Origin of the sequence: Citrobacter sp. Cpo148 (genome assembly GCF_030332375.1) — a bacterium.
In the GTDB taxonomy this organism is placed as follows: domain Bacteria; phylum Pseudomonadota; class Gammaproteobacteria; order Enterobacterales; family Enterobacteriaceae; genus Citrobacter; species Citrobacter portucalensis.
The window spans coordinates 1-57,671 of record NZ_JAOWHY010000027.1 but is presented as its reverse complement, the minus strand read 5'-3'; the positions used below and the strand labels follow the sequence as shown (position 1 = coordinate 57,671).

General features: G+C 52.9%; 54 protein-coding genes and 5 tRNA genes (1 of these 59 running past the window's edge). 15 read left to right on the top strand and 44 right to left on the bottom strand.

What is annotated here, in order from left to right:
* Both recQ and pldA read right to left on the bottom strand, forming a co-directional pair.
* Positions 1-442, bottom strand: the start of a protein-coding gene (gene recQ, locus OGY10_RS00575; protein WP_008787089.1) for an ATP-dependent DNA helicase RecQ. 1,388 nt of this gene lie to the left of the window's left edge; 442 of the gene's 1,830 nt are visible here — the first part of the coding sequence; it begins with the start codon at positions 440-442; the stop codon falls past the left edge of the window.
* An 88-nt stretch (positions 443-530) separates the two neighbouring features.
* Entirely contained in the window at positions 531-1,400 is an 870-nt protein-coding gene (gene pldA, locus OGY10_RS00570; protein ID WP_003828947.1) for a phospholipase A, read from the bottom strand.
* 165 nt (positions 1,401-1,565) lie between these two features.
* Here pldA and yigI point away from each other — a divergent pair, with 165 nt between their 5' ends.
* Together yigI and rarD are read left to right on the top strand one after the other, a co-directional pair.
* Entirely contained in the window at positions 1,566-2,033 is a 468-nt protein-coding gene (yigI, locus tag OGY10_RS00565) for an acyl-CoA thioesterase YigI (RefSeq protein ID WP_003017917.1), read from the top strand.
* A gap of 51 nt (positions 2,034-2,084) precedes the next feature.
* Positions 2,085-2,978: an EamA family transporter RarD gene (rarD, locus tag OGY10_RS00560; protein ID WP_003828953.1), complete on the top strand. Its 894-nt coding sequence runs from the start codon at positions 2,085-2,087 to the stop codon at positions 2,976-2,978.
* 72 nt (positions 2,979-3,050) lie between these two features.
* Here rarD and corA read toward each other — a convergent pair whose 3' ends face one another.
* From corA to lptM, 8 genes are all read right to left on the bottom strand, one after another.
* Positions 3,051-4,001, bottom strand: coding sequence for a magnesium/cobalt transporter CorA (gene corA / locus OGY10_RS00555; protein ID WP_003017920.1), 951 nt, complete (start codon positions 3,999-4,001; stop codon positions 3,051-3,053).
* Between the two features lie 154 nt (positions 4,002-4,155).
* Positions 4,156-4,212: a YsgD/CorL family protein gene (ysgD, locus tag OGY10_RS00550; protein ID WP_212723238.1), complete on the bottom strand. Its 57-nt coding sequence runs from the start codon at positions 4,210-4,212 to the stop codon at positions 4,156-4,158.
* Between the two features lie 247 nt (positions 4,213-4,459).
* Positions 4,460-6,622, bottom strand: a complete 2,163-nt coding sequence (uvrD, locus tag OGY10_RS00545) for a DNA helicase II (RefSeq protein WP_003828957.1) — start codon at positions 6,620-6,622, stop codon at positions 4,460-4,462.
* Positions 6,623-6,710: 88 nt separating this feature from the next.
* A complete protein-coding gene (gene yigB, locus OGY10_RS00540) occupies positions 6,711-7,427 on the bottom strand; it encodes a 5-amino-6-(5-phospho-D-ribitylamino)uracil phosphatase YigB (protein ID WP_032945701.1) in 717 nt (238 codons plus the stop codon).
* Entirely contained in the window at positions 7,427-8,329 is a 903-nt protein-coding gene (gene xerC / locus OGY10_RS00535; protein WP_032945700.1) for a tyrosine recombinase XerC, read from the bottom strand. Before xerC ends, yigB begins: the two co-directional genes overlap by 1 nt.
* Complete coding sequence (locus tag OGY10_RS00530) at positions 8,326-9,033, bottom strand: DUF484 domain-containing protein (protein ID WP_191226602.1); 708 nt, start codon at positions 9,031-9,033, stop codon at positions 8,326-8,328. The genes xerC and OGY10_RS00530 overlap by 4 nt, the downstream gene beginning before the upstream one ends.
* The gene (gene dapF / locus OGY10_RS00525; RefSeq protein ID WP_003017933.1) at positions 9,030-9,854 is read right to left on the bottom strand and encodes a diaminopimelate epimerase; all 825 of its coding nucleotides are present in this window, start codon (positions 9,852-9,854) and stop codon (positions 9,030-9,032) included. The genes OGY10_RS00530 and dapF overlap by 4 nt, the downstream gene beginning before the upstream one ends.
* Before the next feature lie 49 nt (positions 9,855-9,903).
* Positions 9,904-10,107 (bottom strand): LPS translocon maturation chaperone LptM, encoded by a 204-nt coding sequence (gene lptM, locus OGY10_RS00520; RefSeq protein ID WP_003017937.1) that lies wholly within the window; start codon positions 10,105-10,107, stop codon positions 9,904-9,906.
* A 138-nt stretch (positions 10,108-10,245) separates the two neighbouring features.
* On the opposite strand from lptM, the gene cyaY reads away from it, so the two are divergent.
* Positions 10,246-10,566, top strand: coding sequence for an iron donor protein CyaY (gene cyaY, locus OGY10_RS00515; RefSeq protein ID WP_003828967.1), 321 nt, complete (start codon positions 10,246-10,248; stop codon positions 10,564-10,566).
* A 75-nt stretch (positions 10,567-10,641) separates the two neighbouring features.
* Here the strand turns inward: cyaY and cyaA are convergent, their stop codons facing one another.
* Complete coding sequence (gene cyaA, locus OGY10_RS00510) at positions 10,642-13,188, bottom strand: class I adenylate cyclase (RefSeq protein WP_032934207.1); 2,547 nt, start codon at positions 13,186-13,188, stop codon at positions 10,642-10,644.
* Between the two features lie 394 nt (positions 13,189-13,582).
* Between cyaA and hemC the strand changes: the two genes are divergently transcribed.
* From hemC to hemY, 4 genes are read left to right on the top strand one after another with little or no spacing between them, the layout of a single operon-like run.
* Positions 13,583-14,524 carry a hydroxymethylbilane synthase gene (gene hemC / locus OGY10_RS00505; protein WP_003841203.1) on the top strand — a complete coding sequence of 314 codons (942 nt, stop codon included), beginning with the start codon at positions 13,583-13,585 and terminating at the stop codon, positions 14,522-14,524.
* Positions 14,521-15,261 carry a uroporphyrinogen-III synthase gene (gene hemD / locus OGY10_RS00500; protein ID WP_003828974.1) on the top strand — a complete coding sequence of 247 codons (741 nt, stop codon included), beginning with the start codon at positions 14,521-14,523 and terminating at the stop codon, positions 15,259-15,261. Before hemC ends, hemD begins: the two co-directional genes overlap by 4 nt.
* A 21-nt stretch (positions 15,262-15,282) precedes the next feature.
* Complete coding sequence (hemX, locus tag OGY10_RS00495; protein ID WP_137377526.1) at positions 15,283-16,464, top strand: uroporphyrinogen-III C-methyltransferase; 1,182 nt, start codon at positions 15,283-15,285, stop codon at positions 16,462-16,464.
* Positions 16,465-16,466: 2 nt separating this feature from the next.
* A complete protein-coding gene (hemY, locus tag OGY10_RS00490; protein WP_137377528.1) occupies positions 16,467-17,666 on the top strand; it encodes a protoheme IX biogenesis protein HemY in 1,200 nt (399 codons plus the stop codon).
* Positions 17,667-18,074: 408 nt separating this feature from the next.
* On the opposite strand, the gene OGY10_RS00485 is transcribed toward hemY, so the two are convergent.
* The 20 genes from OGY10_RS00485 to trxA form a co-directional block, all read right to left on the bottom strand.
* A tRNA-Pro gene (locus OGY10_RS00485) sits at positions 18,075-18,151 on the bottom strand.
* A gap of 41 nt (positions 18,152-18,192) precedes the next feature.
* Positions 18,193-18,278: transfer RNA gene (locus OGY10_RS00480), tRNA-Leu, on the bottom strand.
* A 20-nt stretch (positions 18,279-18,298) separates the two neighbouring features.
* A tRNA-His gene (locus tag OGY10_RS00475) sits at positions 18,299-18,374 on the bottom strand.
* Positions 18,375-18,430: 56 nt separating this feature from the next.
* Positions 18,431-18,507 (bottom strand) — tRNA-Arg (locus tag OGY10_RS00470).
* Positions 18,508-18,609: 102 nt separating this feature from the next.
* Positions 18,610-19,995 carry a bifunctional threonine/serine APC transporter ThrP gene (thrP, locus tag OGY10_RS00465; protein ID WP_060683016.1) on the bottom strand — a complete coding sequence of 462 codons (1,386 nt, stop codon included), beginning with the start codon at positions 19,993-19,995 and terminating at the stop codon, positions 18,610-18,612.
* A 278-nt stretch (positions 19,996-20,273) separates the two neighbouring features.
* Positions 20,274-21,014: a lipopolysaccharide N-acetylmannosaminouronosyltransferase gene (gene wecG / locus OGY10_RS00460; RefSeq protein WP_191226603.1), complete on the bottom strand. Its 741-nt coding sequence runs from the start codon at positions 21,012-21,014 to the stop codon at positions 20,274-20,276.
* A complete protein-coding gene (gene wzyE / locus OGY10_RS00455; RefSeq protein ID WP_191226604.1) occupies positions 21,014-22,369 on the bottom strand; it encodes an ECA oligosaccharide polymerase in 1,356 nt (451 codons plus the stop codon). The genes wecG and wzyE overlap by 1 nt, the downstream gene beginning before the upstream one ends.
* Positions 22,366-23,445, bottom strand: a complete 1,080-nt coding sequence (locus OGY10_RS00450; RefSeq protein WP_048227521.1) for a TDP-N-acetylfucosamine:lipid II N-acetylfucosaminyltransferase — start codon at positions 23,443-23,445, stop codon at positions 22,366-22,368. The genes wzyE and OGY10_RS00450 overlap by 4 nt, the downstream gene beginning before the upstream one ends.
* On the bottom strand, positions 23,442-24,692 hold the full coding sequence (gene wzxE / locus OGY10_RS00445; RefSeq protein WP_003017971.1) for a lipid III flippase WzxE: 1,251 nt from the start codon (positions 24,690-24,692) through the stop codon (positions 23,442-23,444). Before wzxE ends, OGY10_RS00450 begins: the two co-directional genes overlap by 4 nt.
* Position 24,693: 1 nt before the next feature.
* The gene (gene rffA, locus OGY10_RS00440; protein ID WP_191226605.1) at positions 24,694-25,824 is read right to left on the bottom strand and encodes a dTDP-4-amino-4,6-dideoxygalactose transaminase; all 1,131 of its coding nucleotides are present in this window, start codon (positions 25,822-25,824) and stop codon (positions 24,694-24,696) included.
* 4 nt (positions 25,825-25,828) lie between these two features.
* The gene (rffC, locus tag OGY10_RS00435; RefSeq protein ID WP_191226606.1) at positions 25,829-26,506 is read right to left on the bottom strand and encodes a dTDP-4-amino-4,6-dideoxy-D-galactose acyltransferase; all 678 of its coding nucleotides are present in this window, start codon (positions 26,504-26,506) and stop codon (positions 25,829-25,831) included.
* Positions 26,484-27,365 carry a glucose-1-phosphate thymidylyltransferase RfbA gene (gene rfbA, locus OGY10_RS00430; protein ID WP_286576013.1) on the bottom strand — a complete coding sequence of 294 codons (882 nt, stop codon included), beginning with the start codon at positions 27,363-27,365 and terminating at the stop codon, positions 26,484-26,486. Before rfbA ends, rffC begins: the two co-directional genes overlap by 23 nt.
* Positions 27,366-27,398: 33 nt before the next feature.
* Complete coding sequence (gene rffG, locus OGY10_RS00425; RefSeq protein ID WP_032945684.1) at positions 27,399-28,466, bottom strand: dTDP-glucose 4,6-dehydratase; 1,068 nt, start codon at positions 28,464-28,466, stop codon at positions 27,399-27,401.
* Positions 28,466-29,728 carry a UDP-N-acetyl-D-mannosamine dehydrogenase gene (gene wecC / locus OGY10_RS00420; protein WP_191226607.1) on the bottom strand — a complete coding sequence of 421 codons (1,263 nt, stop codon included), beginning with the start codon at positions 29,726-29,728 and terminating at the stop codon, positions 28,466-28,468. The genes rffG and wecC overlap by 1 nt, the downstream gene beginning before the upstream one ends.
* Entirely contained in the window at positions 29,725-30,855 is a 1,131-nt protein-coding gene (gene wecB, locus OGY10_RS00415; protein WP_032934208.1) for a non-hydrolyzing UDP-N-acetylglucosamine 2-epimerase, read from the bottom strand. The genes wecC and wecB overlap by 4 nt, the downstream gene beginning before the upstream one ends.
* Before the next feature lie 55 nt (positions 30,856-30,910).
* Positions 30,911-31,957 carry an ECA polysaccharide chain length modulation protein gene (gene wzzE, locus OGY10_RS00410; RefSeq protein ID WP_286576011.1) on the bottom strand — a complete coding sequence of 349 codons (1,047 nt, stop codon included), beginning with the start codon at positions 31,955-31,957 and terminating at the stop codon, positions 30,911-30,913.
* 12 nt (positions 31,958-31,969) lie between these two features.
* Positions 31,970-33,073: a UDP-N-acetylglucosamine--undecaprenyl-phosphate N-acetylglucosaminephosphotransferase gene (wecA, locus tag OGY10_RS00405; protein WP_032945680.1), complete on the bottom strand. Its 1,104-nt coding sequence runs from the start codon at positions 33,071-33,073 to the stop codon at positions 31,970-31,972.
* Between the two features lie 238 nt (positions 33,074-33,311).
* On the bottom strand, positions 33,312-34,571 hold the full coding sequence (rho, locus tag OGY10_RS00400) for a transcription termination factor Rho (RefSeq protein ID WP_002437993.1): 1,260 nt from the start codon (positions 34,569-34,571) through the stop codon (positions 33,312-33,314).
* Positions 34,572-34,658: 87 nt separating this feature from the next.
* Positions 34,659-34,778 (bottom strand): rho operon leader peptide, encoded by a 120-nt coding sequence (locus OGY10_RS00395; RefSeq protein ID WP_049259789.1) that lies wholly within the window; start codon positions 34,776-34,778, stop codon positions 34,659-34,661.
* A gap of 130 nt (positions 34,779-34,908) precedes the next feature.
* Positions 34,909-35,238, bottom strand: coding sequence for a thioredoxin TrxA (trxA, locus tag OGY10_RS00390; protein ID WP_001280776.1), 330 nt, complete (start codon positions 35,236-35,238; stop codon positions 34,909-34,911).
* Positions 35,239-35,381: 143 nt separating this feature from the next.
* Between trxA and rhlB the strand changes: the two genes are divergently transcribed.
* A complete protein-coding gene (gene rhlB / locus OGY10_RS00385) occupies positions 35,382-36,650 on the top strand; it encodes an ATP-dependent RNA helicase RhlB (protein ID WP_003829013.1) in 1,269 nt (422 codons plus the stop codon).
* 136 nt (positions 36,651-36,786) lie between these two features.
* Positions 36,787-38,268, top strand: coding sequence for a guanosine-5'-triphosphate,3'-diphosphate diphosphatase (gene gppA, locus OGY10_RS00380; RefSeq protein ID WP_003829016.1), 1,482 nt, complete (start codon positions 36,787-36,789; stop codon positions 38,266-38,268).
* A 51-nt stretch (positions 38,269-38,319) separates the two neighbouring features.
* On the opposite strand, the gene rep is transcribed toward gppA, so the two are convergent.
* The 4 genes from rep to OGY10_RS00360 all read right to left on the bottom strand — a co-directional run bounded on the left by rep (position 38,320) and on the right by OGY10_RS00360 (position 42,653).
* Positions 38,320-40,341, bottom strand: a complete 2,022-nt coding sequence (rep, locus tag OGY10_RS00375) for a DNA helicase Rep (RefSeq protein WP_286576009.1) — start codon at positions 40,339-40,341, stop codon at positions 38,320-38,322.
* 104 nt (positions 40,342-40,445) lie between these two features.
* Positions 40,446-41,174 carry a nicotinamide riboside transporter PnuC gene (gene pnuC, locus OGY10_RS00370; RefSeq protein WP_128612342.1) on the bottom strand — a complete coding sequence of 243 codons (729 nt, stop codon included), beginning with the start codon at positions 41,172-41,174 and terminating at the stop codon, positions 40,446-40,448.
* Positions 41,174-41,923, bottom strand: coding sequence for a nucleoside phosphorylase (locus tag OGY10_RS00365; RefSeq protein ID WP_048227515.1), 750 nt, complete (start codon positions 41,921-41,923; stop codon positions 41,174-41,176). Before OGY10_RS00365 ends, pnuC begins: the two co-directional genes overlap by 1 nt.
* A 25-nt stretch (positions 41,924-41,948) precedes the next feature.
* A complete protein-coding gene (locus OGY10_RS00360; RefSeq protein WP_048227558.1) occupies positions 41,949-42,653 on the bottom strand; it encodes a Crp/Fnr family transcriptional regulator in 705 nt (234 codons plus the stop codon).
* 193 nt (positions 42,654-42,846) lie between these two features.
* Between OGY10_RS00360 and ppiC (OGY10_RS00355) the strand changes: the two genes are divergently transcribed.
* Together ppiC (OGY10_RS00355) and ppiC (OGY10_RS00350) are read left to right on the top strand one after the other, a co-directional pair.
* Entirely contained in the window at positions 42,847-43,128 is a 282-nt protein-coding gene (gene ppiC, locus OGY10_RS00355; protein WP_038634595.1) for a peptidylprolyl isomerase PpiC, read from the top strand.
* Positions 43,129-43,177: 49 nt separating this feature from the next.
* A complete protein-coding gene (gene ppiC, locus OGY10_RS00350; protein ID WP_003017999.1) occupies positions 43,178-43,459 on the top strand; it encodes a peptidylprolyl isomerase PpiC in 282 nt (93 codons plus the stop codon).
* Positions 43,460-43,559: 100 nt separating this feature from the next.
* On the opposite strand, the gene ilvC is transcribed toward ppiC (OGY10_RS00350), so the two are convergent.
* Positions 43,560-45,035 (bottom strand): ketol-acid reductoisomerase, encoded by a 1,476-nt coding sequence (gene ilvC, locus OGY10_RS00345; protein WP_003829020.1) that lies wholly within the window; start codon positions 45,033-45,035, stop codon positions 43,560-43,562.
* Positions 45,036-45,199: 164 nt separating this feature from the next.
* On the opposite strand from ilvC, the gene ilvY reads away from it, so the two are divergent.
* Together ilvY and fabV are read left to right on the top strand one after the other, a co-directional pair.
* Positions 45,200-46,102, top strand: a complete 903-nt coding sequence (gene ilvY, locus OGY10_RS00340; RefSeq protein ID WP_003829023.1) for an HTH-type transcriptional activator IlvY — start codon at positions 45,200-45,202, stop codon at positions 46,100-46,102.
* A gap of 172 nt (positions 46,103-46,274) precedes the next feature.
* Positions 46,275-47,468, top strand: a complete 1,194-nt coding sequence (fabV, locus tag OGY10_RS00335) for an enoyl-ACP reductase FabV (RefSeq protein WP_008787067.1) — start codon at positions 46,275-46,277, stop codon at positions 47,466-47,468.
* 63 nt (positions 47,469-47,531) lie between these two features.
* Here the strand turns inward: fabV and ilvA are convergent, their stop codons facing one another.
* From ilvA to ilvL, 6 genes are all read right to left on the bottom strand, one after another.
* Positions 47,532-49,076 carry a threonine ammonia-lyase, biosynthetic gene (gene ilvA, locus OGY10_RS00330; RefSeq protein ID WP_003018007.1) on the bottom strand — a complete coding sequence of 515 codons (1,545 nt, stop codon included), beginning with the start codon at positions 49,074-49,076 and terminating at the stop codon, positions 47,532-47,534.
* 5 nt (positions 49,077-49,081) lie between these two features.
* On the bottom strand, positions 49,082-50,932 hold the full coding sequence (ilvD, locus tag OGY10_RS00325) for a dihydroxy-acid dehydratase (RefSeq protein ID WP_003829028.1): 1,851 nt from the start codon (positions 50,930-50,932) through the stop codon (positions 49,082-49,084).
* A 158-nt stretch (positions 50,933-51,090) separates the two neighbouring features.
* Positions 51,091-52,020 (bottom strand): branched-chain amino acid transaminase, encoded by a 930-nt coding sequence (locus tag OGY10_RS00320; RefSeq protein WP_003829030.1) that lies wholly within the window; start codon positions 52,018-52,020, stop codon positions 51,091-51,093.
* A gap of 17 nt (positions 52,021-52,037) precedes the next feature.
* On the bottom strand, positions 52,038-52,301 hold the full coding sequence (gene ilvM, locus OGY10_RS00315) for an acetolactate synthase 2 small subunit (protein ID WP_003018017.1): 264 nt from the start codon (positions 52,299-52,301) through the stop codon (positions 52,038-52,040).
* The gene (ilvG, locus tag OGY10_RS00310) at positions 52,298-53,944 is read right to left on the bottom strand and encodes an acetolactate synthase 2 catalytic subunit (RefSeq protein ID WP_103284535.1); all 1,647 of its coding nucleotides are present in this window, start codon (positions 53,942-53,944) and stop codon (positions 52,298-52,300) included. The genes ilvM and ilvG overlap by 4 nt, the downstream gene beginning before the upstream one ends.
* Positions 53,945-54,083: 139 nt before the next feature.
* A complete protein-coding gene (ilvL, locus tag OGY10_RS00305) occupies positions 54,084-54,182 on the bottom strand; it encodes an ilv operon leader peptide (protein ID WP_001311244.1) in 99 nt (32 codons plus the stop codon).
* A gap of 352 nt (positions 54,183-54,534) precedes the next feature.
* Here ilvL and OGY10_RS00300 point away from each other — a divergent pair, with 352 nt between their 5' ends.
* Complete coding sequence (locus tag OGY10_RS00300) at positions 54,535-56,055, top strand: YifB family Mg chelatase-like AAA ATPase (RefSeq protein ID WP_286576006.1); 1,521 nt, start codon at positions 54,535-54,537, stop codon at positions 56,053-56,055.
* A 24-nt stretch (positions 56,056-56,079) separates the two neighbouring features.
* Here the strand turns inward: OGY10_RS00300 and maoP are convergent, their stop codons facing one another.
* On the bottom strand, positions 56,080-56,418 hold the full coding sequence (gene maoP / locus OGY10_RS00295) for a macrodomain Ori organization protein MaoP (RefSeq protein WP_003018025.1): 339 nt from the start codon (positions 56,416-56,418) through the stop codon (positions 56,080-56,082).
* 106 nt (positions 56,419-56,524) lie between these two features.
* Between maoP and hdfR the strand changes: the two genes are divergently transcribed.
* A complete protein-coding gene (gene hdfR / locus OGY10_RS00290) occupies positions 56,525-57,370 on the top strand; it encodes an HTH-type transcriptional regulator HdfR (protein WP_008787063.1) in 846 nt (281 codons plus the stop codon).
* Positions 57,371-57,470: 100 nt separating this feature from the next.
* Here the strand turns inward: hdfR and OGY10_RS00285 are convergent.
* Positions 57,471-57,546 (bottom strand) — tRNA-Trp (locus tag OGY10_RS00285).
* Positions 57,547-57,671 lie beyond the last annotated feature (125 nt).

Here is a 57,671-nt window from a genome sequence, read left to right as displayed (position 1 = left end):
CTTCATCAACCGCCAGCAGCACCGGATTCCAGTGCGCCAGATGCTCAAGGAAGTTATCCAGCATCAGGCGTTCGGGCGCAATATACAGTAAGCGAATCTGCCCGCTGCGACAGCCCGCCATCACCTCAAGCTGTTGTTCACGACTTTGAGTAGAATTCAGGCACGCCGCCGCCACGCCGTTGGCCAGCAGTTGATCGACCTGATCTTTCATCAGGGAAATCAGCGGGGAAACAACAACGGTGAGTCCGTTTAGCAATAATGCGGGAATTTGATAACACAGGGATTTACCGCCGCCGGTCGGCATAACAACCAGGCAGTCGCGACCAGAGAGCACGGTATCAATGATTTCTTCCTGACCGGGGCGAAACTGTTGGTAGCCAAAGGTTTCCTGCAAAACCTGTTTAGCGCCCATTTCCAGATTCAACACTTCCGCCTGCGCCACATTAACCCCATTCGCCCGAAATAAAAACAGGCGCTATTTTCAGCGCCTGAGAGAGAAACTGCAATGATTAAAATACTCTCAATACTTATCAGAAGATATCGTTGAGCATCACGCCCACACCAACACGCGTCTGATTGAAGTTGTAGTCAATCAGCGATTCGCCGTAACCACTGTAGACCTGAGTGTATAGACGCACATGCTTCGTGATGGGATAACTGGCCCCCAGCTCTGCGCCGCCGTAGCCGGTATTCCAGTTGTACTGGCCTTTCACGCTGATAACCGCGTCACCCAGGTGATACCCCATTTTCAGCTGATAGTAGCCCATGTATTTAGTGATATCAGGGTTATCGTCGGTGCTACCAATCACGTACCACGGCTTAACTTCCACCAGCCAGTTACCATTTTCAGCCATCAGACGGGTATAAAGACGGTTCCAGCTACGTGACGTGGGATCGGATCGGCCGTTGGAGTCATGGTTATAACCCATTTCGACATCACGAAGCGTCCAACCGGCAAAGCGATAGTCGGTAGCGAAACCGAGGAATAATTGCGGTTCGTAGTTGGTTTCGCGAAACGGTGAAGACTCTTCACTGTTCGAAAGCTGCCACCAGGACTTCTGGGTATAGGAACCACCAAGTACCGAGTTTGGGCCTAATATCCCGCGCCAGAGCGGAAACGCCAGGCTTAACTGAAACTTAACCTCATCTTTGCGCGCATTTTCGGACCAGCTATAACTGCTGATCGCCTCTTTGTTCATGTCGCTGGTATTGGTGTAAATAAGATAGTTGGTGTCATAAGGATAAAGCGTGAAAGGGTTGTCATGTTCCTGCAGCATATTGGCGATAATACTGCCACGAACCGCCGGTGCATCATGAATCTCTTTCACTGTCGCTTCCTGCGCATACGCGGTCAACGGCAGCATAATTGCTGGTAGTAACCATCCCAGAATCGCCCGCATCGGTAATGTTCTCCTGAACCAAAATATTGATGAATTGTATAATTATCTGGCAAGTATTCTACATACTTAGCTAGTTACTCGTTAGTTATCCCGTCCTAAAGTAGAAAACAACAAATAATAAGCATAATATCAACATTTCATTAACCACCGAGATGTAGGGATCGTATGTCTGCCGTACTTACTGCTGAGGAAGCGCTGAAGTTAGTGGGTGAAATGTTTGTCTATCATATGCCGTTTAACCGGGCGCTGGGACTGGAGCTCGAACGCTATGAGAAAGAATTTGCTCAATTAGCCTTTAATAACCAACCGATGATGGTCGGCAACTGGGCGCAAAGCATTCTGCATGGCGGCGTGATCGCCTCGGCGCTGGACGTCGCCGCCGGGCTGGTATGCGTTGGGAGTACGCTGACCCGCCATGAAACGATCAGCGAGGACGAACTGCGTCAGCGGATGTCACGCATGGGTACAATCGATTTGCGTGTTGATTATCTGCGTCCCGGAAGAGGGAATCGCTTTACCGCCACCAGTAGCCTGCTGCGGGCGGGTAATAAAGTCGCTGTTGCGCGCGTGGAATTGCATAACGAAGAACAGCTTTATATTGCCAGCGCAACCGCCACTTATATGGTGGGGTAAGTGCCTAAAAAAAGGTAAACTGCTGTTACATTTCTGCAATGAGTTTTCCCGATGGATGCTAAACAAACGCGGCAGGGCGTGCTACTCGCTCTTGCTGCTTATTTTATTTGGGGTATCGCTCCCGCCTACTTCAAGCTGATTTACTATGTCCCGGCGGATGAGATCCTGACGCACCGCGTCATCTGGTCATTTTTCTTTATGGTGGTACTGATGAGCATCAGCCGCCAGTGGTCAGGCGTCAAAACGCTGCTACAAACGCCAAAGAAGATCTTCCTGCTGGCGCTCTCTGCAGTGCTCATCGGCGGAAACTGGCTGCTGTTCATTTGGGCGGTCAATAATCACCATATGCTGGAAGCCAGCCTCGGCTATTTTATTAACCCACTGGTGAATATTGTGCTGGGAATGCTATTCCTCGGTGAGCGCTTTCGTCGCATGCAGTGGCTGGCAGTACTGTTAGCCGCCTGCGGCGTGCTGGTACAGCTGTGGACCTTCGGATCGCTGCCAATAATCGCGCTGGGACTGGCGTTCAGCTTTGCGTTCTATGGGCTGGTGCGCAAGAAGATTGCCGTCGAAGCACAAACCGGCATGCTGATCGAAACCCTGTGGCTTTTACCTGTCGCCGCCATCTATCTGTTTGGCATTGCGGACAGCTCAACCAGCCATATGGGGCAAAACCCCATGTCGCTCAACCTGCTGCTGATTGCCGCGGGTGTCGTGACCACCATTCCGCTGCTGTGCTTTACCGGCGCGGCAACCCGCCTGCGTCTGTCCACGCTGGGATTCTTCCAGTATATCGGGCCTACGCTGATGTTCCTGCTGGCCGTCACCTTCTACGGTGAAGTCCCGGGAACGGATAAAATGGTCACGTTTGCGTTTATCTGGGTGGCACTGGCGATTTTCGTGATGGATGCGATTTATACGCAACGACGGGTTCGTCGGAGCTAGGGGAGTGCCGGATGGCGCTTCGCTTATCCGGCCTACAAAAGCACATCGCCGTAGGCCGGATAAGTACAGTTATTACAGCCAGTTCTTGCGCTTAAAGTACAGATACGGCGCCAGTCCCGCGAGCATCATAAAGACAATCGCGCCCGGGTAACCGAAGCTCCAGTGCAATTCCGGCATAAACTCAAAGTTCATCCCGTAGCTGGAAGCCACCAGCGTCGGCGGCAGGAATACCACAGAAACCACCGAGAAGATCTTGATGATGCGGTTCTGCTCGATGTTGATAAAGCCCATCGCCGCCTGCATCAGGAAGTTAACCTTCTGGAACAGCGATTCATTGTGCGGCAGCAGTGACTCGATATCGCGCAGGATCTCACGCGCCTGCTCCAGCTGACTGCCCGGCAAACGCGCTTTACGCACCAGGAAGTTCAGCGCGCGCTGGGTATCCATCAGACACAGACGTACTTTCCAGCCGATATCTTCCAGTTCCGCCAACGTCGACAGCGCTTCGTCATACTCATCGCCCTGACGCCCTTCCATGATCACACGGCTGAGTTTTTCCAGGTCGCTGTAGATGTTTTCGATTTCATCTGCCAGCTGTTCAATTTTGGTTTCGAACAGGTCGAGCAACAGCTCGTAGGCGTTACCATCCACCATAGCCTGGTTACGCGCACGCATGCGGTACAGGCGGAAGGCCGGCAGTTCGCGCTCGCGCAGAGTAAACAGGCGGCCTTCGCGAATGGTAAATGCGACGGTTGAGTTACCCGCGTGATCGTCGGCGTCTTCGTAAAAGAAGAAGGAGTGGATGTGCAAACCGTCTTCGTCTTCAAAAAAACGTGCGGATGCTTCGATGTCTTCCAGTTCAGGGCGCGTAGCCAGATTCTGGCCCAAGTCCTTTTGCACACGGTTTCGTTCTTCGTCATCCGGCTCGACTAAATCGACCCAAACCGAACTGGCCAGGTGCTCGATCTCGTCTGCCTCAAGGCGAGTTAAACGATTGTTTTCCAGTTGAAATGCGCTCAGCATGACCGGGACTCCCAATGCAAAAAATTATCGGACAGTTCGGAGGGCACACAGAAACAAATTGGGTTTCAGACCATTAAACAGCCTGACTCAGCGCGACGGGAAAAAACAGAAGGTCGCTGACAACCGCGAAGGCTATCAGCAAAAAGGGATAGCCTTAGGAGTTGATCCTGGATGACAGGATAATGAGCCAGTATCTACTGGGTGTGTCCAAGGCGAATGTCCTCTTAGCGTAATCGTGCGCGCATGTTACGCCAGCAAAATTTTGACGTCAACACGCAACGGATGGCGAAAAAGTAATAATTTCCCCTTATACAGAAAGGTTAGCAGAGGGGAATTATTTATCTATGATTTCAGAATATTAACCGACAGATAGCCGGATGGCGGCTTCGCCTTATCCGGCCTACAAATCAAAATATTACGTTCCGCGTAGGCCTGATAAGCGCAGCGACATCAGGCGATCATACCGTTTCCAGTCTGGCGTAGGCGGCAACCAGCCATTTGATTCCCTGCCCCTGGAACGCGACCTGCAAACGACTGTGTTCGCCGCTTCCTTCCAGGTTGACGATGGTGCCCTCGCCAAATTTAGCGTGGCGCACGCGCTGGCCGAGCTTATAGCCGGTATCATTTTCCGCCATTGGCGTGCCCATCCGCTGATGGCTCACCGGGCGGCTGACAGTGGCGCGCAGGCGAACCTCTTCAACGCACGCTTCCGGCAGTTCGCCGATAAAGCGCGACGGACGATGGTAAACCTCTTTGCCGTACAGACGACGCGTTTCGGCGTAGGTCAGCGTCAGCTTTTGCATTGCGCGGGTCACGCCTACGTAAGCCAGGCGGCGCTCTTCTTCGAGGCGACCGCCTTCGTCCAGCGACATCTGGCTGGGGAACATGCCTTCTTCCATCCCGACGATAAACACCTGCGGGAACTCCAGACCTTTCGCCGAGTGCAGCGTCATCAGCTGTACCGCGTCCTGCCAGGTATCCGCCTGCCCTTCGCCCGCTTCCAGCGCGGCGTGAGACAGGAACGCCTGCAGCGGCATTAAGTCTTCGTCTTCTTCGTTGTAGCTGAACTGGCGCGTTGCCGTCACCAGTTCGTCTAAGTTTTCGATACGCGTCTGGCCTTTCTCGCCTTTTTCCTGCTCGTACATCATGCGCAGGCCGGAGTCTTTAATCACCCGGTCAGTCTGCACGTGCAGCGGCATATCGGCAGTCTCCTGGGCCAGTGCGTCAATCAGCTCCATAAAGCGCTGTAAGGCACTGGCGGCGCGACCCGCGAGGGCTTTTTCCTGCAACAGCTCACGACAGGCCTGCCACAACGTTAGCTGGCGGTCACGGGAGGTCTGACGCACCACATCCAAAGTACGATCGCCAATCCCGCGGGTGGGCGTATTCACCACGCGCTCAAATGCGGCGTCGTCATTGCGGTTGGCGATCAGACGCAGGTAGGAAAGCGCATCTTTGATTTCCTGGCGTTCGAAGAAGCGCATCCCGCCATAAATCCGATACGGCATGCTGGCCTGTAACAACGCCTCTTCCAGTACGCGCGACTGGGCGTTGCTGCGATAAAGAATAGCGCATTGCTCCAGCGCACCACCGTTGTCCTGCCAGGTCTTGATACGATTGACCACAAAGCGCGCTTCATCGAGTTCGTTGAACGCGCAGTACAGCGAGATCGGTTCGCCGTCGACGCCATCGGTCCACAGCTTTTTACCCAGACGCCCATTATTGTTTTCAATCAGGGCGTTAGCCGCGCTGAGGATATTGTTGGTCGAACGGTAGTTCTGCTCCAGACGAATGGTTTCTGCGCCGGGGAAATCCGTGAGAAAGCGCTGGATGTTCTCCACCTGCGCTCCGCGCCAGCCGTAGATTGACTGATCGTCATCACCGACGATCATTACCTTGCCGGTATCGCCCGCCAGCAGGCGGATCCACGCGTACTGAATGTTGTTGGTATCCTGAAATTCGTCCACCAGGATATTGGTAAAACGTTCGCGGTAGTGCTGCAGGATATGCGGTTTATTGAGCCACAGCTCGTGGGCGCGCAGCAGCAGCTCGGCGAAATCCACCAGCCCCGCGCGGTCACACGCTTCCTGGTAAGCCTGATACACTTTCTGCCAGGTTTGCTCAACCGGGTTGCCGTAGCTTTGCAGATGATGCGGACGCAGCCCTTCGTCTTTCTGGCTGTTGATGAACCACATCGCCTGACGCGGTGGCCACTGCTTCTCATCAAGGTTCATCGCTTTGATCAGACGCTTGAGCAAACGCAGTTGGTCTTCACTGTCGAGGATCTGAAAATCCTGCGGCAGGTTCGCATCCATATGGTGCGCGCGCAGCAGACGGTGGGCCAGACCGTGGAATGTACCGACCCACATACCGCCCTGGCTGGTTCCCATGATCTGGCCGATACGGTGGCGCATTTCCGCCGCCGCTTTGTTGGTAAAGGTCACCGCCATAATGGAGTACGGCGAGTTGTTCTCAACCGTCAGTAACCAGGCGATACGATGCACCAGCACGCGCGTTTTACCACTCCCCGCGCCTGCCAGAACCAGCATGTTGCTGCGTGGCGCGGCCACCGCTTCACGCTGTTTATCATTAAGGCTGTCGAGCAGGTAAGAAACGTCCATTGGCACCGCCGCGTAAAAGTAGGTAAGGCGGATAAGCGTAGCGCCATCCGCCAAAAAGCTGGGTATATATACAGAGTTCTGCTGGTGATTATATCAGCGAGGTCAGAGATGCCAACTGTGAAATTTCGATATGCGGAAGCAAACGACTGTCTGCGGTTTGCATCAGGTCGGCATTTTCCGGTTTGATCCAGCAGGCCTGCATACCACAACGGATGGCGCCCGCGACGTCCGTCGTCAGGTCATCACCCACGTGCAGAATCTCACCCACAGGCATTTTCAGTTTTTCCGCCGCCAAGGTGTACATGTCGCTAAAGGGTTTTGATCGCCCGTCGGGACCGGCGCGCAGCACAAACTCAAAGTAATCACCCAGGCCAAACAGTTCCGGCTGCGCGTTACCGTTGGTGATCGCCACCAGAGGCCATTTGCGGGCCAGCGCCTTCAGCGTGTCATGCGTCGTCTGCGGGACTTCAATGCGGCTACGCCATTTGGCAAAATTCATCATCGCCGCATTCGCCCCCATTCTGGCTTCTGCCGCTGACAACCCCGCCTCCAGCATAGCGCGCTCTACGGCACGGTGACGCCATTGGGTAACATCGTGGTAGATTTCCGGCTCGGCGTCACGAACGGCCTGACGTAAGCGCTGTAGGTCGCTATTTTGCAGCGAATTCAACGCCGGATGGTAATTCTGTACAAACGCGAGCGCTTCCTGCTCGGTGCGTGTGATAACGGGACGGTTATCGTAAAGGGTGTCATCAAGGTCAAAGGTGAGCGCAGAAATGCGCCCCAAAGGCCGGTAAAAACGCATTATTTCCCCCGTTTGGCGCGCGGATGCGCCGCATCGTACACTGAAGCCAGGTGTTGAAAATCAAGATGGGTATAGATTTGAGTCGTGGAGAGATTGGCATGACCCAATAACTCCTGCACTCCGCGCAGATCGCCGCTCGACTCCAGCATATGCGTCGCAAAGGAGTGACGCAATTTGTGGGGATGTACGTGGCTGTTCAGCCCCTGCTTGATACCCCATTCAGCAAAGCGTTTCTGCACATTACGCGCCGAGATGCGTTTGCCCAGTTTGGACAGAAATAGCGCATCGTCATCGCTGCCAAATAGCCCGCGTAGATCCAGCCAGTGCTCAATCCACGCCACCGCGTTGCGGCCAATCGGCAGGCGACGCTCTTTACTGCCCTTACCCATCACCCACACTTCGCCGGTGTCGAGGTCGAGATGTTTAATATCCAGCCCAACCAACTCAGATAAACGCAGACCCGCGCCGTACATCACTTCCAGCATTGCTCTATCGCGCACGGCAAGGGGATCGTTGAGATCGATATCCAGCAGACGATTAACGTCATCGACATCGATATTTTTAGGGAGATGACGCGGTGCTTTCGGCGCGGAAACGCTTTTTGCCGGATTGGCTTTCAGCTCGCCCTGATTAACCAGCCAGTCGAAGAAACTGCGTAACGCGGAGAGACGCAGCGCCAGGCTCGCCGGCCCCAGTCCCTTACGACGGCTGCGCACGGCAAAACTACGTACCATCGCAGCATCACATTGTTGCCAGCTTTGCAGACCGGTCTCTCCGGCTAACGCAATGATGGCATCAAGCTGACGCTGATAATTAAGCAATGTGATCGGGCTAAGCTGACGCTCAACGCCCAGATAGCGCAAAAAGCGCGCCACATCCTGAGAAAGGGGTGAATCGGTCATACGCGTTCAATCCAGCGCTCCAGCAGTTCCGGCAACATCAGCGAGATTTCCTGCAGCAATTGCGTGCCTTGCCCCTGCTGGTAATGATTAATGTCACGGCTGCTGAACAGCATCACGCCCAGAGAGCCATCTTGCCCGAGCATCGACATCGCCACCGAACCTATGGCTTTCGCCTCCGGCATCATGACCAGCAATTCCGGACCATTGAGCGGCCCAAGATAGTGCTGTGACTGACCCAGACGCTGGATACGCAGCGGTTCAAAAGCCTGACGGCTTAATGCCAGATGGGTGAATTTTGATGGCGCGCCAAGTCGCCAACGATCCGGGAACAGACGAACCGTCGCTCCGGCCAGCCCTAACTCACGCGCCCAGCGATGAAATCGCATCAGCATGTCGTCAAGACTGCTGGCCGACACCAGCCGCCCTTGCAGATTTAACAGACGATAGAACAGGCTTTCATTGGCGTTGGCTTGTTCCATCAACAACGCCATGTTCTCTTCCAGCACGTTAATATGATTACGTGCCCGCGCCATATGCCATTCCACTAAAGAGACCGTGCCCCGCACTGGGTGCGGAACTCGCATCGCTTCAACGGCCTGGGCATTACGGATAAAAAACTCAGGATTACGTTGCAGGTAATCGACGACCGCCCGGTCGTCCAGCTCCATGAGCGTTTCCTGTAGTTCTTCCCCTGGTTGCTTCATAAGTGAATAAATCCGTCGTAGACATGTGCCGCCGGGCCAGTCATATACAGCGGATGACCCGGACCTTTCCAGGCGATATCAAGTCGACCGCCCGGTAATTCCACCCTCACTTCTTCTGCCAGCAGCCCCTGCTGGATACCGACCGCAACGGCAGCGCACGCGCCGCTGCCGCAGGCCTGCGTTTCACCCGCGCCGCGCTCATAGACGCGCAGTCGGATATGCTCGCGTTTTACCACCTGCATAAATCCGATATTGGCGCGTTCAGGGAAGCGTTCGTGGCTTTCCAGAACCGGTCCCAGTGTTTCTACCGTGGCCGTATCAACATCATCAACCTGAATCACGCAGTGCGGGTTCCCCATTGAAACCACGCCGCACAATACTGTCTGTTCGGCCGCGCGCATAATATAGGTCTTCTCTGCTTTGTTAGCGCGAAAAGGAACCTGCGAGGGTTCAAAATTGGGTTCGCCCATATTCACCCGCACCAGTTCGTCGTCGGTTACGGTTAATACCATACGACCATTCGCGGTACTGACGCGAATATCACGTTTATTAGTCAGCCCTTTCAGGCGAACAAAACGGGCAAAACAGCGGGCGCCATTGCCACACTGTGACACTTCACTGCCGTCGGCATTAAAAATACGGTAGTGGAAATCCAGCTCCGGATCATACGGAGGCTCAACCACCAGCAGTTGATCAAATCCAACGCCGAGATGTCTGTCGGCCAGGCGGCGGATCAGCTCTGGTGAGAAAAAGACATTCTGCGTTACCGCGTCGACGACCATAAAATCGTTGCCAAGGCCATGCATTTTAGAGAATTGCATCATTCACTCCGTTCACGCGGGTACAGAAATGTAAAATCTATTCCTGCCGTTAGTAATTCACCTGAGAAGGCCCATCACTAATCCCACGATCGTTTTTCTCAGGCGTGGTGGATTGCGATTGCGGCTGAACGCTCTTGGTCGGAGGCGGCGCGGTTTTATCAGCTGGCGGGAAATAGAGCGGGCCTTTTAACCCACAGCCCGTCAGGCTGAACAGAGTAAAAATGACAGCGAGTGGCTTTAACACGTTTTTCATTATGGATTGCCTGTAAAGTTCATGCTTTCTGTTTTCTATCATCGCAGGAGAAGGCGTAAAAGCAAGAGTTTGGCTAAAAACTGCATCGCGATTTATTCCACGTTATACTGCGGGCATCACGAAAAATAGGATAAGAAAATGAACGACAGTGAATTTCATCGCCTTGCTGACACCCTGTGGATGACCATTGAAGAACGTCTGGATGACTGGGATGGCGACAGCGATATCGATTGTGAGATCAACGGCGGCGTGCTGACCATCAGCTTCGAAAACGGCAGCAAAATTATCATTAACCGTCAGGAGCCGCTCCACCAGGTGTGGCTGGCGACCAAACAGGGCGGCTACCACTTTGACCTGAAAGGCGACGAATGGATCTGCGACCGAAGCGGCGAAACGTTCTGGGATCTGTTGGAACAAGCGGCAACGCAGCAGGCGGGTGAAGAGGTGAGCTTCCGCTAAGCTTTAGTGCCGGATGCGCTTTGCTTATCCGGCCTACTTTAGCCCGGTAAGCGTCGCGCCACCGGGCAAGTTAACTCACGAGAAATACTGCTGTAACAGCGGCGTGTCGTTGTCCTGACTGGCTGGCGGAACGGCGCTAATCGGCTGGGTGCGGAACGGAATCACCTGCGCGCGCCCGTCGGTTTTCACAATCTGATAGAACTGCGGCAGGTTAAAGTTGATGAAGCTGGAGCCGTAGGTAAAACGATCGTGCGACGATGAGTAGAAACGGCTGACGTCGCGTACCAACTCCTCTTTGCTACCTTCGCAGTGGTGATACACCTCAGCCCGATTGCTTTCGTCCAGAATGTAGATATTAAAGCCCTGCTCATCACCCGTTTCTTCGAAAAAGAACTGAATAATCCCTTCGCTGGCAAAACCGTCGACCACCGACGGAAGTTTCACATGGTTGGTCTCAACCTGGACGGAAAGCCCGTGCAGTTTGTTATGTGAAATCGCGCCATAGAATTCAATTGCGTTTTCCAGCTTCTGTACCGAAACGTTCAGGCGCTCGAAGAACAATCCCCACGTCTGGCCGGAAACACGCAGCGCTTTGAAACGTCCGGTTTCCTGACGGGTGCTGGAGAGGCGTAATTCGATGCACTCAGACACCAGTTGCTGGACGCGGGTGCGAATTAAACCGCGCAGATGCTGGCTATAGCAGAACACCTCGACGCTATCTGGCGGCGCGGCATCCTGGTGCATTTTGCCCAGAATCGTTTTTAACGCTTCAATCATCGCCTGCTCGCCGTTGAAGTGCAGCGTACGCACTTCATTCCACGAGTTGCGATACAGCAGGTCGACGCTTCCTACCAGGCAATTTTGCTCTTCGCCAAAGCTGAAGACGTCCAGCTTACGGAAATCAAAATGTACCACCTGATTACGGAATGCGGCCGTTGGGTCATATTCGAGGTTAACGATAATCGCCAGATGGCGAATTTCGCATGGGCTATAGAGCGCTTTCGGCGTTGGTGCAGGCAGCCGCAGCGGGAAGTGGTGCGATACGTCGGCGACCATTTCCTGCAGCTTCGGCAAATCAACAATGCCGTTGCCCTTAATAAACAAATGCGTACGCGAGGTCAGCAGGCCGTTGAACCAGGCCCACGCCACCAGCTTGTTTAGATAGCGGTTATATTCCAGCGGCTGATGGCTGATGATCGAGTCCATGTTCGGCGCGCGGTTGTAGAGATACCAACCTGAACGGTTGGCACGACCCGGCGGTACATGGATAAAGGTCAGATTCGGTTCCGAGAGATCCGGAGATATCTGTGGGTTCACCAGCGTGACTTTACCCGGTAACGCTTCAAACGCGGCATACAGCTTACGGGTCAGCACGCCGATATCCTGCGGGCTGGCGCTGACGCTGAGGTTATTGCGCCGCGCAAAGCGGATCAGGTTACGATAGCTCTGCATCATCGCATCGAGTAGTTCGTTATGCGCTTCGCGTACCTGGTCAATCTTCCAGTTAGCGCGGTTATCCAGCATGGTCAGACGGGCGTCATCCCAGCCCCACTCTTTCACTAACTGACTTAATACTTCACGACGCCAGCCCACGCAGGCGCGCTCACGGCTCAGTTTCTCACACACTTTTAAGTAGAAACATCGACGCACTAAATCCAGGCGCGTCGGATCTTCGATCGCCGTGAGGTACTCGGTAACGCGCTCCAGCATCATGCAGTAAGGGTCGAGACCAAAAGAGACGATCTCGCCGTCATGCAGGCGCTGTTTAATATCTTTCGCCAACAGGCGTGGATTTGGGTATTCCCAGGAATAGGCTTCCAGCAGCAGCGTTTTCAGCACCGCTTTGTACGGGGAGTCGATACTCTTGTACAACTGCCAGAGGCTGGCGCCAAAGTACTCTTCGGCGGAAAGCGAACTGAGCCCGCCGAGATCCAGCCATTCGTTTGGCGTTAGCACCCCCTGTGCGTAGAGCGTCATGACGTAATCGTCGTAATGCTCTTCTTCGTCGCCCGGCACCATATTCCACAAAATACGTTTACCCGCGAGGCGCACAGCGGTGCGATAGAATTCATCAAGCAACAGGATATGCTGCGTCGAGCCACAGTCTTCACCACCCAGACTGCCGCTTTCATTGTGACGGAAACGGTTTTCATCAATCAGGAAGAAACTGACTTCTACGCCCAGCGAGGCGGCCCAGCTTTCCAGCAGGCTACATTTTCGCTGCAGCAGCTGGCGCTCTTCGCTATCCAGCCAGGATTGATGGCAGACCCAGATATCAAGGTCAGAGGAACAGCTTTGCCCTACCGAAGAGGTGCTGCCCATTGAGTAAACGCCGGTGATCGGCAGTTCGCCCTTGGGAGGATCCTGCGGCGACATACCGCGGTACAGTTCCAGTTCGTTCAGGTAGTGGCGTTGGGTTTCATCAGGCGTGTAAAAGCATATGCCTTTGGGAACGTTACCATCGAGGTAACCCGGCATCAGCGGATGGTGGTAGTGCAATAATGTCGGCAGCAGACTGTATACCTGCTGGAAGGCAGGTCCCATGGCAGCAAGCGCGCGATCCACACGCAGTTGATTTATGGCATCCAGTCTCTGTTTCAGAGTCTCAATATAGAGGTACAAGACGTATCGCCTGATGTTGCTATCCGTCATGTTGTCGATTGCCGCGGCGCAAGCGCTCACAATAATCGCCATCAATTCGGATAAACCGTATGTCAAAAATAACCGTTACCTGTTTTTCGCCCATATTTTTTAATGCTGTTCAGCCGAAAAAATGGTCTAAAACGTGATCAATTTAACACCTTGCTCATTGACCGTAAAGAAAGATGCGCTACATACAAGTGTAGCACCGTTCGTTACGTGTAAATTCCTTCATACGGTCGGGAGGTTTCTCGTCATTATTCACTGCCAGTGATGATGCAGCGCCTTTTCCTCTCACTTACGTTTGAGCGTAACGCTGACATCCCTTTGATAAGGATGTTAGGATGGTCAATGATTGATAATGACGGTAACAAGCATGTTAGACAATGTTTTGAGAATTGCCACACGCCAAAGCCCCCTTGCGCTCTGGCAGGCACATTATGTCAAAGACGCCTTAATGGCAAACCACCCCGGTCTGATCGTGGAACTGGTTCCTATGGTAACCCGTGGCGATGTGATCCTTGATACCCCACTGGCGAAGGTCGGGGGGAAAGGGTTGTTTGTTAAAGAGCTGGAAGTCGCGCTGCTGGAAAAACGCGCCGATATCGCCGTGCATTCCATGAAGGATGTGCCGGTTGAATTCCCTGACGGTCTTGGGCTGGTCACCATTTGTGAGCGAGAGGATCCGCGCGATGCTTTCGTCTCAAATAAGTACAACACGTTGGATGAACTCCCCGCAGGCAGCATCGTCGGGACATCCAGTTTGCGCCGCCAGTGCCAGTTGGCGAAGCGTCGCCCGGATCTCGTCATCCGTTCGCTGCGCGGCAACGTAGGCACGCGCCTCAGCAAACTGGATAACGGCGATTATGACGCCATTATTCTGGCGGTCGCCGGATTAAAACGTTTAGGTCTTGAGTCGCGAGTCCGCACCGCTCTGCCGCCGGAAGTCTCCCTGCCCGCTGTCGGGCAAGGCGCAGTAGGCATAGAATGTCGACTGGATGATATGCGCACTCAGGCGCTGTTAGCGCCGCTCAACCATGAAGAGACCGCGCTACGCGTCAAAGCAGAACGCGCCATGAACACCCGCCTGGAAGGGGGATGTCAGGTACCTATTGGTAGCTATGCCGAAATCATCGACGGTGAGATTTGGCTACGTGCGCTGGTCGGCGCGCCAGACGGTTCACAGATGGTATGCGGAGAACGTCGCGGCGCTACACAAGATGCCGAACAGATGGGCATCTCTCTGGCAGAAGAACTGCTGGAGAACGGTGCGCGCGCCATTCTGGCGGAAGTTTATAACGGAGAAGCCCCCGCATGAGTATTCTGGTCACCCGCCCGTCTCCCGCAGGGGAAGAGTTAGTGAGCCGACTGCGCACACTGGGGCAGGTGGCCTGGAGTTTTCCGCTCATCGAGTTTTCACCTGGTCGGGAACTGGCAACGGTTGCTTCCCGACTGTCGGCGCTGACGGAGAACGATCTGGTCTTCGCTCTCTCGCAGCACGCCGTCACCTTTGCAGATGCCGAGCTTCGCCAGCAAGAGAAAAGCTGGCCATCCCTTCCGCGTTATTTTGCCATTGGCCGTACAACGGCGCTGGCGCTGCATACTGTTAGCGGCTTCAATATTCACTACCCTCTGGATCGGGAAATTAGCGAAGTCTTGCTACAATTACCTGAATTACAAAATATTGCGGGAAAACGCGCGCTTATATTACGCGGCAACGGTGGCCGGGAGCTGATAGGTGAAACCCTGACGGCACGCGGAGCCGATGTCGATTTTTGTGAATGTTATCAACGCAGTGCAAAACATTACGATGGTGCGGAAGAAGCTATGCGCTGGCAATCCCGTGGCGTAACCACGGTGGTTGTCACCAGCGGAGAGATGCTACAACAGCTCTGGTCGCTCATTCCGCAGTGGTATCGTGAGCACTGGTTACTACGCTGTCGGCTGTTGGTCGTCAGTGAGCGTCTGGCGCACCTCGCCCGGGAACTGGGCTGGCAAGATATTAAGGTCGCTGATAACGCCGACAACGATGCGCTACTACGCGCATTACAATAACTCTCATAATGGGATGCCATAATGACGGAACAAGAAAAATCCTCCGCCGTGGTTGAAGAGACCAGGGAGGCCGTGGAAACCACGTCACAGCCAGTCAATACTGAAAAGAAGAGTAAGAACAGCACGGCGCTGATTCTGAGCGCTGTGGCGATTGCTATTGCGCTGGCTGCAGGCGTTGGGCTGTACGGCTGGGGGAAACAACAGGCAACAACACAAACGGCAACCAGCGATGCGCTGGCGAACCAGCTGACGGCGCTGCAAAAAGCGCAGGAAAGCCAAAAAGCTGAGCTGGAAGGCATTATTAAACAGCAGGCAACACAGCTGGATGAAGCCACTCGCCAGCAGGCCGCGCTGGTCAAACAGCTTGATGAAGTCCAGCAAAAAGTCGCCACCATCTCCGGCAGCGATGCTGGCACATGGCTGCTGGCGCAGGCTGATTTTCTGGTGAAACTGGCCGGTCGTAAATTATGGAGCGATCAGGACGTCACCACCGCCGCTGCGCTGTTGAAAAGCGCCGACGCCAGCCTGGCGGATATGAACGACCCGAGCTTAATTACCGCGCGACGTGCGATTACTGACGACATCGCGAGCCTCTCCGCGGTGACTCAGGTCGACTATGACGGCATTATCCTGAAAGTGAATCAGCTCTCTAATCAGATTGATAACCTGCGTCTGGCCGACAACGACACCGACGATTCTCCAATGGACTCTGACAGCAGCGAGCTTTCCAGTTCGATTAGTGAATGGCGCGTCAATCTGCAAAAAAGCTGGCAGAACTTTATGGACAGCTTTATCACTATTCGCCGTCGTGATGAAACCGCCGTCCCGCTGCTGGCACCGAACCAGGATGTTTACTTACGTGAGAACATCCGTTCTCGTCTGTTAGTGGCCGCACAGGCCGTGCCGCGTCATCAGGAAGAAACATACCGCCAGGCGCTGGAAAATGTCTCCACATGGGTGCGTGCTTACTACGACACCGACGATGCAGCGACCAAAGCGTTCCTTGAAGAAGTAGACCAACTGAGCCAGCAAAGCATCAGTATGGATGTTCCGGAAACGCTGCAGAGCCAGGCTATTCTCGACAAGTTAATGCAGACCCGCGTACGTAATTTACTGGCGCAGCCTGCCACAGCACCGGTAGCAGTAGCACCTGCGCCAGCGCCTTCGACAGATGCTCCGGCAACCGCGCCGCAAGGAGAATAATGATGCTAAAAGTATTGTTGCTCTTTGTGCTGTTGATCGCCGGGATCGTCGTCGGTCCGATGATAGCCGGTCATCAGGGTTACGTGCTGATCCAGACGGATAACTACAATATCGAAACCAGCGTTACGGGCCTGGTGATCATCCTTATCGTCGCCATGGTCGTCCTGTTTGCGATTGAATGGCTGTTGCGCCGAATCTTCCGCACCGGCGCACATACCCGTGGGTGGTTTGTGGGTCGTAAGCGACGTCGCGCCCGTAAGCAGACCGAACAGGCGCTGCTCAAACTGGCAGAAGGTGACTATCAGCAGGTTGAGAAGCTGATGTCGAAAAATGCCGATCATGCAGAACAGCCGGTAGTGAATTACCTGCTGGCGGCAGAAGCGGCTCAGCAGCGCGGTGACGAAGCGCGCGCCAACCAACACCTTGAGCGTGCTGCCGAACTGGCCGGAAATGATACGATCCCGGTAGAAATCGCTCGCGTTCGCCTGCAACTGGCGCGTAATGAAAATCACGCCGCACGCCACAGCGTAGACAAACTGCTGGAAGTGACGCCACGTCATCCGGAAGTGCTGCGTCTGGCTGAGCAGGCCTACATTCGCACCGGCGCATGGAGTTCCTTGCTGGATATCATCCCATCCATGGCAAAAGCGCATGTGGGTGATGACGAGCACCGCGCCATGCTGGAACAACAGGCATGGGTTGGCTTGATGGATCAAGTCCGCGCCGATCAGGGCAGCGAGGGGCTGCGTGCATGGTGGAAAAACCAGAGCCGTAAAACCCGTCATCAGGTTGCTTTGCAGGTAGCAATGGCTGAACATCTGATTGAGTGTGACGATCACGATACAGCGCAGCAGGTCATCATTGATGGTTTGAAACGTCAGTACGATGACCGCCTGGTGCTGCCGATCCCGCGTCTGAAAACCAATAATCCGGAACAGATAGAAAAAGTGCTGCGCCAGCAGATTAAAGCCGTGGGCGATCGCCCGTTGCTGTGGAGTACGCTGGGTCAGTCGTTAATGAAGCATGGGGAATGGCAGGAAGCTACGCTCGCCTTCCGTGCCGCTCTCAAACAGCGCCCGGATGCCTATGACTACGCCTGGCTTGCTGACGCGCTGGACAGACTGCACCAGCCGGAAGAAGCCGCCGCCATGCGCCGTGATGGCCTGATGTTGACGCTGCAGAACAACAATCCCCCGCAGTAACTCCTGAATGCCCGGTGGCGCTTTCGCTTACCGGGCCTACATATTTTTCAATCGCATAAAAAAACGCCCGCTCGGTAAGGAGCAGGCGTTAAACAGGTCTGTATGACAACATAAATGGGTGCTTCACTCAACGTTATGTCCATGGTGTTTGATGAGGCCTGAGCGACATCTGTCTGTGGACGATAAGCACCGTAAACGGCTCTGCATCATTCCTGAGTTTATGAGGCCAGATGGCGAACATAAGAGATGGAATGAGCATCTACCCGCATATTATTGCACAACGCATGCCACGATTGCACTGCAAAAACCAGGTATTCGGACTTTTTAAGACTTCAGGAAATTCGCAGATGCGAAGGCTAAGAAGGGAAATCAGAAAACAAAAAACCCCGCCGAAGCGGGGTTCAAAATTGGTCGGCGAGAGAGGATTCGAACCTCCGACCCACTGGTCCCAAACCAGTTGCGCTACCAAGCTGCGCTACTCGCCGTTTTACTGCTTTTTGAATTTTTAGTTCAATTCTTTAAGTCGTGGTGCGAGGGGGGGGACTCGAACCCCCACATCCTAAGGACACTAACACCTGAAGCTAGCGCGTCTACCAATTCCGCCACCTTCGCATTTCACAACTTTAAATTAATGGGGTGGCTAATGGGATTCGAACCCACGACAACTGGAATCACAATCCAGGGCTCTACCAACTGAGCTATAGCCACCACTGCAAATCTTTTACGCGGTATTAAAACCACCGCAGCTCTGGCACCCTACTAAATGGTGCGCCCGACAGGATTCGAACCTGAGACCTCTGCCTCCGGAGGGCAGCGCTCTATCCAGCTGAGCTACGGGCGCTTAGCGCCGTTGCGGGGCTGGATATTACGGAGGTCTCGGTCTTCTGTCTAGTGCTTTTTTAAAATAAATTATCGTTTGGTCATGGTTTGTGCGTTTTGTCGCTTATTCCCGCAATTTATGGGCTGTGCCATGACGATTCAGACCAAAAACCTTATAAATGAGCGTCACGGCCAGTAAGAAACCCATGCCAACAAAAAGCGACATTCGGGTATCTTCATTAAAGTACATGCCAATTAATACGCAAATCAGGAACGCCATCGTCAAATAATTCGCCCACGGGAACAGAATGGAGCGGAATGGATGACTGGCAATCGCCGCTTTATGCGCCTGACGGAAACGCAGCTGGCTTATCAGGATCACAAACCACGGTACCATCCCCGGCAACACGCTGGCGCTATAGACATAAACAAACACGCGCTGCGGGTTAGGAATAATGTAGTTCAGGCATGAGCCAATCAGCAGGATCGCGATAGAAATAGCCACTCCGACAACCGGCACGCCATGGCGTGATACTTTTCCAACAACGGCAGGAAGCTGGCGATTCTTTGCCAGCGCGTAGAGCATACGCCCACAGCTGTACATGCCGCTGTTACAGCCAGACAGCGCCGCCGTCAGCACCACAAAGTTAATAATCCCTGCCGCAGCAGTAATACCAATCTTGGCAAAGGTGAGAACAAACGGGCTGCCGTTGCTGCCAATCTCATTCCACGGGAAAATAGTGACGATGACAAAAATCGCACCAACGTAGAAAATCAGAATGCGCCACAACACTTTACCCACCGCGCTACGCAGCGTGACCTGTGGATTCTTCGCTTCCCCTGCAGTGATGCCGATCAGCTCCACGCCCTGGTAAGACGCCACAACAATACACAATGCCGTCAGGAAGCCCTTCCAACCCCCAGCAAAGAAGCCACCGTGCTCGGTCAGGTTGCCAAAACCAATCGCCTGGCCACCATTGCCAAAGCCGAAGAAAATCACCCCAACCCCAATGACAATCATCACAATGATGGTGGTCACTTTGATCATGGCAAACCAGAACTCAATTTCACCATACAGGCGAACCGCAGCGAGGTTTGCCAACGCAACCAGTCCGACCGCGATCAGTGCGGGTATCCATTGCGCCATTTCCGGAAACCAGAACTGCACATACACCCCGATGGCGGTAATCTCTGAGATCCCCACCGCCATCCACATAAACCAGTATGACCAGGCGGTGAGATAGCCAAAGAAGGGGCTCATATAACGGTGAGCGTAAACAGCGAATGAACCTGCAACCGGCTCGAGGAATAACATCTCCCCCATAGAACGCATAATGAAAAACACGAACAGCCCGGCGACGATATACGCCAGCAGAACCGAAGGTCCCGCCCATTTCAGGGTACTGGCGGCCCCCATAAATAGCCCAACGCCAATAGTGCCCCCAAGGGCAATTAATTCGATGTGACGAGCCTCCAGCCCACGCTGTAGCTCAGGTTTGTTCTCAGCCATAAATCCTCTTGATGTGTTTGCATGCTGTCCGGTATTACCGGTTCTCGTTATGGGTACATCTTGTTATGCCATAACAGGCCATGCGGCACCGACCGCTTTACGGTTGGCGCCAAAAACACCACGGCACTGCAATGATTGTTGCGAATGGTTTCCTAAAATCGCTTAAATGGCAATTAAAGCATTCAAAAAATGAATAGATTGTGCGAGAAAGCAGCGATTATGTTGTGAATAAGTAGCGTAATTAGCAGATCACGCTACTTATCAGAGGAGAGAGGGCGTCAGAGGTTGCCGGTATAGTGCCAGCGGAGATAGCGTAATAAGCGAAGTTGCCGAGTAATACGGCTCGGCTGCGACAATAAGCGATACAGCCACTCCAGCCCCAGATTTTGCCAGATTTTAGGCGCACGCTTAACGTGACCGGTAAAGACGTCGTAGGTGCCCCCTACGCCCATATACAGCGCGTCAGGGTGAGTCTTGCGGCAATCACGCATAAAGATCTCTTGTTTTGGCGAGCCCATCGCCACCGTCACAATTTGCGCACCGCTGGCGTGAATACGCTCAAACAACGCCTGACGCTGCTCTGGGGTAAAATAACCGTCCTGACTACCCACAATGTTCACGCGCCACTGCGCACGTAGTTTTGCTTCTGTTTGTGCCAGAACTTCAGGCTTGCCACCAACCAGGAAAACAGGCGTTCCGTTTTGCCCAGCTCGCGCCATCAGCGCTTCCCAAAGGTCAGCTCCGGCCACGCGTGAAACCTGCGCCTGTGGGAATTTTTTGCGCACCGAACGCACCACGCTAATCCCATCCGCATACTTGAACTCCGCGGCGTTGATCAGCTCCCTCACTTCAGGGTTATCTTCTGCTGTCAGCATCTTCTCAGCGTTAATAGCCACCAGCGTTCCTGACCTGAGGTGTCCTTCGGCAAACAGGTAATTCAGCGCATGTTGCATATCGCGCCAGCCAATCAGTTGTAATCCGCGCAGCGAATACAGCGGCGCAGTTGTGTTATCTGCCATTACGATCCTTCAATTTGTGTCCGGGGCAGCGATTTGATTCGTTTATGAATGAGTCCCGCGCTATCAAACAGCCAGAACAACAATTTTGCCACCAGTAGGCAAACGCCGAAAATCACGAGGAAAAAGACCACTCGTGAGACAAACGAATCCAGCCCTTCACGTGCCAACACGATCATATTGAAAATGGCGCCAAAACAGAAACTGTGCAAAATCGCCGCCTTATAGCGATTGGTTTCTCGGTTACCTAGCTCATACAGCCAGTCGAACCACTTGATGATGAGCCCAACAACAATCGCGCCTAATGGTATAAACAGCGCCCCGCCCATCACCACCAGTGAACCAATTAACGTCGGCGAAATCGCCAGTCCTGAGTGGTTGTTCAACACTTCCCAGGTAAAGTAGTTCGCTGAGTTGAGTACAATACTCGGCCGCCCAGGCCACAGCCAGGAGGGAATAAAGACGTAGAAGTCACGGACGATCGGCGCCAGCCCCTGGAACTCAATATTGTGGTAATTCTGCAGCAATAGCGCCAGGTTCTCCCACGGTGAGAAGGTGTCGCGCGTAAGGTACAGGAACGTATAGAACGCCTCATCGCCGCTAACGCTCATTCCGTAGCGCTTCAACGCCAGCCAGAACATCCCGACAATGCCCAACACGCCTGCAGCGGCCAACATCCACAGCGAAATCCAGCCGCGAATAATGCCGATAAACAAGAAGATGGCAAACGCGATAATGATATTGGCACGCGTCCCACCCACAATCATATAGGTCAGCAAACCAAACGCGACGGTACTCACCAGGAAGAACACCCACGCTTTGCTGTCCTGACGCAGGAAATAAACCACCAGCATTGCCGGAATGAAGAAGTAGAAGAAACGCTTCAGAGCGACGCCAGAGACTTCACTGGAAAAAATCTGGCTATAGGATTGCAGTCTGAACAGCAGGAATCCGTTGTGCATAAAGAAGATGCCCACGCTCACCAGCGCAATCGCCATCAGGATAACCCAGGTCAAATGGGCTTCAACGCGATTGATGGTAAACAGCAGCCTGCGCGGCTTATCATCTACTCGTTTGCGTAAGCGCGTTTTATACGTCACGTAGTAGACGGCATAGAAACAGGCGGCTGACAGCAAGGCCTGCAGCAGGATCTCCGGCGGAGCCACTGCCACATCAAAGCGGAACACCAGGATGCTGGTTAACGGGAATCCGAAGAAGAACGTCAGCAAGAACAACAATGAGAAGAAAACATTGAAGTTAAAACGCACGCGGCGGAACTCAAACCAGGTCAGCGTGGCGATAAACAAGGTGGAGAGCAGCCAGACCACCAGAAGACCGCTGAATTGCATCAGGCTCATACGGTTTCTCCTGAAGCAATGCGCAGCGCGTTGTGCCACGGCTGCAGATAATTCGGGCTAAAGAAGGTAATAGTATTTTTATCTACCGATGCCAACTGGCGCTGCGCTTCACGTACGACGCCTTCATTGAGATCATCAGTGGTAAATAACACCGGAAGATTTTGTTCCACCATATCCTGCCAGAAGGGATTTTCACGGTTGAGCACGCATGGGATACCCGCCTGGATCAGCAAACACAGGGTACCGATTCCCTGTTGACGGGCAAAAATAAAGTAACCCAAATCGCATTGACGCAATAACGTGAGATAAGCGTCAAATTCCAGCTTTTCACTCAAAATTTGCAGATTATCAGCGCTAAATAACGCCAGGCCGGCCTGGCGAACCTCGTCGATATAGGCCGCATTATTGGCGGGATAACCCATCGGCACAATCACATTCACCGTGTCGCCAAACTGCTGATGGACGGCGCGAAGCGCGGCAACATGCTCATTGCTGCGATCGCCAGAGTTGCCAACCAGCACCGTCATCTTGCCGCTGCGCTGGCAATCATTGCTCATGTTATTGAGTGAAGGATCCATTCGCGTTGGGAAATAGAGCAACTCACCCCGCACACGGGGATGTTGCTCGGCGAAATAACGTAAATCGCCCCGTGTGGCAAACACGCAGCCCACACGATTCTGCGCCATGCGGCGAATCGGGTAAAACAGGCGGAATTTCAGTCCACTGGAGACTTCGTATAAATCAGCGCCCCAGATATGCCAGTAAAACTGCGCCGGTTTAATCCCGCCACTCAGCAGCGCCAGCCACAGGCTGGTGTTGAACTGACCGTGGAAGAAGAAACGCTGTTGGCGATCCGCTTTTGCTTTCGCGATCACAGCGTCAGCAAGCGCCTTTTTCCCGCTGTAGAAGCTTAGCGATAACGCCGGGCAGCTCTCACTGAGTCCCGCATCCTGACCGGCAACCATAAACGTGCGCGCATGCTCGCTCGTCGCGGCCAGCGAGTCGTTGAAAAACCGCAACACGGTTTGGTTATGGTGAGGGATATCCGATCCCAGAACGTGAATCAGTACAGTCATGCCCGCCTACGCCAGAGTAAAAACACGCCACAACAAAGAGAAAAATAGACGATGTACGTTGCCATATAAGCCTGTGCCGCTCCCAGCGCACCGTGTGCAGGGATCAGCCAGTGAGCAAACACCGTCAATAACATGAACTGGCTAATTTCAGCCAAAATATAAAACCGCAGCGATGCTTTCGCGATCACCAGATACCCAAAGACATACGCCCCAACTTTCAGTACATCGCCGACCAGTTGCCAGGCAAACAGATCGCGCATGGCGGTGAATTTTGCGGAGAAAAGCAGCCAGATCGCAAAATCACGCAGCAACCAAACAGTAAAGCTCGCTGCGGCAACCGCCGGTAACACGAACTTCAGCGACTTAACCACCTCGCGCGTAATGTCGCGCTTTTCGGTCAGTCGAGACAACGTCGGAAGCAAGTAAACGCTGAATGAGGCGGTAATGAATTGCAGATAAGCATCAGAGATACTGCTTACTCCCTGCCAAATCCCCACATCATCCCAACTGTACTGCGCCGCCAGCAGGTTTCGCATCATCACGTATGCCACAGGCAGCGTTACGGAGGTAATCAGCGCCATCAGGGTAAACTTGCTTAGCTGTCCAGCCAGGCCGTTATCCCACGAGGGTTTCAGGTAATGCAGGGGAATTGCCCCACGCTTAATCAGCATAATAGCGGCGGGGATAACGACCAACGCGGGCACTAACGCCAGACCCAGCAAAGCACCTTCATACCCTCCCAGGCGATAACAGCCATAATAAGCCACTACGCCCACCAGGCTACCCACAATCAGCGACAGCGCGTTACCCGCCGCATCGCGAAAGCCCTTCATCAACGCCAGCAGCAGGTTCGCCCAGGCAATACCCATTTGCACCAGCGCAACCAGTCTTACCAGCCCCTGATAATGAGTATGGCCAAACAATCCCTGACTGATTGGCGCGGCCGCCAGCAGAAAAATCACCGCCATCAGCGTAGAGAATCCCAGCACCATCGCGGAAGATGTACCGACTACCTTACGGAGCCGGGTCGGATCGTCATGGTGCTGCGCAACATATTTCGTGACGCCGTTGAAAATGCCGGCCCCCGCCAGGACACCAAGCACGGTGACCATCTGGCGGAAGTTACCCGCCTGCCCCACGCCTGCCGGGCCAAACGACACCGCCAGCAGCTTCACGACCAGCAAACCTGCACCAATTTTTACCAGCGTACTGGCTGCCGTCCATAAGGACGCTTTAGCAAGCGACATATCAGGCGAAGTAGTTGAGTAAGGTCGAAATGACCGTTCGCTGGTTTACTGGCGACAGGTTGTAAAACAGCGGCAAGCGCAGCAGACGCTCGCTCTCTTTAGTGGTGAAACGATCAACACCGGCAAATACGCCGAATTTATCGCCAGCCGGACAATCATGTAGCGGGATATAGTGGAACACTGCCATAATTTCAGCTTCTTTCAAGAAGTTAATCAACGCCGTGCGATCGTCGATATCGCGCAGCTTGATATAAAACATATGGGCATTCTGCACGCAGTTTTCCGGGACAGAAGGCAGATTAATGCGTCCGACACGCGCCAGCGGTTCGAGAGCATCATAGTAGTTCTGCCACAGCGCCAGACGCTGCTGGTTAATACGGTCAGCCGCTTCCAGTTGTGCCCACAGATAGGCAGCCTGCAGATCGGACATCAGATAGCTGGAGCCAATATCACGCCAGGTATACTTATCCACCTGACCGCGGAAAAATTGGCTGCGGTTAGTTCCTTTTTCACGGATGATCTCTGCACGTTCGACTAATTTTTTATCATTAATCAGCGTCGCACCACCTTCACCGCCTGCGGTATAGTTTTTGGTCTCATGGAAGCTAAAGCAACCGATGTGACCAATCGTCCCCAGCGCCCGACCTTTGTAAGTCGACATGACGCCCTGGGCCGCATCTTCAACGACAAACAGGTTATGTTTGGTCGCCAGCGCCATGATGGTATCCATTTCACAGGCTACGCCCGCGTAATGCACCGGCACGATAGCGCGGGTCTTGTCGGTGATCGCCGCTTCAATCAGCGTTTCGTCAATGTTCATGGTATCCGGGCGGATATCAACAAAGACAATTTTCGCACCGCGCAGCACGAAAGCATTGGCCGTGGAGACAAACGTATAGCTCGGCATAATGACTTCATCGCCAAGCTGGATATCAAGCAGCAATGCCGCCATCTCAAGCGATGCGGTGCAGGAAGGCGTCAGCAATACTTTCTCGCTGCCAAAATGCTGTTCCAGCCACTGTTGGCAGCGACGGGTAAAACCACCGTCGCCACACAGTTTGCCGCTGTTCATCGCAGACTGCATGTAATCGAGTTCAGTGCCCACCACCGGCGGTGCGTTAAATGGAATCATCGTGTCACCTGTATAACCAATACGCGGTGCTTTCCACATTCGCACCACTGTGTATATAACGTTTAAGCGCGGCGGTATTGCCCATTTGGGTCGCCACGCGTAATGTTGTTTTACCGCGAGCCTGCGCCCAGCAAAGGGCAGCCTGCATCAGTTCTGCTCCCGCCCCACGCCCGGCCAGCAGGCCAATTCGCGCATCGGTCGCATTCAGTTCACGCAGCGAGACATAGCCACGAATATCACCTGCCGGTGTACGAAAAACGAGGCATTGATGATCGAACGTCCCCAGCACCGCGTTTTCAATCCACTGCGCATAAAAACGCGTGCTGGCATCTGCGGCATACCACGGGGTACGAAAACGACTTTGCGCGAACGCCTGCCCTGCCAGTTGGCGTAATACAGGGATATCCGTAGTTTGTGCGACCTGCGCACCGGGGTCGCCATGCGCACACATCACCGGCAGCACAAAATCCACTTCACCTTCAACCAGTGAGAAGCCCAACTGTTGCAGGGCGTCTAATTCATGGGTATTGGCGGCAGGAATTTTTGCCTGTACCCGCGACCAGGGCTGCAACATATCCGCAGTCAGAACCGGCGCGTGTTGGTCAAAACGCACAATGGCGCTATTCACGCCAAAGAACGTATTTTCCCAACTAAGCGGCTCAATACTGGCGCGGACGAGCACGGAGCAGCTCCAGCAGGTATTGACCATAACCCGTTTTGGCCAGTGAACTGGCAGCACGCTTCACACCTTCGTCATCCAGCCAACCGTTACGCCAGGCGATTTCTTCCAGACAGGCTATTTTAAAGCCCTGACGTTTCTCCACCGTCTGCACAAACGTGCTCGCTTCGATCAAACTGTCATGCGTACCGGTATCCAGCCAGGCAAAGCCACGCCCAAGCAATTCGACCGTCAAATGCCCGTCATCAAGATACATCTGGTTGATAGACGTAATCTCCAGCTCCCCACGCTCAGAAGGTTTTACGCGTTTTGCATATTCCACCACCTTGCTGTCATAGAAATAGAGACCAGTCACTGCCCAGTTGGATTTTGGTGTTTTCGGCTTCTCTTCCAGCGAGATAGCTCGAAAATTGTCGTCAAACTCCACGACACCAAAACGTTCAGGATCCATCACCTGGTAACCAAACACCGTCGCGCCTTGCGTTCTGGCGGCTACGTGACGCAGTTTTGGACTGAATCCCTGACCAAAGAAGATATTGTCTCCTAACACCAGACATGATGGTTCACCGTTAAGGAACGTTTCACCAATGATAAACGCCTGTGCTAATCCATCCGGACTGGGTTGCTCAGCATAGTGCAATTCAATGCCGAACTCAGATCCATCGCCCAGTAAGCGCTGGAAATAGCCTTTATCTTCCGGTGTAGTGATAATCAGGATTTCGCGAATTCCCGCCAGCATCAATACTGATAACGGGTAGTAAATCATCGGCTTATCGTAAATAGGCAATAGCTGCTTCGATACGCCACGTGTAATGGGATACAGGCGAGTACCTGAGCCACCCGCCAGAATGATACCTTTCATGCGTTGTCTCCTCCGGGAGCCAAAACCAGGCTGTTAGCCCTTCAGACCTAAACGTTCGCCCTGGTAACTGCCGTCCTGCACGGGTTTCCACCATGCCTGATTAGCCAGATACCACTGCACGGTTTTGCGCATTCCGCTTTCAAACGTTTCTTGCGGCATCCAGCCTAGTTCACGCGCAATTTTCGACGCGTCAATGGCATAACGCAAATCATGACCCGGGCGATCGTCCACAAAAGCGATCAAGTCGCGGTACTGCGCGATACCCTGCGGCTTTTGCGGTGCCAGCTCTTCCAACAGGCTGCAAACCGTTTCGACAACTTCCAGGTTTTTACGCTCGTTATGGCCACCGATATTATAGGTTTCTCCCACCGCGCCCGTTGTCGCCACACAATAGAGCGCCCTGGCGTGATCTTCTACATACAACCAATCACGGATCTGTTGCCCATTGCCGTAAACCGGCAACGGCTTCCCCGCCAATGCGTTGAGGATCATCAGCGGAATCAGTTTTTCCGGGAAATGGTACGGACCATAGTTGTTAGAACAGTTGGTTATCAGCGTTGGCAGACCGTAGGTACGCAGCCAGGCGCGAACCAGATGATCGCTGCTGGCTTTCGACGCGGAATAAGGGCTGCTCGGTGCATACGGTGTGGTTTCAGTGAAGAAATCATCCGTAGAATGCAGGTCGCCATACACCTCGTCAGTCGAGATATGGTGGAAACGAAACGCTGATTTTTTCTCGCTGGTTAAATCACTCCAGTAAGCGCGCGCCGCTTCCAACAGCGTGTAGGTTCCCACGATGTTAGTTTCGATAAAGGCGGCCGGACCATCAATTGAGCGATCGACGTGGCTTTCTGCCGCCAGATGCATCACGCAGTCCGGCTGATAGTGTTGAAACACCCTGTCGAGCGAAGCTCGATCGCAGATATCGACTTTCTCAAAGGTAAAACGAGGATTCTGTGCAACCGGCTCCAGCGACATCAGGTTTCCGGCATAGGTCAGCTTATCGACCACAATTGCCGCATCCTGAGTCTCCTGAATGATATGCCGTACAACCGCCGAGCCGATGAATCCCGCTCCACCGGTAACCAGAATTCGTTTCATTAGCGCCAGACCCCTTTGGTATCAACGATATATTGCTGGTGAACCGCATCGCCTTTAATGGCTTTAAATTCATTATGGTCGACCAGCAAGACCAGCACATCGGCACTTGTCAGGGCATAGTCCAGCGCTGCCAGTTGGCACAGACCGTCCAGTTTTTTCGGCAGTTGATGGATGTTCGGTTCCACCACCAATGTTTCGCCTTTGTGCCAATGCGCGATGCTTTGCGCAATTCCCATCGCCGGGCTTTCACGTAAGTCATCAATATTCGGTTTAAATGCCAGACCAAAACAGGCAATTTTCACTTCGCTGGCCCGTTTATTAGTATCCGCCAGACAGTCGGCCACGGCAGCTTTTACCTGATCAACCACCCAATGAGGCTTACCGTCGTTTACCTCACGCGCGGTGCGAATCAATTTCGCCTGCTGCGGGTTCTGCGCCACGATAAACCACGGATCAACCGCGATACAGTGCCCGCCAACCCCCGGACCCGGTTGTAAAATATTCACGCGCGGATGGCGATTTGCCAGTCGAATCAGTTCCCAGACGTTGATCCCCTGATCGGCGCAAATCAGCGACAACTCATTGGCGAAAGCGATATTGACGTCGCGGAAGCTATTTTCAGTCAGTTTGCACATTTCCGCCGTACGGGCGTTGGTCACGACACATTCGCCCTCCAGGAAAATGTTGTACAGTTCGCTAGCACGCGCGGAACAGACGGAGGTCATTCCCCCAATCACGCGGTCGTTTTTAATCAGTTCAACCATCACCTGGCCCGGCAGCACTCGCTCTGGGCAATAAGCAATGTTAACGTCCGCGTGTTCACCGACTTGCTGTGGGAAAGTCAGGTCAGGACGCATTTCAGCCAGCCATGTGGCCATCTGTTCAGTGGCCCCGACAGGCGACGTCGATTCAAGGATCACCAACGCGCCTTTTTTCAGCACCGGTGCAAGAGATTTAGCCGCGGCTTCCACATAAACCATATCGGGTTCGTGCTCCCCTTTAAACGGAGTAGGCACAGCAATCAGATAGGCATCCGCATCTACAGGGGTTGTGGTCGCACGCAGAAATCCATTTTCGACCGCCGTTTTCACCACGGCGCCCAAATCTGGCTCAACGATATGAATTTCACCGCGATTAATGGTATCCACCGCGTGTTGATTTACATCTACGCCAATCACATGCTTTTGACGGGAAGCAAAGGCAGCCGCCGTCGGCAGTCCGATATAACCCAGCCCAATGACAGAAATGGTCGTAAAACTCATAGCGATATCCGATTATTTTTTAACGCGTGTAAAATGCGGCCACATGCCTGCCCGTCACCATACGGATTATGGGCGCGGCTCATGGTCTGATATTCATTGTCGTCATGCAGCAAACGCGTGACTTCTTCGACAATACGCTGCGGGTCGGTCCCTACCAGACGTACTGTGCCTGCAGTAATCGCTTCCGGACGTTCCGTCGTTTCGCGCATCACCAGAACCGGTTTCCCCAGAGATGGGGCTTCTTCCTGAATCCCGCCAGAGTCGGTAAGGATCAGCCAGGCGTGATTCATCAGCCAGACAAACGGCATATAATCCTGCGGTTCAATCAGGATGACGTTTTCAACGTGCCCCAGAATGCGATTAACCGGTTCGCTGACGTTAGGATTCAGGTGCACCGGATAGACAATCTGTACGTTCTGATTGGCCGCGGCAATTTCCGCCAGCGCATGACAAATGTGTTCAAAACCACGACCGAAGCTTTCCCGACGATGACCGGTCACCAGTATCATCTTTTTATCCGAGCTCAGGAATGGGTAATGCTCTGCCAGTTCAGCTCGTAATGCATCACTCGCTAGTACGCGATCGCGTACCCAGATCAACGCATCAATAACCGTATTACCTGTAACGAAGATACGGCTATCAGAAATGTTTTCCCGTAACAGGTTTTGGCGCGAGTTTTCTGTTGGTGCAAAATGATACATCGCCAAATGCCCGGTCAGCGTACGGTTCGCCTCTTCCGGCCAGGGAGAGTAGAGATCGCCTGTACGTAAGCCTGCCTCCACATGCCCTACCGGGATGCGCTGATAGAACGCGGCCAGGCTAGTAGCAATGGTGGTTGTGGTATCGCCGTGAACTAACACAACGTCAGGTTTAAAATCAGCCAGAATTGGCTTTAATCCTTCCAGTATTCGGCAGGTAATTTCTGTTAGTCCCTGACCTGGCTGCATAATATTGAGATCGTAGTCAGGTACAATGGAAAAGAGGTTCAACACCTGATCGAGCATCTCCCGATGCTGCGCCGTGACGCAAACTTTTGCTTCAAAATCAGGATCTTTTGCCAGCGCATGAACCAGAGGTGCCATTTTTATGGCCTCCGGTCGCGTGCCAAATACAGTCAGTACTTTCACATCGATTCTCTTCGGATTGGCAGTGAGGGCCCAGCCCCTCACTGCAACGATATTGCTAAATCGTGCGGCGACGGGTTAACGCGACACCAGCACCGATCAGAGCCCCAACGATGCCCCACATAATCATCAGGAAGGCACGACGAGGGCTGTCACGTTTTACCGGTTCCTCCGGCGTACGCAAATAACGATAGGTCTGAAAACGCGGATCCAGAGTTGGCCCAACGTTCAGTGTGTTAAGCATGGCTCGGTTTTGGAAGTAGTCCAGATCGAAATCGGGACCAACAGATTGCAGGTTTTCGAGTCGCGCCTGCAGCATAGGACGTCCAAGCAAAAACAGTTCAGAATCGGGTAGCTCTTCAGCCGGAACGTCAGTGGAAGTACGCGAAATATTATGCTGTTCAGCAATTTTGAGAGCCTGCTCAATGTTGTGAACTCGGCGAGAGAAAATCGATTTCGCCACTTCTTCCTGGCGTTTAACCTGCGCCTTCATCTGCACAGTGCGCGCAGCCCAGGCTCCCTTTAACTCGTCGTTCAGATGACGCGCCGCACGCTGGCTGGCAAACGCGACGTACTGACGCAACAGATTGTTGGCATCAGGTGCCGTTTCGGCAATCAGCTTCACGCTGTCATTGGTATTACGAACCGCATCGCCGGGCATAAACTGAATATTATTAATCAGTTCATCCAGCATCGCCGCATCGGCTTTACTGTTCCCCACCATACGTTGCTTGTAGTAATCAGTCTGCTGCCAGAATTCACGGCGCGTATCCCATGAGGCAAGCTGCATGATAAATTCTTTATAGGCCTCATCCATCACTGACGGCTGATCCGCAGATGCGAGACTGGCCTTGATGTCCAGGTTACGTAAGAACTGCTGCTGAGAGTAATAGCCGCCCAACATATTAACCGTTGGCCTGTCTGAAATCGCCGTCGCGCTCCACTCCTGACGAGCAAAAAACGTATAGGCGAGAGCGAATAACGCGAAGGCGAGAGCCATACCGACGATCCACACCTTCCCTGTCCACAAAGTACGAAACAACCCACGGATGTCCAGTTCATTTTCAGCGCTCATGGCATGTTCCCCCGGTAATGGTTGTGTCATCGTACCCTCAATTTATTTGGTTAAGTTTGGTTTACTGTCACGGTTTCTACGCAACTTGCGCTTCCAGCGTTTGATAAATCTCGCTACCTTCCAGGCACGTTTAATACAATAGTCATACAAGACAAATGCCAGTAAAAAGAGCACCAGCATCACCCATTCCGGAACGACCCGAGAATATTCAGCCAACACGCCGATAGAAGCCAGGATCGCAGCAGCCAGCGTAATCAGGACAAAAGCCTGTCGGGAAGTAAACCCGGCGCGCATAATTAAATGGTGAATATGTTGGCGGTCCGGGGAGAAAGGGCTCATACCTTTACGTAAACGACGATACATGATCGCCACCATATCCATTAACGGAATGGCAATAATCCACAGTGCGGTGACCGGGCTAATAGGATGCGTTTTACCTTGAGTGGTCTCCAGCAGGATCCAGATGACCGTAAAGCCAATCAGCGTACTCCCCGCATCGCCCATAAAGACTTTATAGCGACGTCCGAGAATACCCAGGTTCAGCATGATGTAAGGCAGAATGGCGGCGATCATGGCAAAACACCAGATAGCCAGGCTTGTCTGGCCGTCAAACCACAAGATAAGCCCCATTGCGGCGAATGATACGCTGGATAGCCCGCCTAACAGACCATCAATCCCATCTACCATGTTAAAGGCATTAATTGCAGCCCAAACGGCGAAAAGGGTAAGGAAATAGCCAAAAGGACCGAGCACCATCTCCCAAGGGCCAAAAATGAACCCAAGGCTCAACAGATAGAGCTTACCTACCGCCATCATAATGATGCCGATGATAGCCTGGATGGTCGCACGGATTTTTACACTGATATCAAAGCGGTCGTCCAGTGCACCGATAAATACCAGTACACCAGCACAAGCCAGGTAGAGAGTTGCATGCGGGATATAATAATCGGCGATGAGGAACGTAAAGCAAATGCCTGCGTAAACCGAAATCCCCCCAACCAACGGAATCAGTCCCTGATGACGTTTGCGGAAGTTGGGTTTATCCACCAATCCTATCTTTTTCGCAACCTTACGGGCAAAGAAAAGAAACAGCGTTGTGAATAAAAAAATACTGATGAGATCAGTACTTGCTGTCAGTAAATTCACTATACATACTCTCAAAGAATATCAATATATGAAGTATAACCATCCAGGCGATTATTCAGAAGAGAAACCCGATTCCATATCAGGTGGTTCTGTATGATTATTAACCACAAAATACGAATTACAACCCTTCGTCGCCAGGCGGTATGTCATACCGGATTATTATTATTGTGTCGTTAAGATTACATCCACAAAAGCAAAACGCCACGTAAAAACGTGGCGTTTTCAGATGATGCCCGAATCAGGAACGCTTCATCATATCGAAGAAGTCGTCATTGGTTTTGGTCATCGCCAGTTTGTTAATGAGGAATTCCATTGCGTCGATTTCACCCATCGGATGGATGATTTTGCGCAGGATCCACATTTTCTGCAGCTCTTCCTGGGTAGTGAGCAGCTCTTCTTTACGGGTACCGGAACGGTTGTAGTCGATAGCCGGGAAGACGCGTTTTTCAGCAATCTTACGAGAGAGATGCAGTTCCATGTTGCCGGTACCTTTAAACTCTTCGTAGATAACTTCATCCATTTTAGAGCCGGTATCAATCAGCGCAGTAGCGATGATGGTCAGGCTACCGCCCTCTTCCACGTTACGTGCAGCACCAAAGAAACGCTTCGGACGATGCAGGGCGTTGGCGTCCACACCACCGGTCAGTACTTTACCGGAAGCCGGAACCACGGTGTTATATGCACGCGCCAGACGGGTGATGGAGTCAAGCAGAATGATAACGTCTTTCTTGTGTTCAACCAGACGTTTCGCCTTCTCGATAACCATTTCCGCAACCTGAACGTGGCGGGAGGCTGGTTCGTCAAAGGTAGAGGCAACCACTTCACCTTTCACCAGACGCTGCATCTCGGTAACTTCTTCCGGACGTTCGTCAATCAGCAGTACCATCAGCACGCAGTCAGGATGATTGTATGCAATGCTCTGCGCGATGTTCTGCAGCAGCATGGTTTTACCCGCTTTCGGCGGAGCAACAATCAGACCACGTTGGCCACGACCGATCGGCGATGCCAGATCCAGTACACGCGCCGTTAAGTCTTCAGTAGAACCGTTACCACGTTCCATACGCAGACGAGAGTTTGCGTGCAGAGGCGTTAAGTTCTCAAAGAGGATTTTGTTACGGGCGTTTTCTGGTTTGTCGTAGTTAACTTCGTTAACTTTCAACAGCGCAAAGTAGCGTTCACCTTCTTTCGGCGGGCGAATCTTACCAGAAATGGTATCACCAGTGCGGAGGTTGAAACGGCGGATTTGGCTGGGAGAAACGTAGATGTCATCAGGACCGGCGAGGTAGGAGCTGTCTGCAGAGCGGAGGAAACCAAATCCATCCTGCAATATCTCCAGCACACCGTCACCAAAGATATCTTCGCCACTCTTTGCGTGCTGCTTCAGGATGGCAAAAATAATGTCCTGCTTGCGCATACGAGCCAGGTTTTCAAGGCCCATATTTTCGCCGAGAGTGATCAGCTCAGAAACCGGCGTATTCTTTAATTCGGTAAGATTCATAATGGTGTGAGTTCTTAAACTTGGGGTAAATCTCGAACTTAATGTTGTGAATGGTATGGCAGGGTCATCCATGCCTGTTTACGGCCATCAACTCATGTCTGTTCGCTGTCTGGTCACAGGAAAGTACGCAGAACTGAAACGACAAGACGGATTGAGTGACAAGCCAGGAATCTGTCCACTCCTCGCGCGAGAAACAACGGGAAGTATTGGATATAACTAGATTCAAACTTAATAAGGTATGTTTAATACGAAGTCAACACTAACTTAGCACGACTCAAGTCGGGCGTCCAGTCATCCGAATCATTTCGAAGTAGGGTCGCCCGATCATGAGACTTCCTTACGCTAAATTAGCGTCGAGGAATTCTTTCAACTGACCTTTGGACAGCGCGCCGACTTTCGTCGCCGCAACTTCGCCGTTTTTAAACAGCAGCAGGGTCGGGATGCCACGGATACCATACTTCGGCGCGGTGCCTGGGTTTTGGTCAATGTTCAGTTTAGCAACCGTCAGTTTGCCCTGATATTCGTCAGCGATTTCATCCAGAATCGGAGCGATCATTTTGCACGGACCGCACCACTCTGCCCAGAAATCAACGAGGATTGCTCCGTCCGCTTTGAGTACATCCGTGTCAAAACTGTCGTCAGTCAGGTGAATAATTTTATCGCTCATAATAACTCCACAGGAATAAGCCTGGTGCATTGGTGTAGCATTAATCAACGACGTGTTGATGTAGCATTAACCAACTAAAGGTTGACTTTATTTCACCGGATACGCTTTCGTAAAGCAATAGTAAGCTGATATTCTACCACACTATGAGCAAAACACATTTAACAGAACAGAAGTTTTCCGACTTCGCCCTGCACCCAAAGGTGATAGAAGCCCTTGAAAATAAAGGCTTTCATAACTGTACGCCCATTCAGGCCCTCGCGCTGCCGCTAACGCTGGCTGGTCGTGATGTTGCCGGGCAGGCGCAAACCGGTACCGGAAAAACGATGGCGTTCCTGACGTCAACGTTTCATTATCTTCTCTCTCATCCCGCGATTGCCGATCGCAAGGTGAACCAACCGCGTGCGTTAATTATGGCGCCAACGCGTGAGTTAGCCGTGCAGATCCACGCCGATGCCGAGCCGCTGGCACAGACCACTGGTCTGAAATTAGGCCTGGCGTATGGCGGCGACGGTTACGATAAACAGCTGAAAGTGCTGGAAAGCGGCGTCGATATTCTTATCGGCACGACCGGTCGTCTCATCGACTATGCAAAACAGAACCACATTAATCTGGGCGCGATTCAGGTCGTGGTGCTGGATGAAGCCGATCGTATGTACGATCTGGGCTTTATTAAAGATATCCGTTGGCTGTTCCGTCGTATGCCGCCAACCACCCAACGTCTGAACATGCTGTTTTCTGCAACCCTCTCTTACCGCGTTCGCGAACTGGCGTTCGAACAGATGAATAACGCTGAGTACGTTGAAGTCGAACCGGAACAGAAAACTGGCCACCGCATTAAAGAAGAGCTCTTCTACCCTTCCAACGAAGAGAAAATGCGTTTGCTGCAAACGCTGATTGAAGAAGAGTGGCCAGATCGCGCCATTGTTTTTGCTAACACCAAGCATCGTTGTGAAGATATCTGGGGCAGCCTTGCTGCGGACGGTCATCGCGTCGGTCTGCTGACCGGTGACGTAGCACAGAAAAAACGTCTGCGTATTCTTGATGAGTTCACCCGTGGCGATCTCGACATTCTCGTTGCGACGGATGTCGCTGCGCGTGGCCTGCATATCCCAGCAGTAACGCACGTATTTAACTATGACCTGCCGGATGACTGTGAAGATTACGTTCACCGAATCGGTCGTACCGGACGTGCTGGCGCAAGCGGTCACTCTATCAGCCTGGCTTGTGAAGAGTACGCGCTGAATTTACCCGCAATCGAGACCTATATCGGCCATTCGATTCCAGTCAGCAAATATAACCCGGATGCGCTGATGACCGATCTGCCGAAGCCGTTGCGCTTAACGCGCCCGCGTACAGGCAATGGCCCACGCCGTACCGGTGGTGCTCCGCGTAATCGTCGTCGTTCAGGTTAAGAAAAGTTATGCCATACACAAAATCATTCAGCCTGTATCAAGGCGGCAAGAAAACGAATCCCGATGAGCTTATTATAGTAAATGATTCGGGTGAGAGAACGCAGCCAACACAGATACAGGTTGAAGGATGAAGTGTATGAATTCTACTTCGCTGTATGCGGCAATCGATCTCGGCTCGAATAGTTTTCATATGCTGGTTGTACGCGAGGTGGCAGGAAGCATCCAGACGCTCACGCGTATCAAACGCAAAGTGCGTCTGGCCGCTGGACTCAACGGTGACAACGAGCTCTCTGTTGAAGCGATGGAGCGCGGCTGGCAATGCTTGCGCTTGTTTGCAGAACGTCTGCAGGATATTCCGCATCCTCAAATCCGCGTGGTCGCCACGGCAACATTACGCATCGCCGTAAATGCCGATGTGTTTATTGCTAAAGCGCAAGAGATCCTTGGCTGCCCTGTCCAGGTAATTAGCGGTGAAGAAGAAGCGCGACTGATTTATCAAGGTGTGGCCCACACAACCGGCGGTGCCGATCAGCGTCTGGTTGTGGATATTGGTGGCGCCAGCACTGAATTAGTCACCGGTTCCGGCGCACAAACCACCTCTCTGTTCAGCCTGTCGATGGGCTGCGTCACCTGGCTCGAACGTTATTTTACCGATCGTAATCTGGCACAGGAAAACTTTGACGAGGCAGAGAAGGCCGCACGTGAAGTTCTGCGCCCGGTCGCCGACAAACTGCGTTTTCATGGCTGGAAAGTTTGCGTTGGTGCCTCTGGTACCGTCCAGGCGTTGCAGGAAATCATGATGGCGCAGGGTATGGATGAGCGCATTACGTTGGCCAAACTGCAGCAGCTTAAGCAGCGTGCCATTCACTGCGGTCGTCTGGAAGAGCTGGAAATCGAAGGGTTAACGCTGGAACGTGCGCTGGTTTTCCCCAGCGGGCTGGCCATTCTGATTGCTATTTTCACCGAACTGAACATTCAATGCATGACCCTGGCCGGCGGCGCATTACGTGAAGGTCTGGTCTACGGCATGCTGCATCTGGCGGTGGATCAGGATATTCGTAGCCGCACATTACGCAATATCCAGCGTCGCTTTATGGTCGATACAGAGCAAGCACATCGCGTTGCCAATTTAGCGACTAAATTTCTCGATCAGGTAGAAAAAAAGTGGCATCTTGAACCGATTAGCCGCGAACTACTGATTAGTGCCTGTCAGCTGCATGAAATTGGCCTGAGCGTTGATTTTAAACAGGCACCACAGCATGCCGCTTATCTGGTGCGCAATCTCGATCTCCCGGGTTTTACCCCTGCGCAAAAGAAACTGCTAGCAACGCTGTTACTCAACCAGACCAACCCCGTCGATCTCTCTTCGCTCCACCAGCAAAACGCAGTGCCACCGCGCATCGCGGAGCATCTTTGCCGTTTGCTACGTTTGGCGATCATCTTCGCCAGCCGTCGCCGTGACGATCTTGTGCCGGAAATTCAAATGGATGCAAGAAACGAGCACCTGACGGTCACGCTACCAGAAGGCTGGCTGGAACATCATCCGCTGGGTAAAGAGTTAATCGATCAGGAAAGTCAGTGGCAAAGCTATGTCCACTGGCCGCTGGACGTTCATTAGATGTTGGTTGCCGGATAGCGCGCGTTTACACGTATCCGGCCTACAAAATACCTACTTCGCTTTGGCTTTCGCCATCATTGCCCGAATATTAGCAATGCTGGCCTGCCCTTTTTGCATCCGCTCCTCAGCGCTCACCACTTTACGCTCTTGTTCCCAGATAACGTCATCCTGTGGCAGCTCCAGCAGGAAACGACTCGGTTCCGGACGCACCAGCTCACCATACTGACGACGCTCTTTGCACAGAGTGAAGATGAGTTCTTTCTGTGCACGCGTAATCCCTACGTAAGCAAGACGACGTTCTTCGTCGATATTGTCTTCATCGATACTGCTCTGGTGCGGCAAAAATCCTTCTTCCATTCCCACCATAAACACGTAAGGGAACTCCAGCCCTTTTGAGGCATGCAGCGTCATCAACTGCACCTGATCCAGCTCTTCTTCACTCTCTCCACGCTCCATCATGTCGCGCAGGGTAAAGCGGGTAACGACCTGGGTCAGGGTCATCGGCTCTTCCAGCTCACTGCCTTCCAGCATCTCCGTCATCCAGCTGAACAGCGTATTGACGTTTTTCATACGCATTTCAGCCGCTTTCGGGCTCGGCGAGGTTTCATACAGCCAGGATTCGTAATCAATACCGTGGATAAGATCGCGCACGGCGGCAACCGGTTCGCGCTCCGCCAGGCGCTGAATTTCACCCAGCCAGTGCGTAAAGCGGGTCAGAGAGTCATACCCGCGCCCGGTCAGTGTCTGGCTAAGCCCCATATCAAAGCTGGCGGTAAACAGGCTTTTATTACGCGTCATCGCCCATTCACCCAACTTTTGCAGCGTGGCCGGACCGATTTCACGCTTTGGCGTGTTTACGATGCGCAAAAATGCGCTGTCGTCATCCGGGTTGCTCAGCACGCGCAGGTAGGCCAGCAAATCTTTAATCTCCGGACGCGAGAAGAACGATGTTCCGCCGGAGATTTTGTACGGGATACGGTTCTGCATCAGAAACTTTTCGAACACGCGCGACTGATGATTACCGCGATACAGGATGGCGTAGTCTTTATATTGCGTCTTGTTCACAAAATGATGGGCAATTAATTCCCCGGTCACACGTTCGGCTTCATGCTCTTCATTATTTGCGCTCAGTACCTTCAGCTCAGCACCGTAACCCAACTCGGAAAAGAGCCGCTTTTCAAAGACGTGTGGATTGTTCGCAATGAGGATGTTCGCCGCCTTAAGGATGCGACCTGATGAACGGTAGTTTTGCTCCAGCTTCACCACCTGTAAAGCCGGAAAATCTTTGCTCAACAGTACCAGGTTCTGCGGACGGGCGCCGCGCCAGGAGTAGATCGACTGATCGTCATCGCCCACGACGGTAAAGCGCGCACGTTTCCCTACCAGCAACTTCACCAGCTCATACTGGCTGGTGTTGGTATCCTGATATTCATCCACCAGCAGGTAGCGGATTCTGTTTTGCCAGCGCTCACGCACTTCTTCATTGCGCTGTAGCAGCAGAGTAGGAAGCAGGATAAGATCGTCAAAATCGAGGACGTTACACGCCTTCATATGCGCGTCATACAGACCATAGCAGTGGGCAAAAATACGATCGCGTTCGCCCTTTGCGCTGGCTGCCGCCTGCGCCGGAGTCATCAGATCGTTTTTCCAGTTGGAGACCGTCGAGATCAGCTGCTGGAGAATAAGCTTATCGTCTTCGATTAGCCCTTCGGTCAGTTCCTTAAGCAAGGCCACCTGGTCAGTATCGTCAAACAACGAGAAGTTAGACTTCATCCCCAGCGCCGCGTATTCACGCTTAATGATATCCAGTCCCAGGGTGTGGAAGGTGGAGATCATCAACCCACGCGCCTCTTTACGACCCAGCGTTTGCGCCACGCGCTCTTTCATCTCGCGCGCAGCCTTATTGGTAAAGGTCACTGCCGCAATATGTCGTGCCTGATAGCCACATTCACGGATCAGATGGGCTATTTTGTTGGTGATAACACGCGTCTTGCCGGAACCAGCTCCCGCCAGCACCAGGCAAGGTCCGGTGACGAATTCGACGGCTTGTTGTTGTCCGGGGTTCAAACGCATAAGGGATTGCTCAATCTGTAAACACGGGGGAGGTGGATTGTAGCAGAAAGAGGGAGAAAAAGAGTAACTGGCTACCCCTGTGAGTAGCCAGAAAATCGGGTCAATCAGGAAGCCGTCGCGGCTAGTGGTGTATAGCCGTTGCGCTGCGCGCTCTTGATCCAGCTGTAGGATCCCATCACCGCGATTGCCGTCAGCAGGACATACTCAAGCGACATGGCGTAAACGCCCTGCACCGCGTAAATAACCACGCTAATCACGTCGATAAGCACCCACAGCAGCCAGTTTTCGACGAATTTGCGCGTCATCAGTACCATGGCCGCAATCGACAACACCAGCATGGTGGAATCCCAGAACGGGAAGGCATCGGGCTGAAGGTCAGGCATCGCGACCGGTATACCTATCATTTGTAGCAGTGCAATCATAATGCGGGTAAGCGCTGCAAACACCGGATCGATAAACAGCGTCATCAAAACTATCGCCACCGCACAAACGCCGCCCAGCACCAGGGTTTGCTGACGGGAAAGCCAACGTACCTTGAGCGCAGCTTCCTGCGCCTCGTTTTGTCGGCTCCACGCATACCAACCGTAAATGTTAGCGGCGAAGAAAAACACCTGTAGCAACAAGCTGGCATAGAGCTGAATCTGGAAAAAGATTGCCGCAAACAGCGTGACGTTAATCAGGCCAAACAGGTAATTGATGATTTTTTCCCGGCTGGCACACCAGATACATAACAGACCAAATACGGTACCAATGGCTTCAATCCAAGATAGTGCATAGCCGCCTTCGCCGAGAGGAATGTTGACCATTACATTGTTAATGCTAAAAAAGTCCATCACTGACCTCCTTGCTGACTATCGGAATGAATGGCGCGTAGCGCCAGGGTAATTTGCCGTTCTTCGCCCTGTTGGCACAACGTTTCCTGCTGGACATAATCATTGATACTGCTATCCAGACAACCGTTGTGGGCAACCACCACATTGAGTAATGACGCCGTACGTAACCCGCGCAGCGCACCGATGGTCATCAAAGCGGCACTTTCCATATCCGCACCCAGAACGCCGAGTGCCGACCACTGCGCATCCAGTTCCGCTTCCCGGTCGGTATAAAAACTATCGTGGCTGCGCACCAGGCCGCATGTGGCGGGAATATTCATCTGCCGCGCCTGCGCCATCAGTTCCCAGGTTAACTGCGGGTCGGCGCAGGCCGGATAGCCCGCAGGCGCATAGGTACGGCTGGTCCCGTCATCCGTTACCGCGGCATGGGCGATAATCACGTCACCAAGCGCAAGATTATCCTGCAATGCCCCGCAGCTACCGATACGAATCAGGGTCTTTACACCGATTTGACGCAGTTCTTCAATGGCAATAGCCGTAGACGGCCCACCGATTCCGGTAGAGAGCACTAAAATCTCGATCCCCTGATACCAACCTCGCGCGGCGCGAAACTCACGGTTTTGACCAAGCGATTCTGGGTTATCAAGAAAATTGGCGATGCGATCGACTCGCAACGGGTCTCCCGGCAGCAGCGCATAGCGTGCGCCTGTCATCTCCTTGCTTAACTGGATATGGGGTTGCAGCGACATTCTCGCGCCTCCTTCACTCTTACGGTTATCCGATATCAGCCTCCTGCTTTAACTTTTCAGGGACTAACAACACAATGCTTTCACCATCGGTATCAATAATCTGTAACGCTTTCAGATCATGTAAAATACGATTAATACTACGGGTCGTCGCCGCCAGCTCCTCGCTGAGGTTTAGCTTATCCAGCAAAATTTCATTCGTGCCATCTTGTTGATAACGCAGCCATAACGCCTGGCACACTCGCTGATACAGCGAGTAAAGATTGTCGCTGCTGGCCTTTTTCGACAGCTGGTAATATTGCTGACTAAAGAAGCGCAGCATCCGCTGGTTAAAATGGTTATCTAACGCCAGCCAGCGGCTGAAGTATTCCTGCGATAAGCTCAGAAGCTGCACATGTCCTACCGCCACTACCGAACAGATGTAATGGCGCGACTCAAAAATCTCGAGTTCGCCCAGCATATCGCCTTTCCGGTAGCGGGCTTGACGATAACGACGTCCATCTTCAGCCTCATAGAAAACATCGACTTCACCGGCAATAATCAGCGAAAAACGCTGACATATTTCCCCCTGCCGACAGATAAAGGCACCGCGTTGGATCTCTTCAAAACGCCAGCGCTGCATGATGTCCAGAGGGCAATATTTCAATAATTCATAGAGCTGTGGATCGCGAACAATATCACCCAGCCCGGTAAGCCATCCGACTGAAAATTCAGTTTTTTTCATTGTATCCATGATATCTCGCTCCATGGCTGTAGGGACAGGACGGAGGTCCCCGGCAAAAGGGAATGCGGCAGAGAAAATGTCGCTCATCTCCCGTTTCCATACATCAGGCGAGACATCTGTCCCGCGATGGCGAAGAGTATATGTCCACGACTAAGACGGGTGATAAAGTAATGGGACATCTTTGAGACATGAGAACAAAATAATGGCTAAGAGCGCGGCAGCCCTACATATCCTGGTAAAAGAAGAGAAATTAGCTCTGGAGATCCTGAGCAAGCTGGATCGCGGTATTAGCTTCGATCATTTGGCAAAACGCTATTCTCGCTGCCCCTCTGGGCGCAACGGAGGCGATCTGGGCGAGTTCAAACAGGGGATGATGGTGGGACCATTTGATGCCGCTGTGTTTAGCTGCCCACTGCTTAAACCTTACGGGCCTGTAAAAACCAAATTTGGCTACCACATCATCAAAGTGCTGTATCGACGGTAAGCCATGCTAAAATCGCGAGCCTTACAGACCCCCTTTTGAAGGCACGATCATGGCAAAAACAGCAGCAGCAGTGCATATCCTTGTTAAAGAAGAGAAACTGGCACTGGATCTTCTGGAACAGATTAAAAACGGCGCCGACTTCGGCAAACTGGCGAAGAAACACTCCATCTGCCCATCAGGCAAACGCGGCGGTGATTTAGGCGAATTCCGTCAGGGCCAGATGGTTCCGGCGTTCGATAAAGTGGTCTTTTCCTGCCCTGTGCTGGAGCCAACCGGCCCGCTGCACACTCAGTTCGGTTACCACATCATTAAAGTGCTGTACCGTAACTAATAGAAAGCCCGGTGTTTAAACACCGGGCTTTTTTTGCCGGATAGCGCTTCGCTTATCCGGCCTACGAAGCGCTGTTGATATGCCATTCCTCTATGAGGAATTATCCTGCGACCGCAATGCGCTTCATATCGGTCATGTAGCCACGCAGTTTCTGGCCCACTTTCTCGATAGCATGGCCGCGAATCGCATCGTTCACGTCACGCAGCTGCGCGTTGTCTACCGCGCCTTCAGCAATCGCTTTGCCCAGGTCGCCGGTCTGCAGGGTGGTCATGAACTCTTTCAGCAGCGGTACGCAAGCGTAAGAGAACAGGTAGTTGCCGTATTCTGCGGTATCAGAGATAACCACGTTCATTTCGTACAGACGCTTACGGGCAATGGTGTTGGCGATCAGCGGCAGTTCGTGCAGTGATTCGTAGTAAGCAGATTCTTCGATGATGCCGGAATCCACCATGGTTTCGAACGCCAGCTCAACGCCCGCTTTCACCATCGCAATCATCAGAACGCCTTTATCAAAGTATTCCTGCTCGCCGATTTTACCGTCGAACTGGGCAGCGGTTTCGAACGCGGTTTTGCCGGTCTCTTCACGCCAGGTCAGCAGTTTCTTATCGTCGTTGGCCCAGTCAGCCATCATGCCGGAAGAGAATTCACCGGAGATGATGTCATCCATGTGTTTCTGGAACAGCGGCGCCATGATCTCTTTCAACTGTTCGGACAGCGCGTAAGCACGCAGTTTCGCCGGGTTAGACAGACGGTCCATCATCAGAGTGATGCCGCCCTGCTTCAGCGCTTCGGTGATGGTTTCCCAGCCGAACTGAATCAGTTTTTCAGCATATGCCGGGTCAGTACCCTCTTCCACCAGCTTATCGAAGCACAGCAGAGAACCGGCCTGCAGCATACCGCACAGGATAGTCTGCTCACCCATCAGGTCAGATTTCACTTCCGCAACGAAGGAGGACTCCAGTACGCCAGCACGGTGACCGCCGGTGGCCGCAGCCCAGGCTTTAGCAATCGCCATGCCTTCGCCTTTCGGATCATTTTCCGGGTGAACGGCGATCAGCGTAGGTACGCCGAAACCACGTTTGTACTCTTCACGAACTTCAGTACCCGGGCATTTCGGTGCCACCATCACAACGGTGATGTCTTTACGGATCTGCTCGCCCACTTCCACGATGTTGAAGCCGTGGGAGTAACCCAGCGCTGCACCGTCTTTCATCAGCGGCTGTACAGAACGCACAACGTCGGAGTGCTGCTTGTCCGGCGTCAGGTTAACCACCAGATCAGCCTGCGGGATCAGCTCTTCGTAGGTACCCACTTTGAAGCCGTTTTCGGTCGCTTTACGCCAGGAAGCACGCTTCTCAGCAATGGCTTCTTTACGCAGTGCGTAGGAGATATCCAGACCGGAGTCACGCATGTTCAGGCCCTGGTTCAGACCCTGGGCGCCACAGCCGACGATGACCACTTTTTTACCCTGAAGGTAGCTCGCACCATCGGCGAATTCGTCGCGACCCATAAAGCGACATTTACCCAGCTGTGCCAGCTGCTGGCGCAGGTTCAGTGTATTAAAGTAGTTAGCCATGATGGTGTACTCCGTGATGTTGTGTTGTGGTGCTTATTATTCGGTTCGCAGATTTGTATTTGCGAGATTGAATCCACATTACAACAGGAAATTTATTGCGGAAATTGATATATTCACAACGTCACATTGCAATTTATGCAACGTAGAAAATCGGAGGCTCGTCTGTGGATTTACGCGATCTGAAAATGTTCCTGCATTTGGCTGAAAGTCGTCACTTTGGTCGCAGCGCGCGGGCAATGCACGTCAGCCCATCCACGCTTTCCCGACAGATTCAGCGCCTCGAAGAAGACCTCGGCCAGCCGCTGTTTGTGCGCGATAACCGCACGGTTACACTGACCGAAGCAGGTGAAGAGCTGCGCGTGTTTGCCCAACAGACGCTGTTGCAGTACCAGCAGTTACGCCACACCCTAGATCAACAAGGGCCGTCGCTGTCGGGCGAACTGCATATCTTCTGTTCGGTAACTGCCGCCTACAGCCATCTGCCGCCAATCCTTGACCGTTTCCGCGCCGAGCATCCGTCAGTGGAAATTAAGCTCACCACCGGCGACGCCGCCGATGCGATGGATAAAGTTGTCACTGGTGAAGCCGATCTGGCAATTGCCGGTAAGCCCGAAACGCTGCCTGGCGCGGTGGCGTTCTCGATGCTGGAGAATCTGACGGTTGTGTTGATCGCTCCGGCGCTGCCCTGCCCGGTGCGAAATCAGGTATCGGTCGATAAGCCGGACTGGTCGACGGTGCCGTTTATCATGGCCGATCAGGGTCCGGTACGCCGCCGTATCGAGCTGTGGTTCCGCCGTCACAAAATCAGCAACCCATCAATTTACGCCACGGTGGGTGGCCACGAAGCGATGGTCTCAATGGTGGCGCTGGGCTGCGGCGTAGCTCTGCTGCCGGAAGTGGTGCTAGAAAACAGCCCGGAGCCGGTGCGTAATCGCGTGATGATTTTAGAGCGCAGTGACGAAAAAACACCGTTCGAGCTTGGCGTCTGCGCGCCGAAAAAGCGACTGCATGAACCGCTGATCGACGCGTTTTGGAAGATTGTTCTGGAACGTAAATCCGCAGAGTAGCGCCAGCGTCAGGTCTAAAATCAGTGGTAGATTCAGTATTGGCGCTCCTTTTCTGTATAATGTCGTGATCCATTGTAGTGGGGGGCTTGTTAACCATCGCGTTAAGCAGGCCAGAACAGACGGTGTCATTGCGCACTTGACAGCGAAAATACAAACTTAATTAGCCATCATTATGATAATCAAACCAAAAATTCGTGGATTCATCTGTACAACGACCCATCCGACTGGCTGCAAAGTCAACGTGGAAAAGCAGATCGAGTATGTTAAGCAGAACGGGAAAATCGAGAACGGCCCGTCTCGCGTGCTGGTGATCGGTGCTTCCACCGGTTACGGTCTGGCTTCCAGAATTTCCGCCGCCTTTGGCAGCGGTGCCGCCACTATCGGCGTATTTTTCGAAAAACCGGGCACGGATACCAAACCAGGTTCCGCAGGCTGGTATAACTCTGCAGCTTTCGACGAAGCGGCCAAGCGTGAAGGTCTGTACTCCAAAAGCATCAACGGCGATGCGTTCTCTGACGAATGCCGTGATGAAGTGATCAAACTGATCAAAGAAGACCTGGGTCAGATTGACCTGGTGGTTTACTCACTGGCTTCCCCAGTGCGTAAAATGCCGAAAACCGGTGAAATCGTCCGTTCAGCGCTGAAGCCAATCGGTGAGGTTTACACCTCTAAAGCGATCGATACCAACAAAGATCAGATCATCACCGCCAGCATTGAGCCGGCAACCGAAGAAGAAGTTCAGAACACCGTCACCGTCATGGGCGGCGAAGACTGGGAACTGTGGATGGGCGCGCTGAGCGAAGCGGGCGTGCTGGCTGATGGCGTGAAAACCGTAGCCTACTCCTACATCGGTACCGACCTGACCTGGCCAATCTACTGGCACGGCGCGCTGGGCAAAGCGAAAGAAGACCTCGATCGCGCGGCGGGAGAACTGCGTAACCAGCTGGCACCGCTGAACGGTTCCGCTAACGTTGCCGTACTGAAGTCCGTCATCACCCAGGCATCTTCTGCGATTCCGGTAATGCCACTGTACATCTCCATGGTCTTCAAGCTGATGAAAGCGCAGGGGATTCACGAAGGTTGTATTGAGCAGATCAACCGTCTGATGACCACCAGCCTGTACGGCGATAAAGTGGCGCTTGATGACAACCAGCGTATCCGTATGGATGACTGGGAACTGCGTGACGACATTCAGCAGGCATGTCGCGATCTGTGGCCGCTGATCACTACCGAAAACCTGGCGCAAGAAACTGACTATGCAGGATACAAGCAGGAATTCCTGAACCTGTTCGGTTTTGCCCTCGACGGTGTGGATTACGATGCTGACGTGAATACCGAAGTCGAATTCGACGTTATCACGCTGTAATCTGCTGATACAGTAGCAAAAAGGGTTCATGTTTTTACATGAACCCTTTTTTAATGGCTGTCGTTAACCCGCCAGGAAGAACCTGAACGCCGGGTTATGTGTTTCATCATGACAGTCATAACCCAGTTCATTCAGCCGCGTTTCGAAATCAGGCTCGTGTTCACCCAACTCAAACGCCGCCAGCACACGACCATAGTCAGTGCCGTGACTGCGATAGTGGAACAATGAAATATTCCAGTGCGTCCCCAGGGTATGCAGGAATTTGAGCAACGCCCCCGGCGACTCCGGAAATTCGAAGCTATAAAGACGTTCCTGTAAGGGTTTCGACGGACGTCCACCGACCATATAGCGTACGTGTAGCTTCGCCATCTCGTCATCAGACAGATCCACCACGCTATAGCCGCCCTCATTGAGCAGTTGCAGGATTTCCTTACGCTCTTCCAGCCCACGACTCAGACGTACGCCGACAAAAATGCAGGCGTCTTTCGCATCAGCAAAGCGGTAGTTAAACTCGGTCACCGAGCGCCCGCCCAGCAGTTGGCAAAACTTCAGGAAGCTGCCCTTTTCTTCCGGGATGGTCACGGCCAGCAAGGCTTCGCGCTGTTCCCCCAGCTCGCAACGTTCGGAAACGTAGCGCAGGCCGTGGAAGTTAACGTTAGCGCCGGAAAGAACATGCGCCAGACGCTCACCGCGAATATTATGCTGGGCGATGTATTTTTTCATCCCCGCCAGCGCCAGCGCCCCGGAAGGCTCCGCCACCGCGCGTACATCTTCGAACAGGTCTTTCATTGCCGCGCAAATAGCATCGCTATCCACGGTAATAATATCGTCGAGGTATTCCTGGCACAGACGGAAGGTTTCATCGCCAATACGTTTCACCGCCACGCCTTCGGCAAAGAGACCCACTCGCGGCAGATCCACCGGATGACCGGCATCCAGCGCCGCTTTCAGACAGGCCGAATCTTCCGCTTCCACGGCAATCACTTTGATTTGCGGCATCAGCTGTTTAATTAGCACCGCAACACCTGCCGCTAATCCGCCACCACCAACTGGCACAAAGACGCGATCGAGATGCGCGTCCTGCTGGAGCAGCTCCAGCGCCAGCGTGCCCTGCCCGGCAATCACCATCGGATGATCGAACGGCGGCACCCAGGTAAACCCCTGCTGCTGCGACAATTCAATCGCTTTGGCTTTGGCTTCATCAAAGTTCGCGCCGTGCAGCAGCACTTCTCCGCCGAAGCCGCGAACGGCGTCGACTTTGATATCGGCGGTAGCCGTTGGCATGACAATCAGCGCCTTCACGCCTAATCGCGCAGAAGAGAACGCGACGCCCTGAGCATGATTACCAGCCGATGCGGTAATGACGCCATGCGCTTTTTGCTCTTCGGTCAAGCCCGCCATCATGGCATAGGCACCGCGTAGCTTGAAGCTGTGAACAGGTTGACGGTCTTCGCGCTTCACCAGAATGACATTGTCGAGGCGCGAAGAGAGTTTTTCCATTTTCTGTAGCGGCGTTACCTGTGCCGCTTCGTATACCGGCGCACGCAGTACCGCTCTGAGATACTCGGCGCCCTCAGGAGCGCCGGATAGAGGTTGTGAATCCGCCATGGTCATTATCCCCCGAGCTTCGACTTATCGCGCACCGCACCTTTGTCGGCACTGGTTGCCAGGCTGGCGTAGGCGCGCAGTGCAAAGGAGACCTGACGCTGACGATCTTTTGGCGTCCAGGCTTTGTCACCGCGAGCTTCCTGCGCTTCACGGCGCGCAGCGATTTCCGCATCACTCAGTTGCAATTGAATGCCACGATTCGGGATATCGATGGCAATCATGTCACCATCTTCGATAATCGCGATATTACCGCCGCTGGCCGCTTCCGGAGAAACGTGACCAATGGAAAGCCCCGAAGTACCGCCGGAGAAACGACCATCGGTAATCAGCGCGCAAGCCTTACCGAGGCCCATCGATTTCAGGAAGGTGGTTGGGTAGAGCATTTCCTGCATGCCTGGCCCACCTTTCGGCCCTTCGTAGCGAATGACAACCACGTCGCCAGCCACCACTTTACCGCCGAGGATGGCTTCAACTGCATCGTCCTGGCTTTCATACACTTTTGCCGGGCCGGTGAATTTCAGGATGCTGTCATCCACGCCTGCGGTTTTTACAATACAGCCGTTTTCCGCGAAGTTACCGTACAGAACTGCCAGACCGCCGTCTTTGCTGTAAGCATGTTCCAGCGAGCGGATGCAGCCTTCAGCGCGGTCGTCATCCAGCGTATCCCAACGACAATCCTGTGAGAATGCCTGGGTAGTACGAATGCCGGCCGGGCCAGCACGGAACATTTTTTTCACCGCGTCGTCTTTGGTCAACATCACGTCATACCGATCGAGCGTTTGCGGCAGAGTCAGCCCCAGCACGTTTTTCACGTCGCGGTTCAGCAGTCCAGCACGATCCAGTTCGCCTAAAATACCCAGTACGCCACCTGCGCGGTGCACGTCTTCCATATGGTATTTCTGCGTGCTCGGCGCCACTTTACACAGCTGCGGGACTTTGCGGGACAGCTTGTCGATATCACTCATGGTGAAGTCGATTTCCGCTTCCTGCGCGGCTGCCAGCAGGTGCAGAACGGTATTGGTGGAGCCGCCCATGGCGATATCCAGCGTCATGGCGTTCTCAAACGCTGCCTTGCTGGCAATGTTGCGCGGCAGGGCGGAGGCATCATCCTGCTCGTAATAGCGTTTGGTCAGCTCGACGATGCGCTTACCTGCGTTGAGGAACAGTTCTTTACGGTCGGCGTGAGTCGCCAGCAGTGAACCGTTACCCGGCTGCGACAGGCCCAGCGCTTCAGTCAGGCAGTTCATCGAGTTAGCGGTGAACATACCGGAACAGGAGCCGCAGGTCGGACAGGCGGAACGTTCAACCTGCTCGCTTTGTGAGTCGGAAACTTTCGGGTCAGCACCCTGAATCATCGCATCAACCAGGTCGAGCTTGATGATTTGGTCAGAGAGCTTGGTTTTCCCGGCTTCCATCGGACCGCCGGAAACAAAGATCACCGGAATATTCAGGCGCAAAGAGGCCATTAACATCCCGGGGGTGATTTTGTCGCAGTTGGAGATGCAGACCATCGCATCGGCGCAGTGGGCGTTAACCATGTACTCAACGGAGTCAGCGATCAGCTCACGCGACGGCAGTGAATACAGCATGCCGCCATGACCCATGGCGATACCATCATCCACAGCAATGGTGTTGAACTCTTTCGCCACGCCGCCTGAGGCTTCGATTTGTTCGGCAACCAGCTTACCGAGATCGCGCAGGTGGACGTGACCCGGCACAAACTGGGTAAAGGAGTTCACCACAGCGATAATCGGTTTACCGAAGTCATCATCGGTCATCCCGGTGGCGCGCCACAATGCGCGGGCACCCGCCATATTGCGGCCGTGGGTGGTGGTAGCAGAACGATACTTAGGCATGCTTGATTAACTCCCGTCTGTCTTTCCCCTGCATACTTCACGCCGCAGGTGCGTTGGCCGCCTCGCTCACCCCAGTCACTTACTACAGTAAGCTCCTGGGACTTGCTGCGTTGCCGTCTTCCTGCAACGTGAATTATTTTGGGGAAATATTAATTTTTTTATTGGTTTACTGAATCCAACCAGCCGTATTTATCTTCCGTTTCACCGGTGAAGAGGCCAAAGAAGGCCTGCTGGATGCGTTTGGTGACCGGACCGCAGCGGCCTTCGCCCACCTGGATACCATCGACACTGCGTACTGGGGTGATTTCGGCCGCGGTACCGGACATGAACACTTCGTCAGCCAGGTACAGTGATTCACGGGACAACACCTGCTCACGTACTTCGATATCGAGATCTTTCGCCAGCTTAATGATCGCGTCACGGGTAATACCCGGCAGTGCAGAAGAGGTAAACGGCGGGGTAAACAGAATGCCGTCTTTTACTTCAAACAGGTTTTCGCCCGCACCTTCGGAGATGTAGCCATTCACGTCCAGCGCAATGCCTTCCTGATAGCCATGACGACGCGCTTCGCTACCCACCAGCAGCGAAGACAGATAGTTACCGCCCGCTTTAGCAGCAGTAGGGATGGTGTTCGGCGCAACGCGGTTCCAGGAAGAAACCATCGCGTCGATCCCCTGCTCCAGTGCTTCAGCACCGAGGTAAGCGCCCCACGGGAACGCGGCGATGATCACGTCAGTGGTGTATCCCGCTGGCGGGTTAACGCCCATCCCCACGTCGCCAACAAACACCAGCGGACGGATATAGGCGCTGGTCAGATTGTTTTTACGAATCACCTCGCGGCAAGCTTCCATCAGCTCATCAACGCTCTGAGAAACCGGAAAACGATAGATCTTGGCTGAATCACGCAGACGCTGCATATGTTCGCGATGACGGAACACCACCGGCCCTTTGTGAGAATCGTAGCAACGGATGCCTTCAAATACAGAAGTACCGTAATGCAGCGCGTGGGACATCACGTGAACCTTCGCGTCTTCCCAACGAATCATCTCGCCATTAGACCAAATGTAATCAGCTTTTTTCGTCGTCATTTTTCTTCCTTTTGCGCTCAGGCGCGGATTTGTTGTGATGTGGTTGTGCTCTGGCAGATAGCAACATGTGCAACGTCTACCAGTTTACTTAACTGACTAAACAGTAAGTCGACCGACCGGGGGCTGGCAACGGTCAATTCGATATTTATATTTTGCGCATCGCTGGCGGCTTCCATATTCATGGAGCACACCTGAAAACCACGATGGCGTACCACGCGTAAAACACGTTCTAACGTTTCCGGATTGAAACGAGCCTCAACGGCGACCTGATGTTGCATCATGATAATTTCTCCAGCATTTCTGAGTTACTGGCACCTGGCGGTACCAGAGGCCAGACATTCTCAAGTTCGTCGATTGAGACATGAAGCAGGTATGGCCCCTCGCTGTTCAGCATGGTGTCGAGTGCCGCTTCAACCTGGTCTTTACGGGTGATGTGTTGACCTGGTATGCCGAAGGCGCTGGCCAACATGAGGAAATCGGGGTTATCGGTAAGGGTGGTTTCGCTATAACGTTCCTGGAAAAACAGCTGCTGCCATTGTCGCACCATGCCTAACCGCTGGTTGTCGAGTAAGACTATTTTCAGCGGCAACTGCTTGCGTTTTACGGTGCCCAGTTCCTGTACATTCATCATGAAGGAACCGTCACCGGAGATACAGATTACCGTATCGTTCGGGCGAGCAACCTGCGCGCCAACAGCTGCTGGCAGGCCAAAGCCCATCGTACCCAGGCCGCTCGAGGTGATGAAATTTTCCGGGCGGGTGTAGGTCATATGCTGCGCCGACCACATCTGATGCTGACCAACATCCGTTGTCACTACGCTGTCTGCGGGTTTGCGATCGGACAACTGCTTCAACAACAGTGGCGCGTAGATAGCCTCACCGGGATGATCATAGCGCCAGGTATGCTCTGTGCGCAGTTCAGCGCTATGCTGACGCCATGCGTCAATCTTCAGAGATTGCTGCAATGCCGGCAGCAGAGAATTTAAATCACCCTGCAGGGCGACGTGCGCCTGGCGCAGCTTGTTCATTTCCGCCGGGTCGATATCCATGTGGATCACGCTGGCGTTCGGCGCGAAGGTATTCAGCTTGCCGGTCACCCGGTCATCAAAACGCGCACCCACTGCAATCAGTAAATCACATTCTTGCACCGCGAAATTTGCCGCTTTAGTGCCATGCATTCCCAACATACCCAAATAGTATGGGTAGTCAGCTTCTACTGCACCCAGCCCCTTCAACGTGCAGGCGACCGGCATTTGGGTTACCGCGATAAATTCACGCAGGGCCGGGACCGCCTGCGCCATACCAACGCCGCCACCGACGTACAGGATCGGTTTTTGCGCCTGCGCCAGCATTTTACGCGCCTGCTCAACGTCAGCGTGCGGGAAAACCTCTAGGTTTTCGACGGTCGTAAAATACGGCTCCAGCGTACCGCTGGCCAGCTGGATATCTTTCGGGATATCAACCAAAACCGGACCCGGACGACCGGAGTTCGCCACAGCGAAAGCCTCTGCCATGATGCGCGGCAGCTCTTCCAGTGACTGCACCAGGAAACTGTGTTTGGTGCAGGACAAAGACATACCCAGAACGTCCACTTCCTGAAACGCATCCGTTCCGATGAAAGGTGAGGCCACCTGACCGGTGATCGCCACCACAGGAACAGAATCTAACAGCGCATCGGCAAGTCCGGTGATCAGGTTGGTAGCGCCAGGACCTGAAGTGGCGATACACACGCCGGTTTTACCGGTCGCACGGGCATAGCCAATTGCCGCCATTGCCGCGCCCTGCTCGTGTCGGCACAACAGGTGTTCTACGCCGCCGTCATACAACGCATCGTAAACCGGCATAATTGCGCCACCAGGATAACCAAAGACGGTTTGAACCCCTTGTGCACGCAACGCATGTACCACCCACTGTGCCCCATTCATAGTTACATCCCCGCCGTAAATCTTGAGAAACAGAATTTTATGCTACCGTTCACTTTCTGCTCCTCATGTATGTTTTTAAGGTCAAAAAAAACCCCCGGACCTTTCGGTGCGGGGGTCTTAGTTCGTTAAGGCTTGTTTTCTAAGCCTTTCCTCGTCCAAGTGCAGCCCCGCACGGTGGGATAATAATCACCACCACGCTAATCACGACCAGGCTAATCACTCGTAGAAGGGCTGTCATTTTTGTATTTTCTTGCATCTTGTTCGAAGGAATACCTAAAGAGTTACCATAGAATTTGCAAATGACACAAGATATTTTTTTATTCGTTTTTCTGACGCCGTTAACGGTTTAGATAAATATCGTTGTTTTTTATACAAAAAATCAAAAGTGAAAATATTTCACGTTTCAGGTGATTCTCGGCAACCCGTTTCCTACTAAAAACGTTATTCAAAAGCGTTTGCGAGCGCTATTCCAGGCTTTATGCAAGCAGTATTGAGCTACATAAAAACACAGGAATAAGCCTCTAAAAACCGTAATTATGTGAAATCTTGCCGCGATGTATTGCGACATAATGCTTTCATCAGGAGGGCTTATGTCACTATCGATTGTTCACACACGCGCTGCGCTGGGCGTGAATGCGCCAGCCATTACCATCGAGGTACATATCAGCAATGGTTTGCCTGGTTTAACCATGGTGGGATTACCCGAAACAACGGTAAAAGAGGCTCGCGATCGAGTTCGCAGTGCGATTATTAATAGCGGTTATGAATTCCCGGCGAAGAAGATAACCATAAACCTCGCTCCGGCCGATCTCCCGAAAGAAGGGGGACGATATGATTTACCTATCGCAGTTGCGCTTCTGGCAGCGTCTGAGCAGCTTACAACCCATAACCTCGATACATATGAGCTGGTAGGCGAATTAGCGCTTACAGGCGCGTTACGCGGCGTTCCCGGTGCGATATCAAGTGCAACTGAAGCTATTCGCGCAGGCAGGAGAATTATTGTCGCAAAAGAGAATGCAGCTGAAGTGGGACTGATACACGGTGAAGGGTGCCTGATAGCCGATCATCTACAGGCCGTATGCGCATTTCTCGAAGGTAAGCATGATTTAGACAGACCATCATCTGCAGATTTTACCCCCTGCGCATTAGCAGATGATCTGAGCGATGTTATCGGCCAGGAACAGGGTAAACGCGGACTGGAACTTACCGCAGCTGGCGGTCATAACCTCTTACTCATCGGGCCGCCGGGAACGGGTAAGACCATGCTGGCCAGTCGCCTGAGAGGATTGCTTCCGCCACTGAGTAATGATGAGGCACTGGAAAGCGCCGCGATTCTAAGTCTGGTCAATTCCGACACGCTACAAAAACAGTGGAAACAACGCCCTTTTCGTTCGCCGCATCACAGTGCTTCATTAACTGCCATGGTCGGTGGCGGCTCTATTCCTGCGCCAGGCGAGATATCTCTGGCGCATAACGGCATACTGTTTCTGGATGAGCTTCCCGAGTTTGAGCGGCACACGCTGGATGCACTGCGAGAGCCCATTGAGTCCGGGCAGATTCATTTATCCCGTACTCGGGCAAAAATAACTTACCCCGCGCGTTTTCAGCTTATTGCTGCCATGAATCCCAGCCCAACAGGACATTATCAGGGGAACCATAACCGCTGTACCCCAGAGCAGACGCTACGCTACCTCAATCGATTATCAGGTCCATTTCTTGACCGCTTCGATCTCTCCCTCGAAATCCCCTTACCGCCGCCCGGCATACTCAGCCAGAGCCAGGTAAAAGGGGAAGATAGCGCAACGGTGAAGCAACGCGTTATGGCAGCACGAGAGCGTCAGTATCAGCGGCAGAATAAGTTAAATGCGCACCTGGACAGTCAGGATATCCATAAATACTGTCCACTGCGTAGCGACGATGCGCAGTGGCTTGAAGAAACGCTCGCGCATCTCGGATTATCCATCCGCGCCTGGTTACGCCTGATAAAGGTCGCTCGAACGATCGCGGATATAGAACAATCTGACCATATCTCTCGCCAGCACTTACAGGAGGCTGTTGGGTATCGGGCGATAGACAGATTACTCATTCATTTGCAGAAACTACTGGCATAAAAAAAGGGCTTTCGCCCTTTTTTATTAATCATCAGATTCGGTGTAGTCTTCCGCACCTTCCACCTGAGGTTTCCCGCCAGACAGCGTGTGGAAGCGTTTTGGACGCTTAATGCGCGTCATGTATTTGGACCACACACGTTCAGCTTCGGTAACCGGTTCACGCTCACCACGGCATACCGCAACAAACAGTTTTTCTTCTTCCGTTACCGGCTCACGCTTGCCCAGATCCAGCTCGTTGAAAGCATAACCGTGACGCTCAAGCAGTTGTGCTTCTTTAATGGTGAAATCACCATGACGGGAGAATCCGCGGGGATAATATTTATTATCGAAATATCGATTAGTCGTCGTAAAGCTTTCCGCCATCCTGCACGCTCCTAATTCTTTGGCCGAGCTATTTATGGCGCGGAGTATTAGTTACGCTTGACAGAGCGTCAAACAAAAGATTTAAATCATAACGACAAATAATTTTATGGAGCGAGTTGTGGATACGGAATTGTTAAAAACTTTCCTGGAAGTTAGCCGGACACGCCACTTTGGCAGGGCTGCTGAAGCGCTCTATCTGACCCAATCAGCGGTTAGTTTTCGGATAAGACAACTGGAAAATCAATTGGGTGTAAACCTGTTCACCCGACACAGAAACAATATCCGTTTAACCGCTGCAGGTGAAAAATTATTACCTTACGCTGAAACGCTGATGAATACGTGGCAAGCAGCACGTAAGGAGGTTGCGAATACCTCGCGGCATAACGAGTTTTCTATTGGTGCCAGCGCATCCCTCTGGGAATGCATGCTTAATGGCTGGCTGGGGCGTTTGTACCAATCCCAGGAGCCACAATCCAGCCTACAATTTGAAGCGAGGATCGCGCAGCGACAGTCGTTAGTAAAACAGCTTCATGAACGACAGCTTGATCTATTGATTACTACCGAAACGCCCAAAATGGACGAATTTAGCAGCCAACTGTTGGGATATTTCACGCTGGCGCTCTATTGCAGTTCTCCTTCACAAACCAAAGATGAACTGAATTATCTGCGTCTGGAATGGGGACCTGACTTTCAGCAACACGAGGCTGGATTGATTGCGGGAGATGAAGTGCCGGTACTTACCACCAGTTCGGCAGAATTAGCCAGGCAGCAACTTTCAGTCCTCAAAGGTTTTAGCTGGCTACCGGTCAGCTGGGCTAAAGGTAAAAGCGATCTCCATACGGTTACTGACAGTACAACGCTTTCACGCCCGTTATATGCAGTTTGGCTGCAAAATAGCGATAAACATGCGCTGATTTGCGATCTGCTGAGAACGAATATTCTGGAAGATTAAGGAAAACGCTGGCAAGGATGCCGGGAGTAAAATAGAAAGAAGGAAAAACTCAAATTACAGGTAAAAAAAAATCCTTAGCAATAATGCTAAGGATTGTTTCTGGCAGGGGCGGAGAGACTCGAACTCGCGACACCCGGTTTTGGAGACCGGTGCTCTACCAACTGAGCTACGCCCCTAAATCTTCTTATCATTAAGCCTGCTTAGTAGCAGGCTTAATTTTCTAATAAGTGGCGGAACGGACGGGACTCGAACCCGCGACCCCCTGCGTGACAGGCAGGTATTCTAACCAACTGAACTACCG

Coding starts and splice junctions, on each gene's coding strand:
- ppiC (WP_003017999.1), top strand. CDS start 43,178: ATGGCAAAAACAGCAGCAGCAGTGCATATCCTTGTTAAAGAAGAGAAA.
- hemX (WP_137377526.1), top strand. CDS start 15,283: ATGACGGAACAAGAAAAATCCTCCGCCGTGGTTGAAGAGACCAGGGAG.
- wzzE (WP_286576011.1), bottom strand. CDS start 31,957: ATGACACAACCATTACCGGGGGAACATGCCATGAGCGCTGAAAATGAA.
- wzxE (WP_003017971.1), bottom strand. CDS start 24,692: ATGTCGCTTGCTAAAGCGTCCTTATGGACGGCAGCCAGTACGCTGGTA.
- OGY10_RS00530 (WP_191226602.1), bottom strand. CDS start 9,033: ATGAAGCAACCAGGGGAAGAACTACAGGAAACGCTCATGGAGCTGGAC.
- OGY10_RS00300 (WP_286576006.1), top strand. CDS start 54,535: ATGTCACTATCGATTGTTCACACACGCGCTGCGCTGGGCGTGAATGCG.
- hemC (WP_003841203.1), top strand. CDS start 13,583: ATGTTAGACAATGTTTTGAGAATTGCCACACGCCAAAGCCCCCTTGCG.
- ilvD (WP_003829028.1), bottom strand. CDS start 50,932: ATGCCTAAGTATCGTTCTGCTACCACCACCCACGGCCGCAATATGGCG.
- rfbA (WP_286576013.1), bottom strand. CDS start 27,365: ATGAAAGGTATCATTCTGGCGGGTGGCTCAGGTACTCGCCTGTATCCC.
- pnuC (WP_128612342.1), bottom strand. CDS start 41,174: ATGGACTTTTTTAGCATTAACAATGTAATGGTCAACATTCCTCTCGGC.
- rho (WP_002437993.1), bottom strand. CDS start 34,571: ATGAATCTTACCGAATTAAAGAATACGCCGGTTTCTGAGCTGATCACT.
- cyaY (WP_003828967.1), top strand. CDS start 10,246: ATGAACGACAGTGAATTTCATCGCCTTGCTGACACCCTGTGGATGACC.
- ilvC (WP_003829020.1), bottom strand. CDS start 45,035: ATGGCTAACTACTTTAATACACTGAACCTGCGCCAGCAGCTGGCACAG.
- OGY10_RS00365 (WP_048227515.1), bottom strand. CDS start 41,923: ATGTCGCTGCAACCCCATATCCAGTTAAGCAAGGAGATGACAGGCGCA.
- hemY (WP_137377528.1), top strand. CDS start 16,467: ATGCTAAAAGTATTGTTGCTCTTTGTGCTGTTGATCGCCGGGATCGTC.
- corA (WP_003017920.1), bottom strand. CDS start 4,001: ATGCTGAGCGCATTTCAACTGGAAAACAATCGTTTAACTCGCCTTGAG.
- wzyE (WP_191226604.1), bottom strand. CDS start 22,369: ATGAGCCTGATGCAATTCAGCGGTCTTCTGGTGGTCTGGCTGCTCTCC.
- ppiC (WP_038634595.1), top strand. CDS start 42,847: ATGGCTAAGAGCGCGGCAGCCCTACATATCCTGGTAAAAGAAGAGAAA.
- rffA (WP_191226605.1), bottom strand. CDS start 25,824: ATGATTCCATTTAACGCACCGCCGGTGGTGGGCACTGAACTCGATTAC.
- OGY10_RS00450 (WP_048227521.1), bottom strand. CDS start 23,445: ATGACTGTACTGATTCACGTTCTGGGATCGGATATCCCTCACCATAAC.
- lptM (WP_003017937.1), bottom strand. CDS start 10,107: ATGAAAAACGTGTTAAAGCCACTCGCTGTCATTTTTACTCTGTTCAGC.
- hemD (WP_003828974.1), top strand. CDS start 14,521: ATGAGTATTCTGGTCACCCGCCCGTCTCCCGCAGGGGAAGAGTTAGTG.
- yigB (WP_032945701.1), bottom strand. CDS start 7,427: ATGCGTTTTTACCGGCCTTTGGGGCGCATTTCTGCGCTCACCTTTGAC.
- ilvA (WP_003018007.1), bottom strand. CDS start 49,076: ATGGCGGATTCACAACCTCTATCCGGCGCTCCTGAGGGCGCCGAGTAT.
- xerC (WP_032945700.1), bottom strand. CDS start 8,329: ATGACCGATTCACCCCTTTCTCAGGATGTGGCGCGCTTTTTGCGCTAT.
- gppA (WP_003829016.1), top strand. CDS start 36,787: ATGAATTCTACTTCGCTGTATGCGGCAATCGATCTCGGCTCGAATAGT.
- ilvL (WP_001311244.1), bottom strand. CDS start 54,182: ATGACAGCCCTTCTACGAGTGATTAGCCTGGTCGTGATTAGCGTGGTG.
- wecG (WP_191226603.1), bottom strand. CDS start 21,014: ATGGCAGATAACACAACTGCGCCGCTGTATTCGCTGCGCGGATTACAA.
- pldA (WP_003828947.1), bottom strand. CDS start 1,400: ATGCGGGCGATTCTGGGATGGTTACTACCAGCAATTATGCTGCCGTTG.
- fabV (WP_008787067.1), top strand. CDS start 46,275: ATGATAATCAAACCAAAAATTCGTGGATTCATCTGTACAACGACCCAT.
- maoP (WP_003018025.1), bottom strand. CDS start 56,418: ATGGCGGAAAGCTTTACGACGACTAATCGATATTTCGATAATAAATAT.
- OGY10_RS00360 (WP_048227558.1), bottom strand. CDS start 42,653: ATGGATACAATGAAAAAAACTGAATTTTCAGTCGGATGGCTTACCGGG.
- uvrD (WP_003828957.1), bottom strand. CDS start 6,622: ATGGACGTTTCTTACCTGCTCGACAGCCTTAATGATAAACAGCGTGAA.
- yigI (WP_003017917.1), top strand. CDS start 1,566: ATGTCTGCCGTACTTACTGCTGAGGAAGCGCTGAAGTTAGTGGGTGAA.
- ilvM (WP_003018017.1), bottom strand. CDS start 52,301: ATGATGCAACATCAGGTCGCCGTTGAGGCTCGTTTCAATCCGGAAACG.
- rhlB (WP_003829013.1), top strand. CDS start 35,382: ATGAGCAAAACACATTTAACAGAACAGAAGTTTTCCGACTTCGCCCTG.
- thrP (WP_060683016.1), bottom strand. CDS start 19,995: ATGGCTGAGAACAAACCTGAGCTACAGCGTGGGCTGGAGGCTCGTCAC.
- OGY10_RS00320 (WP_003829030.1), bottom strand. CDS start 52,020: ATGACGACGAAAAAAGCTGATTACATTTGGTCTAATGGCGAGATGATT.
- hdfR (WP_008787063.1), top strand. CDS start 56,525: ATGGAGCGAGTTGTGGATACGGAATTGTTAAAAACTTTCCTGGAAGTT.
- rffG (WP_032945684.1), bottom strand. CDS start 28,466: ATGAAACGAATTCTGGTTACCGGTGGAGCGGGATTCATCGGCTCGGCG.
- trxA (WP_001280776.1), bottom strand. CDS start 35,238: ATGAGCGATAAAATTATTCACCTGACTGACGACAGTTTTGACACGGAT.
- rep (WP_286576009.1), bottom strand. CDS start 40,341: ATGCGTTTGAACCCCGGACAACAACAAGCCGTCGAATTCGTCACCGGA.
- dapF (WP_003017933.1), bottom strand. CDS start 9,854: ATGCAATTCTCTAAAATGCATGGCCTTGGCAACGATTTTATGGTCGTC.
- rarD (WP_003828953.1), top strand. CDS start 2,085: ATGGATGCTAAACAAACGCGGCAGGGCGTGCTACTCGCTCTTGCTGCT.
- wecC (WP_191226607.1), bottom strand. CDS start 29,728: ATGAGTTTTACGACCATTTCTGTCATTGGGCTGGGTTATATCGGACTG.
- ilvG (WP_103284535.1), bottom strand. CDS start 53,944: ATGAATGGGGCACAGTGGGTGGTACATGCGTTGCGTGCACAAGGGGTT.